Here is a 57,671-nt window from a genome sequence, read left to right as displayed (position 1 = left end):
GTCGTGGAACTGACGCGCTCCCTCTCCCTGTGGGCGGGCCACGTCGTGTTCGTCAACGGCCACGGCGGCAACACCGCCAGCCTCGACACAGCCCTCGGTCAACTCCGCGCCGAAGGCCACGACATCGCCTGGACCGGCTGCGGGACACCAGGCGGCGACGCGCACGCCGGCCGCACGGAGACCTCCCTGATGCTGCACCTGGACCCGGAGCGCGTACGGCTCGGCGCGGCCCTCGCGGGCGACACGCGCCCTCTGACCGACCTCCTGCCGGACCTCGTGGCCCACGGAGTCCGCGCGGTCTCGCCCTCCGGCGTGCTCGGCGATCCCGCCGGGGCCTCGGCCGAGGAGGGCCGCCGGACGATGGACGCGATGGTGTCGGCCGCGGTCCGCCGGATCGGCGCGTGGACGGTGGACGAGCGGGGCCGCCTCGCTGATCCGGCCCGCCGGCCCGGGACCGTACGCCGATGACGCTTCCCGTCGGAGTCGGCGTGGTCGTCGCGTTCGACCGGCATACCAAGGTCATCGACGGTGGTCGCGCGCTCGTCGGCGGGTTCCCCACCCGGCTGCTGCGGCTGACGCCACGGGCCCGCGGACTCCTCGTCGGCCGGACAGTTCCCGTACGGGACAAGGCGAGCGCGCTCCTCGCGGACCGGCTGATCGACCGCGGCATGGCACATCCCGTCGTCGACTCGCTGCCGTTGCCGCCCGACCCCCGGTACACGGTCGTGATCCCGGTCCGCGACCGTGCGCGTCAACTGGAGCGGCTGCTGCGCAGCATCGGCACAGGAGGTACGGGCGGTACAGGCGGTATGGGCGGCACGGGACCTCCCGTGATCGTGGTCGACGACGCCTCGCGGCACCCGGCGGCCTTGGCGGCCGTCGCCGCTCGGTACGGCGCCCGCCTGGTCGCCCTGGACACGAACGCAGGCCCCGCCGGTGCGCGCAACGCCGGCCTCCGCCATGTGAACACGCCGTACGTCGTCCTCGCCGACTCCGACATCGTGCTGGACCCCGACACGGTGCCGACCCTGCTCCGGCACTTCGCCGATCCCAGGGTCGCCATGGCCGTACCCCGCATCACCGGGCTGACCAGCGACGCCACGAACTGGATCGAGCGGTACGAGAACACCCGGTCCTCCCTCGACCTCGGCGCCCACCCGGCCCTCGTGCGCCCCGGCACGCCCGTCTCCTGGGCGCCGACGGCCTGTGCGGTGGCGCGGGTGGACGCGCTGCGGGACGGGTGCGGGTTCGACGAGGGGATGCGGGTGGGGGAGGACGTCGACCTGTGCTGGCGGCTGGTCCGGGCGGGGCAGCGGGTGCGTCACGAACCCGCCGTCAGGGCCTCCCACGAGCATCGGACGCGGGTGGGCGACTGGTTCCTGCGCAAGGCCGTGTACGGGACCGGGGCGCATCCGCTCGCCCTGCGGCACCCCGAGTTCATCGCACCGGCCGTGTTCGCGCCCTGGAGCGCGGTGTTCGCCGCCGCGCTGCTCGCCCAACGGCGCTGGTCGGCGCCGGTGGCGGGGACCGTTCTCGGGATCGTCGTCCTGCGCATCGGCCGTAAGTTCGACGGCACCCGGCATCCGTACCGGCTGGCCGTGCCGCTCGCGGGCAACGGCGCGCTCGCCACCCTGGCACAGACCTCCGCGCTGCTCACCCGGCACTGGTGGCCGCTCACCGCCGCCGGCTGCCTGGTGTCCCGGCGGATGCGCCGGGCCGCCGCGGTCGCCGCTTTGGCCGACATCGCACTTGAGTACCGGCGCGGTGACGGTTCACTCGACCCGCTCCGCTACGGCGTCGCCCGCCGGCTCGACGACCTCGCCTACGGCGCCGGCGTGTGGTTCTCCGCCCTCAAGGGCCGCTCCACCGCCGCGCTGCGGCCCCGCGTCACCCGCTGAGGCGGGCCTGTCCCGGTCAGCGGAAAGCGCTCAGCGGGCCTCGGGAGGCGTCACGACACTGTTGACATCCTGCCGCCGGGGACGTGCGGCGTACGCGATGGATCAGTCACCAGGAGGTGTGCGGCGTGACGCATGAAGTGGTCGGTCGTGTCGAGGAGCTGGGTTCCGAACTGGCCGCACTCGCAGACGAGAACGAGTCACTCGGCAAACTGGGCGACCGGACCGTCGAACTGCTCCGGTCGGCGGGGGTCATCCGGCTCCTGCAGCCCAAGGAGTTCGGCGGATTCGGCGCCCACCCCCGGGACTTCGCGGAAGCGGTGATGGAGGTCGCCCGGCACGACGGAGCCGCGGGCTGGGTGGCCGGGGTCGTCGGGGTGCACCCCTGGGAGCTGGCCCAGATGGATCCCCGGCTCGCACACGAGGTGTGGGACGAGAATCCGGACACCTGGATCGCCTCTCCCTACATGCCCAACGGCATCGCCGAACCGGTCGACGGCGGCTATGTCCTCAGCGGACGCTGGCCGTTCTCCTCGGGCAGCGACCACTGCGGCTGGGACTTCCTCGGCGCGCTCCTGGGCGACGGCAAGGGCAGGCCCGCCGGGCCCATCACCGTCCTGCACGTCGTACTGCCCCGCTCGGACTACGAGATCATCGACGGCACCTGGGACGTGGTCGGACTGTCCGGCACCGGCAGCAAGGACGTCGTCGTCGACAAGGCGTTCATCCCCGACTACCGGGCCATCCGGCAGGAGACGGTCCAGGACGGCGCCGCCGCGGAGGCCGTCGGGCTCACCGACACCCTCTACAAACTGCCCTTCAGCTCGATGTTCCCGCTGGGCATCACCGCGGCCGTCATCGGCATCTGCGAGGGCGCGCTCGCCCTGCACCTGTCCCAGCAGAAGGAACGGGTCGCCGTGACCGGCGTCCAGGTGCGCGACGACCCGTACGTCCTCTACGCAGCCGGCGAGGCCGCGGCGGAGATCGCCGCCTCCCGGGTCCAACTCATCGACGGCATCAGCCGGTTGTACGACCAGGTCGAGGCGGGCAAGCCCATCAGCCTGGAGGACCGGGCCAACGTACGACGAAACCAGGTCCGTTGCGCCTGGCGGGCCGTCGCCGCCCTGGACGAGATCTTCGCCCGATCCGGCGGCAACGCGATCCGGAAGGGCAACCCGATGCAGCGGTACTGGCGCGACGCGCATGTCGGACTTCAGCACATGATCCATGTGCCGGGAGCCGCCTATCACGCGAACGCGCTGGCCGCGATGGGCCTCGAACTGCCCGAACCGATGCGCATCCTGATATGAGCGACGGCGCGACGCACTCCGGGACGGCGGACGCGCAAGCGATCGACGGGCGGCGGTTCCGCGACGTCCTGGGCAACTTCCCCACGAGCGTGGTCGCCGTCACCACCACGGACGCCGAGGAACGGCCGCACGGGATGGTCGTCGGTACCTTCACGTCCGTGTCGCTGGACCCGCCCCTGGTGTCCTTCCTGGCGGACAGCTCCTCCGCGACCCTGCGGACGATCAGGACCGCGGGCCGCTTCTGCGCCAACGCGCTCGCGGGCAACCAGGAGCGGCTGTCGCGGCAGCTGGCGGCGGGGCCGACCGGGCAACGGTTCGAGGGCGCCACGTGGCAGGCGTCGGCTCTGGGCAATCCCGTGCTGGACGGGATCATCGCCTGGGTCGACTGCGCGGTGGAACAGATCGTCGGGATCGGCGATCACCTGTTGGTCGTCGGGCGGGTTCGGGACCTGCGCGTCGAGTCGATGAAGACCCCGCTGCTGTTCTTCCGGAGCGGATACGGCGACTACCTGTCGAGCGCGAGCGTGCTCATGGACAGGCTCGTCGGCTGGGACGAGATCGGTCGGTAGACACCGGCAGACACCGGTGGAAACCGGTCGGCATACAAGGGAGCCGCAATGAAGAAGGACCTCTATATAAGACTCCAGAGAGTTTCGGCGTGGTGTGGTGTGTTCCTCTTCGTGGGATTCCTCGTCGCGTTCGCCGTGGGCCACCTCACGCCGCCGATGAGCCCGACGGAGAGCCCCGACGACGTCGTCGCCTTCCTCAAGGACCATCGCACGGGGATCCTCACCTGTGTCGCCCTGATGGTTCTGCTCGTCCCCTTCGAGTACCCCTATGTCATCGTGACGAGCCTGCAGCTGCGCCGGGTCGAGGGCGGCTGGGGACTGCTGTCAATGACCCAGCTCACCACGGGCGTGGTGGCCCCGCTGGGGTTCTTCTTCCCGCTCGCGATCCTCGCCGCGGCGGCCTACCGTCCGGAGGCCCACTCCGTCGACGTCCTGACCGCGATGGTCGACATCTTCTGGCTGATGTTCGTGGGCAACGCCTGCATCTTCGTCCTCCAGGTCTGGTCGATCGGATACGCCGCGTTCATCGACCACACCCGGGAGAAGCCGCTCTTCCCGCGCTGGTACGGCTGGCTGAGCATCGTGCTGGGAGTGACGCTCATCCCGGGCGCCTTCGTCTTCCTCAACCAGGACGGGCCGCTCGCCTGGAACGGAATCCTCGCGAACATCGTCCCCTCGGTCGCGTACGCCGTCTGGAAGATCGCCACGCCGTACGTGCTGCTGAAGGCGATCACCAACGAGGAGCAGGAACTGGCCGGAAAGCCGGAGAACGAACCGGTGACCGTGTAGGACGGCCTCAATACGGCTGGGGCCCCGCGACGGTTGTCGCGGGGCCCCAGCCGTGTTCCTGGCTAGACCGACAGCGCGAATCCGCCCGTCACACGCAGCGTCTCACCGGTGACGAAGGACGCCTTCGACGAGACCAGATACAGCAGCGCCTCGACGATGTCCTGCTCCCGGCCCTCCTGCCGCAGGATCTGCTCGCCCAGGACGCGTTCGGCCTCGGCGACGGACAGTTGAGCCCGTACGGCGTCGGTGAAGATCAGGCCCGGCGCGATCGCGTTGACCCGGATGCCGTCGGCGGCGAACTCGCGCGCGAACGACACTGTCAGACCCCGTACGGCCAGCTTGGACACGCCGTAGATGCTTCGGCTCGCATAGGCGGCCGACGACGAGATGTTGACGATGGAGGCGCCGGGCCGGCCCCGCATGGCCTGCTGGGCCGCGAGCGTGCAGATGACGGTGCCCATGACGTTGACGTCGAGGACTCGCCGTACCTTGGCCAGTCCCAGTTCGGTGAACGGCCTGTTGTAGGCGGCGTGCAGGCCTGCGTTGTTGACCAGGATGTCGAGTCCGCCGTGGCGTTCGGCGATCCCGCTCACGACCGCGCCGACCTCGTCCTCGTCGGCGACGTCACAGGTGACCCCGGTCGCGCCCAGGCCCTTCGCGGTGAGTTCGGCGGCAGCCTCGGCCGCCGCTTCGCCGTCGATGTCGGCGAGCACGACATGTGCGCCGAGGCCCGACAGGGCCTCCCCGAACGCCTTGCCGAATCCTCGGCCGCCCCCGGTGATGAGGGCGACCTTGCCCTGGTGTTCCGCGTCTTGCGAGATTTCCGGCATTCAGGACCTCACTTCGGGCCGAACCGCTGGCCGGCGTCCAGACGCAGGCACTGGCCGTTCAGCATCGGGTTGTCGACGACGGCGAGGGCGAGCTTCGCGTACTCCTCGGGATGCCCCAGCCGCCGGGGGAACGCGGCGTCCTTGACCAGTGCGGCCCGTACCTCGGCGGGGATCCTCTCGGTGGCGCCCGTCTCGAACAGGCTGGGCGCGATGGCGACGACGCGGATGCCGAGCGAGCCGAGATCGCGGGCCATGGTGAGGCTCATGCCGGCGATCGCGGCCTTGGCCGCCGAGTAGGCGACCTGGCCGATCTGCCCCTCGAAGGCGGCGATCGACGATGTGTTGACGATGACGCCCCGCTCGCCGTCCGGCTCCTCGGGCTCGTTGCGGCTCATGTGCGCGGCGGCCAGCCGGCTGACGTTGAAGGTGGCGACGGCGTTGAGGTCGAGCACCCGGCGGAAGGTCTCCAGGTCGTGCGGCCCGTCCTTGCCGAGCGTGCGCTGTACGCTGCCGCCGCCCGCGGTCGTGACCGACACATGCAGCCCGCCCAGGGCTTCCACGGCGGCACCCAGCGCGCTCTCCGACGCCTCGAAGTCGGTCACGTCGACGGGGTGGAAGCTTCCGCCGAACGCGGCGGCGACCTCGGCGCCCGCCGACGCCGGACGGTCGAGTACGGCGACCTCGGCGCCGCGGGCCGCGAGCAGCTCGGCGGTGGCCCGGCCCATGCCGGAGGCGCCGCCGAACACCACGGCCTTCTTGCCCTTGATCTCCATCGGGAACCTTTCGGGTCTGCTTCGGATCTTCGCGCTTCTTCTCGCTCAGGCGGACGCGACTGCGGGAGAGGACCGCAGGAGGGCGCACAGACGGTCGCGGTGGACGGCCGCGTCGCCGTACAGGACGCTGTCCGCCCTGGCCCGGCGCAGATAGAGGTGGAGGTCGTGCTCCCAGGTGAAGCCGATGCCGCCGTGCAGTTGGAGCGCCCGGGCCGCGACTTCGCCGGATCCCGCCGAGACGTACGAGGCGGCGGCACAGGCAGCGCGGGCCGCGTCGTCGGTGTCCGCGTCGGCGGCCATCGCCGCGTAGTGGGTGGCCGCGCGGGTGCCGTGCACGAGTAGTGCCATGTCGGCGGCGGAGTGCTTGACGGCCTGGAAGATGCCGATCGGCTGCCCGAACTGCACGCGGGTCGTGGTGTGTTCGACGGTGAGCTCCAGCAGGCGTCGCATCACGCCGAGCGCGTCGGCGCACCGCAGCACCGACGCCTCGTCGAGCAGCCGCTGGATGGCGGCGGGCCCGTCGGTGAGGCGGCGGTCGCGCGGGACGCGTACGCCGTCCAGACGGACCTCGTGGAACGCGCGGGTCGGATCGAGGGTGCGTTGGCGCCTGACCGTGACGCCTGGGGCGTCACGGTCGACGAGGAACGAGGCCGGGCCGCCTTCGTGCAGGGCGGTGACGAGCAGCCAGCGGGCGCCGCCGGCATCCTGCACGGCCGTCTTCACCCCGTCGAGGACGAACGTGTCCTCGACGGCGCGGGCGGTGGCGCGGACGCCGTCGAGGGACCAGGGGGCCCGCGGCTCGGCGAACGCCCAGGTGGCCCAGGACGACCCGGCGGCCAGGACGGGCAGCACCTCCGAGCGCAGACCGGGCGAGCCTCCGGCGGCAAGGGCCCGGCCGACGACGGCGGTGGGCGCGAACGGCCCTCGCCCGAGGGCGCACCCCAACTCCTCGGCGACGAGGGCGAGTTCCACCAGCCCCTGGCCGCTGCCGTCGTACTCCTCGGGCAGGCCGAGGCCGGGCCAGCCGAGATCGGCGGTGAGTCGCCACACCTCGGGGTCCACGTCCTCGTCGCGGTCCAGCCACGCCCGTACGTGCTCGATCGGGGCCCGGTCCGCCAGCAGGTCGCGCGAGGCTTCGCGCAGCATGCTCTGCTCTTTGCTGAGCTCGAAGTTCACCGGAACAAGGTATCCTCTTTTCCAGGCCGGGTCGAGGTGCGCGACTGTTCAGCGGTTGCTGACCGCATAGTTTCAGGGAGATCTACGGAGAACCTGTTGATCTCTCCTCAATTTAAGTACTCTGAATTGCATGGTTGATGCCGTGCTTCTCTCCGCGTGCCGTACCGCGATCGGGACCGCCCGACGGGGGACCCTGCGGGACACCAGCGCCTTCGACCTCGCCACCGTCGTCGTGCGCGAGGCCGTCTACCGCAGTGGGCTGCCGCTGGAGACGATCGATGACGTGGTCCTCGGCGAATCCCTCGCCGGGGGCGGCGACATCGCCCGGTACGCGGCTCTTCAGGCCGGACTGACCCACGTACCCGGATTGGCCCACAACCGGCACTGCGCCTCCGGGCTGGCCAGCGTGGCCACCGCCGCCGGGAGCGTACGGGCCGGAATGGACCGTGTGGTCGTCGCGGGCGGCACGCATTCGTCGTCCACGGCGCCGGTGGCCCGGTGGCGGATCCCGGGTACCGACGACTGGCAGGACCCCTGGATGGCGCCGACCCACGTTCCGACGCCCGAGGCCCCCAACAACGACATGGGCGTCCTCGTCGGCTGGAACACGGCCCGGCTGGCCGGCCTCACCCGCGAGGAGATGGACGCGTGGGCGCTGCGCTCGCACGAGCGGGCCGTACGGGCCATCGACGAGGGCCGGTTCCACGACGAGATCGTGCCGGTGAAGGTCATGGGGAGGGACGGGGTGACCTCGGCCTTCCACATCGACGAGCATCCTCGGCGCGACACCACCGGCGAGAAGCTGGCCGCGCTGAAGGTGCTGCACCCCGAGATCGAGGGGTTCTCCATCACGGCGGGCAACTCCAGCGGGATCAACGACGGCGCGGCGGCGGTCGTGGTCGCCGGTTCGGACGTCGCCGCCGCGCACGGCCTGACGCCCCTGGCGACCGTACGGTCCTGGGCGAGCGTCGGCGTGGACCCGGTCGAGACGGGGCTGGCGCCGATCGCCGCGATCCGCAAGGCACTCGGCCGGGCCGGACTCGGTGTCGAGGACGTCGACCTCTTCGAGGTCAACGAGGCGTTCGCGGCGGTTGCCGTGGCCACGACTCGTGAACTGGGGCTCGACCCGGAGCGGGTGAATCCGTTCGGGAGCGGATGCAGTCTCGGCCATCCGATCGCGACGACGGGAACTCGCATGGTGGTGACCCTGGCGCACGAGTTGCGCCGCAGAGGAGGGGGGACGGCGGTCGCGGCGATGTGTGCGGGTGGGGGGATGGGATCGGCGATGGTGCTGACGGTGTGACGGGTGTTCTTGGGGTGCGGGTTTGTTGTGGTTGGTCGCGCAGTTCCCCGCGCCCTTTTCGGGGCGACAAAAGAGAAGGCGGCGCAGCCGGCATCCTCTTTTGGGGGCGCGGGGCCGTGTCGATATGCGGCTCCGCCGCGTGGGCGCGACCAGCCCCCACCGGGCCGCGGCCGAAGAACCGCTCACCCAGCGGAGCGCTACCGTGCCGCCCAGCTGACCGTCTTGGTCTGCAGATACTCGTCGAGCCCGAACTCGCCCCACTCCCGGCCGAGTCCGCTCTGCTTGTACCCGCCGAAGGCGGCCCGTGGGTTCACGCCCGCGCTGCCGCCGTTGATCGTCACCCCGCCGGCCCTGACGCGCGACGCGATCTCGTGGGCGGCCACGGTGTCGGCGCTCCAGACGGCGCCGGCGAGGCCGTACGGGCTGTCGTTCGCGATCCGGACCGCCTCCTCGTCGCTGGCGAACGGGATGACGACGCCGACCGGCCCGAAGAACTCCGTACGCGCGACGGTCATGCCGTTGTCGACGCCGGTGAAGAGGGTGGGTTCCACGAAGTAGCCCCGGTCGAGGCCCGCCGGGCGTTTGCCGCCGTGGACGATCCGGGCCCCTTCCTCCTCGCCGACGCGGATCAGCTTCTCGACCTTGTCCCGCTGGGCCTCGCTGATCAGCGGGCCCATGGTGGTGGCCGGGTCCGCCGGGTCGCCCACCCGGACAGCGCCGAGACCCTCGCTCAGCCGGGCGACCAGTTCGTCGTGGACGGACTCGTGGACGAGCGTGCGGGTCAGCAGCGAGCAGCCCTGTCCGGCGTGCGTGGTGATGCCCGCCAGCGCGGACCGTACGGCGCCGTCGAGGTCGGCGTCGGCGCGGACGATACTGGCCGACTTGCCGCCGAGTTCGAGGACGACCTTCTTCAGGGAGGCCGAGGCCTGGGCGTAGACCGTGCGCCCGACGGTGTCCGACCCGGTGAAGCTGACCAGGTCCACCATGGGGTGGGTGGTCAGCTCCCGGCCGGCCTCGATGTCGCCGGTGACGATGTTCAGCACGCCCGGGGGCAGTCCGGCGGCGTCGGCGAAGTCGCCGATCAGGAGGGACTCCAGAGGAGTCGCGGGCGCCGGTTTCAGTACGGCTGTGCAGCCCGCCGCGAGAGCCGGGATCACCTTCATCATGCTGAGGAAGAAGGGGAAGTTGTAGGCGGAGATCAGGGCGCACACGCCGAACGCCTCGCGGCGCAGCACTCCTTGGGAGATGCCGATGCCCGGTGCGACGGTGGGCTGCATCGGGCGCTCCCAGGCGAACGTCGGCATGACCCGCTCCGCCATGTCGCGCAGGTGCGCCACCGGCACGCGGGTCTGCAGGCTCTCCGCGAGCGGACGGACCGATCCCGCCTCGGCGATGTTGACGGCGACGAGGTCCGGGAGTCGGCGCTCCATCTCCTCGGCCATACGCAACAGCACCGCGGCCCGCTCGTCGGGCTTCAGCCGGGGCCATGGGCCCTCGTCGAAGGCCCGGCGCGCCGCCGCGACGGCGCGCCGCACATCCGTGAGCGAGGACTGGGGGACCTCGGCGATCAATTCCTCCGTCGCCGGATTGCGCACGACGAGCGACGCTTTCGAATCGCCGTCCGTGTAGCGCCCGTCAATGTAGAGCTGCGAAGAGAACGAGTAGGCCGTTGTCATGTAGTTGAGTGTACTTAATTGCAGGCGTGAGGGAAGAGTGTGCGGTGATCAGCCCTGAGTCAGGCGTCCGTCAGGGTTCTTGAACGGGGCGGGCCGCTAATCCGTATGCTGAATCATTGACTAGACCGATCGGTACAGGTAACTTCGGCCTCATCCGCGGGGTGGATTCTGCGCGAACAACGATGTTCGAAAGAGGTACCGCCTGTGTTCAAGGAATTCGTCGTCTCCGGCGATTCACACATCATCGAGCCGGTCGATCTCTTCAAGACCCGGCTCCCCAAGAACCTGCGTGAACGGGCCCTCTGGGAAGAGGAGTTCACGCTCGACGAGCCGATCGTGCCGGGCGGGCACACGGAGTTCAAGAAACTGCACACCATCGGGTTCGACGGCTGGACCATCTCCAAATACCGTCAGACCGGCGGGGAGACCCCGGACGGCGATCCCGAGCACATCCTCCGGGACATGAACATCGACGGCGTCGACGCCTCGGTGATGTTCCCGAACCTCTCGCTGTTCGTCCTGTTCACCGACGATCACGAACTGTCCATGGCGCACGCCCGCGTCTGGAACGACTACCTGGTCGAGCGGTATCTGCCGTACAAGGACCGGCTGCGCCCGACGGCGGCGATCCCGCTGACGAACGTGCCCGAGGCCGTCGCGGAGATCGAGCGGATCGCGCGGCTGGGCCTCGGGGCGATCCTCCTGCCGGAGATCCCGCCGCTGCCCTTCTACTCGCGGGAGTACGACCCGGTCTGGGCCGCCGCCCAGGCGCACGGGCTGCCGGTCTTCATCCACGTGGCCACCGGCGGGGTGAAGGTCAAGGAGGCGGTGTCCGAGACGGCGGTCACCGTCCGGGGCCTGATGAACGCCATGAACATGGGCAAGGGCAACCTGACCGACGACATGGTGGCGGGCCGCACCATGGGCTTCGCGGTGGGGTCGGCCGTGGCCGGTCCGCAGGGCATCATCGCCGGCCTCGTCGGCGGCGGAGTGTGCGAGCGCTTCCCCGACCTGCACTTCAACCTGATCGAGTACACGGCCGGCTGGCTGGTCTCCTTCATGGGCTACATGGACAAGGCGTGGAAGACCGGCACCGGCCAGGACCCCGACTGGTGGCTCGGCTTCTGGGACGACAACCGCCCCCCGACCGAACAGCCCTCCATGGGGCGGCTGTTCGCCATCAACGACAAGTGGCCCTACCCGCTCAAGCCCACCGAGTACGTCCGGCGCCAGATCCACGTGCAGTTCGCGGACGATCCGACCGCCGTCAAGGCCCGCCACATCACCGGCCTCTCCACGGTCATGTGGGGCAACGACTACCCGCACGCCGAGGGCACCTTCCGCGACAGCGCCGAGTGCATCGCGGAGAACTTCGACGGAGTCCCGGACGAGGACCGCGCGGCCATCCTCGGCGGCACGCTCGCAGACGTCGTGCACTTCGACAAGAGCAAGAAGCTCGCGCCGCTTCCGCAGGACGCCTGAGCTGCCTGATCCGCGGCTGATCCCGGCCGGCCGGCGGTGCGCCATGGACCGGCCCCCGGAGTGTGAGTGTCCACGCTCCGGGGGCCGGTCGCTCGCGTGCGTGAATCAGGGGAATTCCGGAACATCCGGTACAACCGGTGTGTCCGGCGCATCCGGCGTGTCCGGTACAGCGCCGATCAGGGCGAGGGAGGCCCGGGCGTACGCGGCCCGTCGCCGCCCGCTCACCATGAAGCTCGGGGGCGCGAAGTAGCCGACGTCGCGGGGGAGGGAGCCGGCGCGGCGGACGAGGGCGTCCTTCGCCTCGGTGGTCGTCCCGCAGACGGCGATCCCGGCGACCATCTCGTCGGTGACCGCCCGGGCCATGGCATCGGTGTCGCCCATCCGGAACGCGGCGCGGAGTCGGGCGACCGGTTCCTCCCAGCCGTGGTGGGCGACGTAAGGGTCGTACGTCTTCACCGTGAGGTAGAAGGCGATCATCCGGCGGGCGTCCGCGACGGCGCGTTCGGGCGCGGAGTCGTCAACTGCCGTGATGATCCAGCCGTGTTCGAGAAAGCGCGGCTCCGGGTCGCCGCCGGCCGTGCTGCCCGCGCCACGCTCGACCGAGGGCCGTACGACGTCGTTCCACCAGGAGGAGGTGAACAGCCCGTGCCCGATCACTCCGTCGGCGACCCGACCTGCGGTCGCGGCCATACCGGTGTTGAACGCGGCGAGCAGGACCGGGATGTCCAGCCGGCCGAGCACCGGCGCCCGGACATCGGCGTCGAGCGAGTAGAACTCCCCGGAGTAGCTGACCCTTTCGCCGTTCTCGGCGTGCAGCCACGCCCGCACCGCACCGATCGTCTCGGCGATCCGGGCCACCGGCCGTTCGGCGGGTACGCCCAGCCAGTCCCGGTTGATCCTGAAGGCGGCGCTGCCCAGACCGAGGAACAGTCGGCCCGGCGCCTGCGCGTGCAGCTGGCGCAGGGCGGTGGCGTGCGCGTAGGGCGTGCGGGCGAACGCGTAGGCGATGGCGGGACCAGCAAGGGCGTGTTCGGTGTTCGCCACGATGTCGGCCACCGTGAGGTAGGCGTCGTGGTCGACGAACTCCCCGGCGCAGAAGGCGCCTGCACCGGCCTGCTCGGCCTCCCGAGCGACGTCCCGGCCGGGCCAGGGCATGCCGAACAACATGGAAGCCTCCCCTTCATGACCTTTATGGTCTCTGCGATCCCTGCGATCTTTATAAAGTGCACTCTTTTGATGCAGGCTAAGGGAGTGTCAGCGCAGTGTCCACTGCGCCCGGGGCACCTCGGCACGGTCGATCTCGGCTTTCCCGACGGGGTTGCCGATCTGTGTGTACGACAGTCCGGTGCGCAGTGCCTGGGTGCGCGTCGAGTCGAGCGACTCCCAGATCGCCCGGACGGTGCCCTGGATCGCGGCGGGCGGTTTGGCGGCGATGATGCGGGCGATGCCGTCGGCGCGCTCCCACAGTTCCGCACGTGGGAGCACCTCACTGACCAGGCCGATCTGCAGGGCGCGGGCCGCCGACACGCGCTCGTCCAGGCCGAGCAGTGCGATGCGCAGTGCCTCGCCGAGGGGGATGCGCCGGGCGAGGCCGATCGGCTCCAGGGCCGCGGTGAGTCCGTAGCTGACGTGCGGATCGAAGAAGGTGGCGTCGTCGGAGCAGATCACGATGTCGGCCTCGTTGAGCCAGTAGAAGGCGCCGCCGGCGGCCATCCCGTGCACCGCGCAGACCAGGGGTTTCCACACCTGGTTGAGCTTCGGCGAGAGGAACTCCCCGGGGTCGGTCTGCGACCAGACGTTGGGGTGGCGGTCGATGCCCTCCTTCACGTCCATGCCCGTGCAGAACGCCCGCTCGCCCGCGCCCCGCAACACGACGACGTGCACGTCGTCGTCTGTCCTGACGGTCTGCCAGAGGGCGGAGAACTCCTCCAGCATCCGCTGGTTGAAGCCGTTCATGACCTCGGGCCGGTTCAGGGTGATCGTGGCGACGTGGTCGGTCACCTCGAACAGGACGGTCTTGAGTTCCACCCGGCACTCCGTTCGTCATGTTGTCTCAGTTCGTCGTCTCGTCATCTCGACGTGATCTAGGTAAGTAGTATACTTTTTTCTGGTCTTCGGGCACCGGAACGGAACAAGATCCGCGGAGGGACCTGCGATGAGGCCACGTGTGGGGCAGATGCTCGCCAGTACGGTCGACACCACGGCGGTGATCGTCGTTCGCTGCCCGGAGCAGGAGTTGGAGATCACCTGCGGCGGAGCGGCCATGGCTGAGGCGAACGGGCCGGGGCCCGCCGTCACCGGCACGGCCGACCCCGAGCTGATGGGCGGTTCCCTGCTGGGCAAGCGGTACGCCGACGAGGGCCTCGGCCTGGAACTGCTCTGCACCAAGCAGGGGCAGGGCACGCTGGCGGTGAACGGCGTACCCATGCCGATGAAGAGCGCCAAGCCGCTCCCGGCCTCGGACTGAGGGCGGGAACGGCTGATGAACATAGCGATGCTGCTGGACATGGCCGCCGAGGGATTCGACGACCGGGTCCTGATCGGGCGCACGGACGACGGGCTGACCGCCCCGCGACTGCGTGAACTGGCCGTCGGCGGGGCGCGGTCGGTGCGTGCGGCCGACGCCGACGCGATCGTGTACCTGGCGGTGAACGGCCCGGCCCTCCCGGTCGCACTGTTCGCCGCCGCCCGCGCCGGAGTCCCGCTGATCCCGGTCAACTACCGGCTGGGTGAAGCACAGTTGGACACGCTGCTGGCGAACCACCCCCGCGCCCTGGGCATCGCCGACCCGGAACACGGTGAGGCGTTGCGCCGGGCCGGGCTGGCGGTGCGCAGCCCGGACCAGTGGCTCACCCAGGTGGCCCAGGCTCCACCCACTCCGGGTGACGAGGAATCGGCGCAGTCACCCGACTCCCCGGCGGTCCTCATCTACACGAGCGGCACGACCTCGACGCCGAAGGGCGTGGTCCTGCGCCACCACAACCTCGTGTCGTACGTACTCGGCACAGTGGAGTTCGCCGGCGCGGGCCCGGACGAGGCAGCCCTGGTGAGCGTGCCGCCGTACCATATCGCCGCCGTGTCCAACGTGCTGACGAACCTGTACGCGGGGCGCCGTGCCCTGAGCCTCGACCAGTTCACTCCGGAGGGCTGGCTGGACCTCGTACGGCGGCAGCGCGTCACCAACGCGATGGTGGTGCCGACGATGCTCGCCCGCCTCATGGACACCGACGGCCTGGACCGATCGGTGCCCTCGCTGCGCGCGCTCGCCTACGGCGGGGCCAGGATGCCCGTACGGGTGATCGAGACCGCGCTGCGCGCCTGGACGCACGTCGACTTCGTGAACGCCTACGGGCTGACGGAGACCTCGTCCACCATCACGGTCCTGGGCCCGCAGGAACACCGGACGGCCGTCGCGAGCCACGATCCGGCGGTACGGGCCCGGCTCGGTTCGGCCGGTCTGCCGGTGCCGGGTGTCGAGTTGGAGGTCCGTGACGCATCCGGCGCGATGGCCGCCCCCGGTGAGACGGGGCAGATCTGGGTGCGCGGCGACCAGGTGTCGGGGGAGTACGCGGGGCAGGGTTCCTCGGTCGACGAGCGCGGGTTCTTCCACACGCGCGACCAGGGGCGGATCGACGCCGACGGCTATCTCCACATCGAGGGCAGGGCCGACGACACGATCATCCGGGGCGCCGAGAACATCGCGCCCGCCGAGATCGAGGACGTCCTGCTGCGTCACCCGGATGTGCTGGACGCGGTCGTCGTCGGTGTCCCGGACGAGGAGTGGGGCCAGCGCATCGAGGCCGTGGTCGTGGTCCGGGACGGCGCGGAGCTCGACGCCGGGGACCTGCGCGCACAGGTGCGCGGCACCCTGCGCGGCTCGAAGACGCCGGAGCGCATCACCCGTTGGGCCGAACTGCCCCGCACCCCGACCGGCAAGCTCGTGCGCCGCGACATCGTCGAGGCCCTGACTGCCGACCGTTGACCCGCTGACCGACGTACGCCGCTGCCAGGGCGTCGGCCGACAAGGATGAGAGACCGGTCCATGAGCACCGTCGCCAACAGCACCGACCCGATACCGGAGTTGACGCAGCGCACAGCCACGGCACTGCGCGGCTGGGCCCCAGAGGGCACGGTGGAGTCGGTCGAACCGCTCACCGGCGGCACATCGAGCCTCACCTACGTCGCCGAACTGGAGGGTGTCCCCGCCGGATACGAGCGTGTCGTCCTCAAAGTCGCCCCGCCCGGCCTCCAACCGGTCCGCAACCGGGACGTGTTGCGTCAGGCACGACTCATGCAGGTGCTGGCGGGCGTGCCCGGTGTACGGGTACCGAAGGTGCTGTTCTGGGAGAAGGGCGCACCCCCGGCCCAGCAGCCTTTCGTAGCCATGGAATTGGTACCCGGGGAGTGCGTGGAACCGGTGCTCGTGCCCCGGGGGACACTGCCCGCCGCACAGGTACGGGCCCGTGCCCTCGACGCGGCCCGGATGCTCGCCCACCTGCACCGAGCGGACCCCAAGCGGACCGCCCTCGCCGTGGAGCCGGTGGTCACGCCCGGCGCCGAGATCAACCGCTGGACCCGGGCGTTCACGACGGTTTCCGAGGACCTGCGCACCGGCTACGAGGCGGTCGCGGAACGGCTGCTCGCCACCGTGCCCGCCGCACTGATGCCGGTGTTCACCCACGGCGACTACCGGCTCGGCAACACACTGTGCGACGCGGACTCGGTCAACGCGGTCATCGACTGGGAGATCTGGTCGCTCGGCGACCCGCGGGTCGACATCACCTGGCTGACCTTCTTCACGGACGAAGCCCACCACCCGGCGTCCCTGTCGGAGCAGCCGACCGGCATGCCGGGCAAGGCCGAACTCATCGACATCTACGAGGAAGCGCGGGGCGAACGGCTCCCGGACCTGAGGTGGTTCGAGGCCCTGACGAAGTACAAGGAGTCGGCGGCCACCGCGCTCTTGATCAAGCGTGGCCGCAAGGCAGACCACTTGACGGACATGCACCGCAGAATGCTGCCGGCGCTGCCGGTCCTGTTGACCGAGGCGATGCAACTGCTGGGCTGAGGTGTCTGAGCGATCCAGGGAAAGCCGACCGCAGACCCGCGCCCCGACAGGGGCGCGGGGAACTGCGCGACCAGCCCCCACCGACCCGCAGTGTCAGTACAACCCGCCATCCACCCGAATCAACGCCCCAGTCGTATAACTGGACGCATCACTGGCCAGATACAGCGCCGTACTGATGATCTCCTCCGGCCGCCCAGGTCGCCCCACCGCACTACGCGTACTCTCCCGCTTCTCCTCCGGCCAGGCCTTGGAGATGTCGGTCAGAAACGGCCCCGCCGAGATCGTGTTCACACGCACCGTCGGCCCGTACTCCAAAGCGAACACAGTGGTCAGCGCATTCAACGCGGCCTTCGCCCCGGCATAAGGACCGAACCGCGGCTGCGGAAACAACGCTCCTGACGAGGAGACGTTGATGATCGAGCCGCCGTCCCCCGCCGCCATCCGCTCCCCGATCAGCGAGGCGAGCCGGAACGGCCCCTTGAAGTTGACCCCGATCACCTTGTCGAACAACTCCTCACTGGTCTCCGCCGACGACGGCGCCAACGGCGACATCCCGGCGTTGTTGACGAGCACGTCGACCTTCCCGAACTCCCCGTACGCGGCGTCGACGAGCAGACCGAGGTCGCCCCAGTGCCCCACGTGCGCCGCGACCGGCAACGCACGCCGCCCCAGGTCGCGCACCTCCTCCGCGACCCCCTCGCACGCGTCCATTTTCCGACTGGCGATCACCACATCCGCCCCGGCGCCGGCGAAGGCCCGCACCATCGCGCGCCCCAACCCCCGACTGCCCCCGGTGACGAGCGCGACCTTGCCGGACAGATCGAACAGGTCGCCGCTCACAAGTCCGCCCGTCGTACGTCCGCCCGCCCCGCGAGACCCTCGTCCTCGACGATGTGCGCGTACCGCTTACGCGCGGCCTCAAGCTTCGGTGGGATGTGCTCGCTCGGGAACAAGCCCTCCGCCGGCCGGTAGTTCTTCAACAGCCGCTTGGCGATCGTGGTGCGGTGCACCTCGGTGGGGCCGTCGGCGAGGGCGAGGTTCGGTGCGGCCATCCACCACTTGGCGAGCGGCAGTTCGTTGGTCGTACCGAGCGAGCCGTGCACATGCAGCGCGCGCTGGATGATGTCGTGCAGCACCTTCGCCGTCTGGACCTTGCACATCGCGATCTGGGTGCGGGCCGCGCCGTGCGGCTGGGTGTCGATGAGCCAGGCGGTGTGCAGCACGAGCAGCCGGAACTGCTGCAACTCCACCCAGGAGTCCGCGATGAACTGCTGCACCGCCTGCTTCTCCGCGAGCAGGGTGCCCTGCGTACGGCGGGACAGCGCCCGTTCGCACATCATGTCGAAGGCACGCGTGCACTTGCCCACCGTACGCATCGCGTGATGGACCCGGCCCCCGCCGAGGCGCGCCTGGGCGACCTTGAAGCCCTCGCCCGGGCCGCCGAGCATGGCGTCGAGCGGGACCCGGACCTGGTCGTAGCGGATGTAGGCGTGGATGCCCTCGTCGAGGTTGTCGCGTTCGTCCATCGTGCCGACGTTGCGCTTGATCTCGATGCCAGGTGTCTCGGCGGGCACGACGAACATCGACATACGGGCGTGCGGCGGCGCGTCAGGGTCGGTGACGGCCATGACGATGAGGAAGGCGGCGTAACGGGCGTTGGACGAGAACCACTTCTCGCCGTCGATCACCCACTCCTCCCCGTCGCGCCGGGCATGGCAGACGAACTCCTTGGGATCGGCGCCCGCCTGCGGTTCGGTCATCGAGAAGGTGGAGACGATGTCCCCGTCGAGCAAGGGCCGCAGATAGCGGGCCTTCTGCTCCTCGGTGCCGAACATGGCGAGGATCTCGGCGTTGCCGGTGTCCGGGGCGGCGGTACCGAAGACCGTCGGGGCCCAGTAGGAGCGGCCGAGGATCTCGTTGAGGTACGCGAGCCTGACCTGTCCGTACCCCGCGCCGCCCAGTTCGGGGCCGAGATGGCAGGCCCACAGATCCTGCGCCCGGACCTTGTCCTGAAGCGGCCGCAGGATCGCACGGGCCTTCCCGTTGCGGGTGTCGTACGGGTCGCCCCCGTGCGGGAACAGGAGGTCGAGCGGCTCGACCTCCTCGCGTACGAAGGTCGTCGCCCAGTCCAGCTTGGCCTGGAAATCGGGTTCGATCGAGAAATCCAGCATGACGAAAACAGTATACTTTTTACGGCCCTCGGTCCATACTGGAGCGCGTTCTTCGTTGATTGGGTATGCGCAATAGCGTTTCTCAGGAGCGTTCAGGCTCGGAGGAGTTGGTCCGATGCAGAGGCCCATGGAAGGTGTGCGGGTTCTCGAGGTCGCGCAGTTCACCTTCGTCCCGGCGGCGGGTGCCGTCCTCGCGGACTGGGGTGCCGACGTGATCAAGATCGAGCACGCCGAACGGGGTGACGGTCAGCGCGGCCTGGTGCGGGTGCTCGGGTACGACGCAGTCAGCAAGGAGTCGTCGTTCTTCCCGATCGTGGAGGGACCCAACCGCGGGAAACGCAGCGTCGGCCTCGCGCTGGAGAAGCCGTCCGCGCGGCGCGTGCTGGACGAACTCATCCGCAACAGCGACGTGTTCCTCACGAACTTCCTGCCCGACGCGAGGGCGAAGCTGCGCATCGACGTCGACGACGTCCGGGCGGTCAACCCGGACATCATCTACGTCCGGGGCAGCGGCTTCGGCGCCCGTGGGGAGGAGGCGCGCAAGGGCGGCTACGACAGCACGGCCTTCTGGGCGCGCGGTGGCAGCGCCGCCGGGGTCACCCCGGTCGGCGCGGACCGGATGATCCGGATGCCGGCCGGTGCCTACGGCGACGCGATCGGCGGCATGACCATCGCCGGAGGGATTGCCGCCGCCCTCTACTCCCGCGCCACGACCGGCGAACCGTCAGTCGTGGACGTGTCGTTGCTCGGTGTGGGCGCCTGGGCGACGCAGTTCACGGTCAACATGGCGCTGATGAACGGCGGCCCGCTCCCGGTGAACATCCAACCCCGGTACGGCTCGGCCACCAACCCCCTCATCGGGGCCTACCGCAGCTCGGACGGCCGCTGGATCGAACTGTCGATGCTGCAACCCGGCCGGTACTGGCCCGAGTTCTGCAAGCTGGCCGGCCGTGAGGAAATCGCCCGCGACGAACGCTTCGACAGCGCCGAGAAGTTGATGGCGAACGCCAGCGAGGCCGCCGAGATCGTCGCCGGGCTCATCGCGTCCCGCCCGTACGACGAGTGGGTCGAGATCCTCTCCCGGGGCGAGGGCCAGTGGGCGGCGGTGCAGAGCGCGTGGGAGGTCGGTCAGGATCCTGCGCTGCGGGCCAACGGTCTCATCGCCCCCGTCGTGGACGCCGAAGGGGTCGACCGTGAACTGGTCGCCAATCCCGTCCAGTTCGACGAGACCCCGGCCACCCTGACCCGGGCTCCCCTGTTCGCGGAACACACCGACGACGTCCTGCGCTCGCTCGGCATCGGCGAGGAGGAGCTCATCGCGCTCAAGATCGACGGGGCGGCGACGTGACCCCCGTAACGACCCCGTGCGAGACGACCCCGTACGAGACGACCCAGTACGAGCTGACCCGCACGACATGACCCCCGTACGGCGTGACGGCGGACGACGTGACGAACGTACGACGAGAGGAGCCGTGATGAGCACGACACTCGAACCCGAGGGAACCCATGAGGGAGTCCCCGCCTACCACTTCGACAACCGGCTCAGCGGACCGGTGCTCAGCCATCAACAGCGCTGGGACGAACTCGCCGTCACCCACTCCGGGTTCCGGAGCACCATCGCGCAAGGCTATTGGGTTGTCACCGAGAGCGAGGCGATCCAACGGGCACTCCAGGACTGGCGGACGTTCTCCAGCGAGTCGGTGACGGTGCTCAACCCGAATCCGCGGTTCCTGTGGATCCCGGAGATGCTGGACCCGCCCCAGCACACCGAGTGGCGACGGCTGTTGGGCAAGCACTTCTCCCCGAAAGCCGCCGCCGCCGACGAGCCGAAGATAAGGAAGATCGCCGGCGACCTGATCGACGGCCTGAAAGACGCCCAAAGCGCCGATGTCCTCGACGCCTTCGCCCGCCGGTTCCCGACCCGGATCTTCATGGACCTGATGGGCCTGCCGGCGGAGGACCTCGGCCAGTTCCTCCACTGGACACACGACCTGCTGCACCTGACCTACGGCGAAGACCCTGACGGACAGCGGCAGTTGACGGCCATGAACGCCGTGTCTGACTACTTCGACGAGCAGATCGCCCTGCGCCGCGAGGCCCCGCGCGACGACCTGCTGTCACGTGCGATGACCTGGACGATCGACGGCGAGAAGATCAGCGACCGGGACATGCACGCGTTCTGCGTCCTGTTCTTCCAGGCGGGCTTCGACACCGTCCCGATCTCGCTCGGCTGGGCGCTCTACCACTTCGCCACGCACCCCGAGCAGCGTGCGGCGATCGTCGCCGACCCCTCCCTCGTCCCCACCGCCGTGGAGGAGATCCTGCGCGTCTACTCGCCCGTCGTCCCGGCCCGCAAGGCGACACGGGACGTCGAGATCGGCGGCTGCCCGGTCCGCGCCGGCGACATGGTGATGCTCCCGGTCGCGGTCACCAACCGCGACCCCGGACGGTACGACAACCCCCTGGAGGTGGACCTGCACCGGGACACCACCAACCACATCGCCTTCGGCTCGGGCCCGCACCGCTGCCTCGGCTCGCACCTCGCCCGCCTGGAACTCAACGTGGCGATCGAGGAATGGCACCGGCGCATCCCGGACTACGAGGTCGAGCCCAGCCAGGGCATCGAGGCGCACGGCAACATGTACGGCATCAAGCAGCTCCGGCTCGCCTGGTGAGCGCCGCGACGGACCGTCCGCTCAGCGCGGCCGACCTCTACCACACGGGGATCGTGGTCTCGGACGTCGACGAGTGGAAGACCCGGCTGACAGAGGTTGCGGGCTACCGGTGGACCGAGACCATGTACGCCGAACTGCCGGTCCGCCTCGCCGACGGCGAACGTGTGCTGCCTCTGCGCTTCGCGTACTCGCTCGACGCCCCGCACATCGAACTCGTCCAGGAGATCCCGGGGACACCGTGGACGGCGGCCGAGCACATCGCCACGCACCACCTCGGCTACTTCTGCGACGACGTCCCGGCGACGTCGAAACGGCTGGAGGAGGCGGGTTTCGCCCTTGAGGCCTGCGCAGTGATCGACGGAGCACCGTCGATCTTCGCCTACCACCTGGCGCCCTCCGGCCTGCGCATCGAGATCGTGGACCGCGCCCGGATGCCGGACTTCGCCGCCTACCTGCGGTCGAAGACGCCCCAACATACGTCCCGACAGACACCCCGGTGACAGCTGCCGTAGTGACAGTGGCGGCATTGACAGAGAAGGACACGACGTACGTGGCACCGGCCTTCACCACCTTCACCGAGGAGCACGAGGTACTCCGTTCGACGCTGCGCCGCTTCCTGGCGGACAAGGCGTCGAGCGAGGCGGTGCGCCGCTCGATGGAGTCCGAGGAGGGCCACGACCCGGTGCTCTGGCACCAGATGGCGGCCCAACTCGGCCTGCACGGAATCGCGTTGCCTGAGGAGTACGACGGTTTCGGCGGCGGCCCGGTCGAGTTGGGGATCGTCCTGGAGGAGTTGGGGCGGGTCCTGTTGCCCTCGCCGTACTTCGCCACCGTGGCCCTCGCCGGCCAGGCACTCACCGCGTCCGGCGACGACATGGCCAAGGCGCGCTGGTTGCCCCCGATCGCCGACGGCTCGCTGACCGGCACCCTGGCGCTGGCCGAGACGGGCGGGTCGTGGCGCGTCGAGGACGTGGCGGCCTCGGCGACGCACGACGAAAGGGGCGACACGGGCTGGCGGGTTTCGGGCACGAAGATGTTCGTGCCCGACGGCCACAGCGCTGACCTGCTGCTCATCGCCGCCCGCGCGGACACAGGCCCCGGCCTGTTCGCCGTGGACGGCACGGCGACCGGTGTGACCCGCACCCGGCTGGAGACACTCGACCCGACGCGGCGCCTGGCGCGGATCGACCTCGACGGGGTGACCGCAGTGCGGGTCGGCCCGGAGGGGGACGCCACGGAGTATCTGCGGGCCGTCGTCGACCTCGTGGCCGTTGCCCTGGCCGCCGAGCAGGTCGGCGGGGCACAGGCGTGCCTGGACGCAGCAGTGGAGTACGCGAAGGTCCGGGTCCAGTTCGGCCGTCCCATCGGTTCGTTCCAGGCGGTCAAGCACAAGTGCGCCGACATGCTCCTCCAGGTCGAGTCCGCCCGCTCGGCGGCCTACCGCGCGATGTCCGTGGCCGCCGGGGAACCGGACGAACTGCCGGTGTCCGCCGCGCTCGCCGCCGCGTACTGCGCGAACACCTTCACCCATGCCGCCAAGGAGAACATCCAGATCCACGGCGGCATCGGCTACACGTGGGAACACGACGCGCATCTGTACCTGAAGCGCGCGAAGTCGTCCGAGCAACTCTTCGGCAGCCCGGCGTCGCACCGGGCCCGACTGGCGGACCTGGTCGGGATCTAGAACGGCCCCAGGTGCGACGGCCCCCGGCACGGCCTTCGTGGGTCTCCGCACCGCAAGTTCAGGTCACTGAATTGCATAGATCTCGTCACTTTGGGCGGAAAATATGGGAATCCGTGACCTGGTGTTCGCTAATTCAGTGTACTTTATCGCTCTGATCTGGTGACGAAAGGCTCCTCCCGTGGGAATTCGCGACCGCCTGTCCCGGCTACTGACCGAGGCACCGGCCAACGCCGAGGCGATCGAGTACGAGGGCGACTGGTGGACCTGGGGGCAGATCCAGGCGACCGCGCGTGATGTCGTCGACGTGCTCGACGCGCTGGGGCTGCCCGCCGGTGGCCGCGTCGGCGTCGTCCTGGAGAACAGGCCCGAGCACGTGGCCGTGGTCGCCGCGGTGATCGCCTCCGGGCGCTGCCTGGTGATGCTGAGCCCCTTGCAGCCTGCCGCGCGCCTCGCCGCCGACATCGCGCGCTGTGAACCGCCCGTCGTCGTCGCCGGCGCCGAAGTCCTGTCCCGCGAGGGCGTGTTGGGTACGGTGACAGGTCGCGGCGCGGCCCTGGAGGCAGGCGCCGACGGCACCATCAGGCTCGCGGGCGGCACACCGTCCGCCGGGGCACCCGCAGCCGGCCTCGACGTCGCCGTGGAGATGCTCACCTCGGGCACCACCGGCCCTCCGAAACGCGTGCACCTGCGCATCGGACAGTTGGAACAGGCCCTCGCCTCCGGCGGCCAGACCCCGAAGGACGCGCGGATGCTGTCGAGGTCGGCGGCGCTCGTGGCCACCCCGCTCGTGCACATCAGCGGCCTGTGGCGGGCACTCGCCTGTCTCGCCACCGGTCGCCGCATGCTTCTCATGCCCAGGTTTGCCGTCGAACCCTGGGTGGGCGCCGTGGAGCGCCACCGGTTGCGTGCGGCGAGCCTGGTACCGGCCGCCATCCGCGCCGTACTCGACGCGGGCGTCCCGCAGGAGCGGCTGGCGAGCCTCCAGGTCGTCACGTCCGGAACCGCGCCCTGCCCGGCGGAACTCGCCGACGCGTTCTTCCATACGTACGGCATCCCCGTCCTCATGACCTACGGGGCCACCGAGTTCGCCGGAGCGGTGGCCGGATGGACGCTGCCGCTGCACGAGCGCTGGTGGCAGCGGAAAGCGGGCAGCGCAGGCCGCGCCTTCGCCGGTGTCGAACTGAGAGTGACCGGCGAGGACCACGTCGAGCTGCCCGTCGGCAGGCCCGGCACCCTGGAGGTCCGCACCGAGCAGAGCACCCGGGGCGGCCGGGCCTGGACGCGGACCAGCGATCTCGCCCGGATCGACGCCGACGGGTTCGTCTGGATCGAGGGCCGCACGGACGACGCCATCATCCGCGGCGGCTTCAAGGTGCAGCCGGAGACTGTCCGACGCGTCCTGGAGACCCACCCGGCCGTCCGCGAGGCGGCCGTCGCCGGCCTGCCGGACCCGAGGCTCGGCGAGATACCGGTCGCGGCGGTCGAGACCGAGCCTGACCTGCCGGTCCCGGACACCGCCGAACTCGTCGCCCTCTGCCGGTCCCGGCTCACCCCGTACGAGGTGCCGGCGCACATCGTCGTCGTCGACGCGCTGCCCCGGACCCCGTCGAGCAAGGTCAGCCGCGTGGATCTGCTGGAACTGGTCCGCGTCCGGCTCGCACAACAGGAGCGCGTCAAGGAGGAGCAGCGGTGACCGGCCCCCAGATGGACACCAAGACGGAAACCCAGTCGGATGCGCAGACGGGTACGCAGGAGAAAGCCGCCGAGCGGTTCGGCGTGCTGACGGACGAGGCGGTCGAGCGTTCCCGGTGCCGCCTGGGCGTTCCCCAGCCCCAGCACAACCCCCCGCACAACTACGAGGTGACCTGGGACGGCGTACGCCACTTCGCGTACGGCTACGGCGACGCCAACCCCCTGTACTGCGACCCGGACCACGCGGCCCGCACCCGCTGGGGCTCGCTCGTCGCACCACCCACGTTCCTCTACACGATGGGGGAGGACGCCGCCCCGAAGCCGGACCCGGAGACGAAGGCGCTGCTGAAGGGCGACCCCTTCGCCGGACTCGGTTCCTACCAGGCGGTGATGGAGTTCGAGTGGTGGCGCCCGCTTCAAGTGGGCGACAGATGCCGGGTGTTGCAGACCCAGGTGGGCGTCCATCTCAAGCGCAGCAGCTTCGGCGGGCGCACGGCACACGTCGTCCGCGACTACCTCTACGCCAACGGGCGGGGCGAGATGCACGCCCTGCGGCGGGGCACCTGGATCAACGCCGAACGGCACACGTCGAAGAAGCGCGCCAAGGAACACCTGGCGCAGGAGCCCTACACTGCCGACCAACTCGCCGAGATAGACGCCGCCTACGCGGCCGAGACCCGGCGCGGCGCCGAACCCCGCTTCTGGGAGGACGTCGAGATCGGCGACGAACTCCAGCCCCGCGTGAAGGGGCCGCTCACCACCACGGACGTGGTCGTCTGGCATCTGGGCTGGGGTATGCAGCTCACCCCGCCGGGGGCCTTCGGGATCGCCGCGCGTGTCCGGCGCAAGGTGCCGGGACTGTATCCGCCGAACCCGTTGAACATCCCGGACACCGTGCAGCGGCTGCACTGGGAACCCGAGCGGGCGAAGGAACTCGGGCTGCCGAACTCGTACGACTACGGCGGGATGCGTGAGACCTGGCTGTGCCATCTGCTCACCGACTGGATCGGCGACGACGGCTGGCTGTGGAAACTGCGCTGCGAGCACCGCAAGTTCAACTATCTCGGCGACACCACCTGGGCACGCGGCACGGTCGTAGACAAACGGCGGGTGGACGGGCGGGCCGAGGTGCACATCGAGGTGCGGTGCGAGAACCAGCGCGGTGAGGTGACCACGCCCGGAACGGCCGTCGTCCTGCTGCCGACCCGCGATCGTGCGGTCGACCTCCCGGCACCGCCGGCCGAGGACCTGGACGGCATGGTCGCCCATGAACTGGCCCAATTCGCCGTGACCGGCGATCAGTTGAACGATTCGCGGAGGTAGACGTGTCCGACGAGGTGCTGGTGGAGCGCCGAGGCGCGGTCCAGGTCATCACGATCAACCGCCCGGCGGTGAAGAACGCGCTGGACGCCGGGGTGGCCGCCGGAGTGGCGGCAGCGGTGGACGAGCTCGACGAGTCGGACGAGTTGAGGGCGGGCGTCCTCACGGGAGCCGGCGGCACGTTCTCGGCCGGAATGGACCTCAAGGCGTGGCTGCGCGGCGAGTCGCCCGCGATCGAGGGCCGCGGACTGTGCGGGATCACCCTGACACCCCCGCTCAAACCGCTGGTCGCCGCGGTCGAGGGCTGGGCTCTGGCCGGCGGCTTCGAACTCCTGCTGGCCTGTGACCTGGTGGTCGCTTCTCGCACGGCACGGCTCGGCGTCCCCGAGGTGCGACGGTCCCTGGTCGCCCGCGCCGGCGCGGCCCTCCACCTCCCGCGCCGCATCCCGTACGCCGTCGCGCTGGAACTGCTGCTCACCGGCGAACCGATCAGCGCGGTACGGGCGGCCGAGGTCGGCCTCGTCAACCGGCTCACCGACGAGGGCGGCGCCCTCGACGGCGCACTCGCACTCGCCTCGACCATCGCGTCGAACGGTCCCCTCGCCGTCGCGGCCACCAAGGAGATCGCGAGCCACGCCCCGGACTGGACGCTGGAGGAGGGGTGGGCGCGACAGTTCGAGATCGCCGCTCCCGTCTTCCGGTCGGAGGACGCCCGTGAAGGGGCCGCCGCGTTCGCGGAGAAGCGGGAGGCGGTCTGGAAGGGCCGCTGACACCGGCGTACTCGGTACGAAATCAAGTGCTCGGAATTGAGTATCCGTAATCGTGCGCAAATTGAACTGGGCTGGGAGGGTGACCATGACGACGGGACCTCTCGTCGGCTGCCGGGTCGTCGAACTCGGTGGCATCGGACCGGGGCCGTTCGCCGGGATGCTGCTCGCCGACCTCGGGGCGGAGGTCGTCAGGGTGGACCGGCCCGGTCGGGCGGACGAACCGGACGCGGGTGGACCGGCGGACGTACTCAACCGGGGGAAACGGTCGGTCGTACTCGACCTGAAGCACCCGGCCGGAGCCGCCGCGCTCCTCCAACTCGTCGAGCGGGCCGACGTGTTGACCGAGGGATTCCGCCCCGGTGTCACCGAACGGCTGGGCATCGGGCCGCACGACTGCCTGGCCCGCAACGCCCGCCTGGTCTACGGCCGGATGACCGGCTGGGGCCAGGACGGTCCGCTGGCCGCCGCCGCCGGACACGACATCACCTACATCGCGCTGACGGGCGCTCTGGGCGCGATCGGGGAGGAGGGCGGCCCGCCGCGCATCCCGCTCAACCTCGTCGGCGACTTCGGGGGTGGCGGCTGCTATCTCGTGATCGGCATCCTGGCCGCCCTGCACGCCGCCGCGCGCACAGGCAGGGGCCAGGTCGTGGACGCAGCCATCGTCGACGGCACCGCCCACCTCCTCGCCAGCACCTTCGGCAAGCTCGGGCGGGGCGAGTGGAACGACGAGCGCGGGGTCAACCGCTTCGACGGAGGCTGGCCCTTCTACTCCGTGTACGAGACCCGGGACGGCCGCCATGTGGCGGTCGGCGCGCTGGAGCGCAAGTTCTACCGGCGCCTGGTCGAGCTGCTCGACCTGGGCGTCGACCCGGACCGGCAGCACGACCGCTCGACCTGGCCGCAGCTGCGGCAACTGCTGGAGAAACGGTTCGCGGAGCGCACCCGCGACGAGTGGGCGGCCCTGTTCGAGGGCACCGACGCGTGCGTGGCCCCCGTCCTGAGCCTCACCGAGGCGGCAGCCCACCCCCACCTGGCCGCCCGCTCCACCCTGACCGCACCGGACGGTGTCGTCCAGCCGGCCGCCGCACCACGCTTCTCGGACACCCCGACCTGCCCCGCGACCACAGCGCCTGCGGTCGGCGCGGACACCCGCGCCGTGTTCAGGGACTGGCAGGTCGACGGCATCGAAGCGCTGCTGGACAGCGGTGCCGCAGCGCAACTCCCGACCGACTGAAAGGATTTCCCATGCGAGACGCCGTCATCGTCGACGCCGTGCGCGCCCCGATCGGCAAGCGCAACGGCTCGCTGGCCTCGGTGCACGCGGCCGATCTGTCGGCCGAGGTGCTCAAGGCCCTCGTCCGGCGCACCGGCATCGACCCCGGCACGGTGGACGACGTGGTCTGGGGCTGTGTCACCCAGATCGGCGACCAGTCCAGCAACGTCGGCCGGTTCGCCGTACTCGCCGCGGGCTGGCCCGAACACGTCCCGGCCGTCACCGTCAACCGGGCCTGCGGCTCCAGCCAGCAGGCGGTCGACCAGGCCGCGCACGCCGTGATGTCGGGCCAGTACGACCTGGTGGTGGCGGGCGGTGTCGAGACCATGAGCCGGGTGCCGCTCGGCTCGCACCGGACCACTGGACAGCCGTACGGACCCGCCGCCATCGCCCGCTATGACGGCTTCGAGTTCAGCCAGGGCGTCGGAGCCGAACTCATCGCGGAACGCTGGAAGTTGAGCCGTCACCGGCTCGACGAGTTCGCCTCCGACTCGCACGCCAAGGCAGCCGCCGCGATCGACTCGGGCGTCTTCGACGACCACGTCGTGCCGATCGAGGTGGACGGCACCAAGTTCACCGTCGATGAGGGGCTGCGGCGGGGCACGACCCCCGACACGCTGGCCAGGCTCAAGCCGTCGTTCAGGGAGGACGGCGTGATCCACGCCGGAAACTCCTCCCAGATCTCCGACGGCGCCGCCGCCCTGCTCATCACCACCCCGGAACGCGCCCGCGACCTAGGCCTCACCCCGATCGCCCGCTACCACACGGGAGCGGTGAGCGGCGCGGACCCGATCACCATGCTCCTGGGCCCGATCCCCGCGACCGAAAAGGTGCTGCGCCGCTCCGGGCTGTCCATCGAGGACATGGGCGTGTACGAGGTGAATGAGGCGTTCGCCCCGGTCCCGTTGGCCTGGCTGGCCGAGACGGGCGCCGACCCCGAACGCCTCAACCCCCTGGGCGGCGCGATCGGCGTAGGCCATCCGTTGGGCGGCTCGGGCGCCATCCTGATGACACGGCTGCTGGCGAGGATGCGCCAACAGGGCCTGAGGTACGGCCTCCAGACAATGTGCGAGGGCGGCGGCACGGCAAACGCGACGATCATCGAGCTGCTCTGATCCAGAAGGGGGTGCCCTGCTGCTGTCAGGGGCGCGGGGCTGTGACATTTACGGCTCCGCCGCGGGGCGCGACAAGCCACGACGGCGCAGCAGACGAAAAAACAACACATCGCGCCCCTTCTCGCGGAGCGCCTAGCGAGGCAACCCAAGCCCTCGCTCAGCAACCTGCGTACGCAAAACCTCGTTGGCCCCACCAGCAATGGTGTACGCCCGCGAGTACAGATGCGCGTCCTGCCACCACCCACCCGCCACAACTCCCGCGTCGCCCTCGACGAGCAACCCGTCAGTCCCTTGCAGCCGCAGCCCGAACTCGGCCAGATCATGGTTGAGTTCACTGAAGAAGATCTTGCCCAGCAGGGCGTCCCCCACCCCCTCCGTACCGTGCAGCATCCGCGACTGCGCCAGCGAGATCATCGCCGCGTTCACCTGCACCCGAGCCGCCAGCTCCCCGATCGTCTGCCGGGTGGCGGAGTCCTCCAGCGCGGGCCGGCCGCCGACCGGCGTCTCCTCCGCGAGCCGCACCAGGTCGTCCAGTACGGCGGACAACTCGGCGCCGCGCGCGGCCACTCCGGAACGCTCACGCCCGAGGCTGCTCATCGCCACCCGCCAGCCGTCGTTCACCCGGCCGATGACGTTCGCGGCCGGAATCCGGACGCCGTCGAGGAAGACCTCGTTGAAGTCGGTGGTCCCGGTGATCTCGCGCAGCGGCCGGATGTCGACCCCCGGGCTGCGCATGTCCAGCGCGAACGCGGTGATGCCCTTGTGCTTGGGCGCGTCCCCGTCGGTGCGCGCCAACAGGTATCCCATGTCGGCATGTTGACCGTTGGTCGTCCACACCTTCTGACCGTCGACGACGAACACGGCGCCGTCGCCGTCGGCCCCGCCCTCCCGGCGCGCCCGGGTCCGCAGCGAGGCCAGATCACTCCCCGCCTCCGGTTCACTGAACAGCTGGCACCACACGTCCTCGCAAGCCCGGATGCGGGGCAGGAAGCGAGCACGCTGCTCGTCGGTGCCGAAGTCGAGCAGGGCACCCGAGGCCAGCGAGGCCGCACCGACGGGCGGCCAGGTGCGGGCGCGGGCGATCTCCTCGGCGACGACGAACGGTTCGAGGGGGTGGGAGTCGGGCCGGCCGCCGTACTCGGTGGGCCAGTCGACGCCGAGGAAGCCCGCCCCGTACAGCTTCGCGGTCCACTCCCGGATTTCCGGCATCAGTTCCGGCTCCGGGGCGCGCACACCGGAGTGGGTCTTGACGCCGGGCGCGTGCTCGGCGACGAAGGCCCGCACCTTCCTCCGGAACGCCTCGAGTTCGGGGGTGGACTCCAGTCGCATCGCTGCCGGCTCCTCAACGTCGTCGTCATGCGCACGATCTCGAAATGAGGGTACTCTAACCGTGCTGAATGTCTCTCGCCAGAGACCTCCGGAGACCAGGAGCAGAACGGGAAACGCCGATCCGATCTCGGCGTCAGGCACCCGCCTCGCACGTCACCCGCGCCACCGACGAATAGACTGGGGATCCGCAATATCCCCGCTGAGGAGTTGGCCCCATGGCGACTGCCGTCGACCGCGAACCCGCCGACGGCGAGACCGGTGTCCCGGTCGGCAAACTGGCCGCACAGACCGCGCACCGCATCGAGGCGACCGTGATCCGCCAGGGCTGGCCCGTCGGCGAGTCCCTGGGCTCCGAGGTGGACCTGCGGGAGCGGCTGGGTGTGAGCCGTGCGGTGCTGCGCGAGGCGGTACGGCTGGTCGAGCACCATCAGGTCGCCCGGATGCGGCGCGGCCCGAACGGCGGCCTGATCGTCTGCGCCCCCGACGCGGGACCGGCGACCCGGGCCATGGTGATCTACCTCGAGTACGTCGGCACCAGTGTCACCGACCTGCTCCAGGCCCGCCGGCTCCTCGAACCGATCGCCGCGGGCCTCGCCGCGGACCGCATCACCGAAGAGGGCATCGCCACCCTCCGAGCCACGCTCGAAGCCGAACTCGCCCACTGGGACGATCCGTCGGTCCATTCGCAGGACCCCCTGCACCCGGTGCTCGGGCAACTGTCGGGAAACCCGGTGCTGCACCTGTTCGTCGACGTGCTCACCCGCCTCACCGCCCGGTACGCGCACACCTCCCGCCGGGTCACCAAGGCCGAGATGCATGCGGCGAAGGAGACCTCGCACCGGGCCCACCGCGCGGTCGTAGAGGCCGTGATCGCCGACGACGGCGCCCGCGCGCAGTCCGAACTCACCGCCCACCTGGAGTCGGTCGCCGCCTGGATCGAGAAGCACCGGGTGCATCGCGGCCAGCGGATCTCCGGGAACGTGATCGAGCCGGAACTCGTCGAGGGCCTGCGGGCCAAGCTCGCCGAAGTGGTGGCCGCCCGGATCCACGACGACATCGCGGCGCGGGGCTGGCAGATCGGCATGGTGCTCGGCTCGGAGGCCGATCTGCTGGCCCGCTACGGCATCAGCCGGGCCGTGCTGCGGGAGGCCGTGCGGCTCCTGGAGTACCACTCGGTCGCGCGGATGCGCCGGGGCCCCGGCGGCGGACTGGTCGTCACCGCGCCGGAACCGCAGGCCAGCATCGACACGATGGCCCTCTTCCTCGAATACCAGGGCGTCACGGCCGAGGACCTGCGGATCGTCCGCAACGCCATCGAACTCGGCATCATCGCCAGAGTGACCGCCCGGCACGCCAGGGGCGACACCGAGGTCGTCGAACGCCTCACGAAGGCCGTCCGCTGGCCCACCGAGGGCCCGGCCGACGAACTCCGCAAGGCCGACCTGTTCCACTCCGAACTCGCCGCCCTGGCCGACAATCCGGTGCTGTCGCTCTTCCTCTCCATCATCACCGAACTGTTCCGCCGGCACGCCTCCGGCCACGACCGCCCGCTGCCCGGCGACACGGCCGCCGAGGAGGTCCAGCACGTGCACCAGCGCATCCTCGACGCCATCGTGCAGGGCGACGCGGGGGTCGCCCGCCACCGGATGGGGCGGCATTTGGATGCACTCATTCCCTGGTGGCACTGACAAGGTGCAGTCATGCATGGCTGTGTACTGCCACTTTCCGGATCACTCTGGACCGAGGGAGGCAATTACGTATACTGAATAGGGTCCACTGGAGGAGCTGTGATGCGCCGGACCCTGTTCGAACAGGATCATGAGGACTTCCGTCTCCTGGTCCGCGACTTCATCGCCCGCGACGTGCTCCCGGTGTACGAGGACTGGCGCCGCGCCGCACTCGTCCCCCGTGAGTTGTTCACCGCACTAGGCAAGCTCGGCATCATCGGTACGGCGATCCCCGAGGAGTACGGCGGAGGCGGCTCGGACGACTACCGTTTCAACGTCGTCATCCAGGAGGAGTGCGCCCGTGCCGGCGTGACACTGGGCGGCCTGCGCACCCATCTCGACGTGGTCGTCCCGTACTTCACGGGGCTGGCCAACGCCGAGCAGCGGGCCCGCTGGTTCCCCGGGCTGGCCTCGGGCGAGCTGTACACCGCGGTCGCGATGAGCGAACCCGGCACCGGCTCGGACCTGGCCGGCGTCGTGACGAAAGCTGTCCGCGACGGTGACCACTACGTCCTCAACGGGGCGAAGACGTTCATCACCGGCGGCCACCACGCCGACCTGGTGATCGTTGTGGCCCGCACCGCCACCGATCCGGACAACCGGCGTGCCGGGCTGTCCCTGCTGGTGGTGGAGAAGGGAATGACCGGGTTCGAGGTCGGGCGCAAGCTGGAGAAGATCGGCCTCCAGGTCCAGGACACCGTGGAGCTGTCCTTCGCCGACGTCCGCGTCCCCGCCGCCAACCTGCTCGGTGAGGAAGGCGCGGCCTTCTCCCTCCTCGGCCGCAACCTGGCCCAGGAGCGGCTGGCCATCGCGGTCGGCGCCGTCGCCCAGGCCCGCGCCGCGATCGACCTGACCGTCACCTACGTACGCGACCGGACCGTCTTCGGGAAACCGGTCGCCCACTTCCAGAACACGAAGTTCGAACTCGCCGCCCTGGACACCGAGGTGACGGCCGCACAGGCTTTGCTGGACGCGGCGATCACGGCGCTCGTCGCAGGCGACCTGAGCCCCGTCGACGCGGCCAGGACCAAGCTGTTCTGCACCGAGACGCAGGGCCGAGTCGTCGACCGCTGCCTCCAACTGCACGGCGGCTACGGCTACATCCTCGAATCACCGATCGCGCGACTGTACGCGGACGCCAGGGTGACCCGTATCTACGGCGGCACCAGCGAGGTCCTGAAGACCATCATCAGTAAATCCCTGGGACTGTGACCCCGTCCCACCCAACCCCATGCACTGCCATGCAATCCCATTCAAGAAGTGCCCCGTGAGGAGTGGGAAATGAACATCGACGGTTCATCGGCGCTGGTCACCGGAGGTGCCTCCGGCCTCGGCCTGGCCACCGCCCGCCGGATCATCGAGCGTGGCGGCCAGGTCGTTCTCGCCGACATCTCCGAGGAGCAGGGCGTCAAGGCGGTCGCTGACCTCGGTGACGCCGCCCGCTTCGTCCGCGCCGACGTCACCGACGAGGCCGCGGTCGCCGCCGCCCTCGACACCGCCGCCGAACTCGGCCCGCTGCGCTTCGTCGTGCACTGCGCGGGCCGTGGCGGCGACCGCACCCGGATCATCGACCGCGACCGAAACCCCGGCGAACTCGACACGTTCGCCGAGGTCGTACGGGTCAACCTGATCGGCACCTACAACGTGCTGCGGCTGGCCGCCGCCCGGCTCGCCGCCAACGACATCGTCGACGGCGACCGCGGCGCGGTGGTCCTGACCGCGTCGGTCGCCGCGTTCGACGGCCAGATCGGCCAGACCTCCTACACCGCCGCCAAGGCGGGCGTGCACGGCATCACCCTGCTCGCCGCCCGTGATCTGGCCAGCTGGCAGATCCGGGTGAACACCATCGCGCCGGGCGTCATGGACACCCCCATGCTCGGCCGGCTCCGCGAGGACATCCGCGACGGACTCGCCGCGTCCGTCCCGCACCCCAAGCGGCTCGGTACCCCGGACGACTACGCCCGCCTGGCCATCGAGATGCTGGAGAACCCGTACCTCAACGGCCAGACCGTCCGCCTCGACGGCGCCATCCGCATGGCCCCGAGGTGACCTCGCCGGCCCAAGCGGTGCTCACCGACAAGGAGTTCAGAGCCCGCCTCCGAACCTTCCTGGCGGACCGTCACCCCGGCCGCCGCCCCAAGGACCCCGCCGAGCGACTCCCGTGGCAGAAGGCATGGCTGGCCACCCTGTTCGACGCCGGATACGCCGGTCCGAGCTGGCCGCGCGAACACGGCGGCATGGAGCTGGACTTCGCCCAACAGGTGATCTACCAAGAGGAGTACGCGAAAGCCCGGGTGCCAGGACCTCTCGGCACCGGGCTCGGCATCGCGGCGCCGACCCTCATCAAGTACGGCACCCCCGAACAGAAGGAGCGCTTCCTGCGCCCCATGCTGCGCGGCGACTCCGTCTGGGCGCAGGGCTATTCGGAACCGGAGGCAGGCTCGGACCTGCCCGCGCTGCGGACGACCGCCCGGCGGGAAGGCGGCGGACCGGACGACTCGGGTGCCGTGTACCTCGTCAACGGGCAGAAGGTCTGGAACAGTTCGGCCGACATCGCCGACATCCTCTTCACCCTGGTCCGCACGGGACCGCCCGACTCCCGCCAGGACGGCATCAGTTATCTGCTGATCGACGCCCGCGCCCCGGGAGTGAGCGTGCGCCCGCTGCGGGACCTGACCGGCGACGCGCACTTCTGCGAGATCTTCTTCGACGACGTACGGGTGCCGGTGGCTGACCGGATCGGCCCGGAGAACGGCGGCTGGCCCCTCGTACGGACCAGCCTCGGCCATGAACGCGCGGCCGGCGCGATGAACCAGGCGGCGCTGTACCGGCGCGTCCTCGACGAACTGATCGAGCTGGCGCGCGAGCGCGGCGCGACATCGGACCCCCTGGTGCGCGACCGCCTCGCGGACTTCGAGATCCGGGTGCGGATCATGCGCCTGACCGGGATGCGGACCATCGCCGACATCATGACGAAGGGCGAGCCCGGGCCCGCGTCCTCGACGTCACGGCTCTTCATCGTGACCTTCGAACAGGAACTGCACGAGTTCGCCGTGGAGTTGCTGGGCGCCTACGGCATCCTCGGGCGCCGTGATCCGCACGCCGTCCAGCGTGGGCGCTGGGTGTGGGGCTTCCTGCGCACCCGGGCCTCGTCCATCGGGGCGGGCACCGCCGAGATCCAGCGCAACACCATCGCCGAACAGGTACTGGGCCTGCCCCGGGACCCGGCGATGCCCACTGCGCCCCCTGCGGAGAGGACACGATGATGAGAGCCGCATGCTGTACGGAGTACGGGCCCCCTGGCGGCCTGAGTGTCGTCGAACTCGGTGACCTCGAACCCGGCCCGGGGGAGGTGCTGGTGCGGGTGCACGCCGCTGCCGTCAACTTCCCCGACGTACTGCTCGTGGCGGACCGCTACCAGGTCCCCGCGCCCCTGCCGTTCACGCCGGGCAGCGAGTTCGCCGGCGTCGTGGCCGCGCTGGGGCCCGGGGTGTCCGGACCTCCGGTGGGGTCACCCGTGGCCGGGGCGGTGCTGACCGGCGCCTTCGCCGAGCAGGTCGTGGTGCCCGTGTCCGGTCTGCGTCCGGTCCCGGAGGGGCTCGACATGGTCCACGCCGCCGCGTTCCACGTGACGTACGCGACCGCCTACCACGCCCTGACCACCGTCGGGCGGGGCGAGGCGGGGGAGTGGGCGACCGTGCTCGGTGCCGCGGGTGGGGTCGGCTCGGCGGCCGTCGACGTCGGGACCAGGCTCGGGATGCGAGTGGTCGCGGCGGCGTCGAGTCAGGAGCGGCTGGCGGTCGCACGCAAACTCGGGGCGGTGGCGGGCGTGGACTACGTCCGCGAGGACCTGAAGACCCGGATCCGTGAACTGACCGACGGCGAGGGCGCCCACCTCGTCGTCGACCCGGTGGGCGGCGACCACGCGGAGGCCGCCCTGCGAGCACTGCGGCGGGGCGGCCGGTTCGTCACCGTGGGCTACGCCGACGGGAAGATCCCACGGATCCCGCTGAACCTGGTCCTGCTCAAGGACGCGGTCGTACGGGGCTTCGAGATCCGCATGCTGCGCCAGTACGCCCCGGACGCGGTTGCCGCCGGCGACCGGGCGCTCGCCGGGATGGTCCGCGACGGGATGCGCCCGCTCGTCTCCCGCGTCCACCCCCTCGCCGACGTGGCCGCCGCCCTGACCGACGTCGCGGAACGCCGGACCACCGGGAAGGTGGTCATCGACATGACGGGCGGAGGCGCGGCATGAACCCCGTTTGAGTGAAACCCGCTCAGAAGTTGGGCAGTTGGGGGCGCCGCTTGACGTATCCGGCCGCGTCGACGCGCATCTGCATGCCGGTGACGTAGCGGGACTCGTCCGAGACCAGGAAGAGCACGGTGTCGGCGATGTCCTCGGGCTCGACGTAGGGGATGCCGAAGCCGGTCGTCGCGGGGAAGCTGGGCAGCGCGTCCTCGCGGGTCGGGTTCTCCAGGTCGGGCCGGAACGACCGGTACATGAGGTCGCTGTTGAGCATGTCCGTGTTGACGTTCGTCGGGTGCAGCGCGTTCACGCGGATCCGCCGGGATGCGAGCACCGTCGCCAAGTCGTGGACGAACGCGGCAACTTGGCGCTTGGCGAAGGAGTAGCCCAGCCCGCCGGGGCCGTTGGCCGGGTTGTCCGTGGTCGCCGGGATCAGCCCGGCGATGGACCCGGTGGCCACGATCGAGGCGCCGTCGGGCAGATGGGGGAGCGCCGCGTCGACGGCGTGCACCACCCCGTTGAAGTCGACGGTGACGGCGTCCAGGAAGGCCTGGGCGGTCTGACCGGGGCCCAGCGGGCAGATCCCTGCCTGGGCGACGACCGCGTCGAGCCGCCCGAGTTCGGCCACTCCCTCGGCCACGGCAGCCTTGAGAGCCGTCGGTTCGCGCACATCGGCCTTGCGGGCGACGATGCGCCGCCCGAGCTTCTCGACCTGACGCACCGTCTCGTCCAGGTCGGCGTCGGTGGCCAGCGCGTAGCCGTTGGTGGCGATGTCCTCGCAGAGGTCCACCGCGATGATGTCGGCGCCCTCCGCGGCGAGCCGGATCGCCTGGGCCCGGCCCTGGCCGCGTGCCGCCCCCGTGATGAAGACGACCTTGTCCTGCACTCGACCCATGGGGTCTCCTTCCATCGAATAAAAGAGTAGCCTGAATCTCCATGGAGGGATCTGGCTCACATCCATGATCCGTGAGAAGTAAGGGGTTTCATCTTTTTCTTCCACTGAGTGAGACCCGATCAGTACACGCAATGTGCCGATGCTGGAGAGTCTCCGAGACCGAGGGAGCGCAAGGATGCCGTTGCAGCCATGGATGAAGTTGCTGTCGACCGACGACCACCTGATCGAGCCCCCACGGCTGTGGTCCGACCGACTGCCCGCGAAGTACCGGGAGGCGGGCCCCCGGAGCGTCGAGCAGCCACGCGGAGCGGGTCAGGCCCCCGCCGAGGTGTGGGTCTACGAGGACCGGATCTACCCCTACATCGGCCTCAACGCGGTGGCGGGCAAGAATCCCGAGGAGTTCGGCCTCGAACCGACGCGCTACGACGAGATGATCCCGGGCTGCTACGACCCGAAGGCCCGCCTGCGCGACATGGACCTCGACGGGGTCTGGGGGGCGTTGTCCTTCCCGTCCTTCCCGGGGTTCTCGGGCCATGTCTTCATGGAGGGCAGGGACCGTCGGCTCGCGCTGCTGTGCGTCCAGGCGTGGAACGACTTCGTCCTCGACGAGTGGTGCGCCACCGCGCCCGGCCGGCTCATCCCCCTGGTGATCCTGCCGTTGTGGGACGTCGAGGCCTGCGTCGCCGAGATCCACCGGACCGCCGCCAAGGGCGCCAAGGCGATCTCCTTCCCGGAGAACCCGGCCCCGCGCGGCCTGCCTTCCTTCCACACCGACCACTGGGACCCGGTGTTCTCGGCGGCCGAGGAGACCGACATGCCCCTGTGCCTGCACTTCGGCACCTCGGGCAAGGCGCCGAAAACGGCCGACGAGGCGCCGTTCGCGGTGACGATCGCCCTGTTCGGCACCAACGCCATGTACGCCACCGCCGACCTGCTCTTCTCCCCGGTGCTCCACAAGCACCCCAAGCTGAAGATCGGGCTGTCCGAGGGTGGCATCGGCTGGATCCCGTACCTGCTGGAACGCAGTGACGGTACCTGGGAGCGGCACCGCTTCTACCAGAACGTCAACCAGACCGTGCGGCCCTCGGAGCTGTTCCACAAGCACTTCCACGGCTGCTTCATCGACGACCGCTTCGGCGTCGAGGTACGCCACCACGTCGGCGTCGACAAGATCACCTGGGAGTGCGACTACCCCCACTCCGACTCGTACTGGCCGGGGAGCCGCGCCTACGCCGCCGAGGTCCTCGTCGACGTACCGGACGACGAGGTGCACAAGATCGTGGAGCTGAACGCCCGCCGCCTCTACAACCTCCCCGCATGAGCAGGCGGCCGGAGTCCGAGCGGTCCGACTGGACCGACCTGGACCTGCTCACCCGCGAGGAGGCCCACGGCAGGCTCCTCACGGAGATCGCCGAGACGGACGTACGCCTGGCCGAACTCGGCGCGGACGACGAGGCCGAGGCCGAACGCGAACTCCTCCAGAGGCGGCTGCGCGCACTGCGCGAGGCCGCTGAGGATCTGACGAACCCGACGAACTTTACGAACTCCACGAACCTGACCGACCACTCGAAGAACTGAGGTTGCCATGGGGCGAGTTGAGGACAAGGTCGCGCTCATCACGGGTGCGGCGCGCGGCCAGGGCCGCTCCCACGCCGTACGGCTGGCCGAGGAGGGCGCGGACGTCGTCATCACCGACGTCTGCCACGACATCAGCGACGCGCTGCCCTACTCGCTCGCGTCGAAGGAACAGCTGGAGGAGACCGCCGAGTTGGTGCGGGCGACGGGCCGGCGATGCGTCGCCGTCCAGGCCGACGTCCGCTCGATCACCGAGATGCGGGCCGCCGTCGACGCCGCGCACGAGGAGTTCGGGCGTCTCGACGTGGTCGTCGCCAACGCCGGTGTCATGAGTTCGGGTTCCGCCTGGCAGCTGTCCGAGGAGGCCTGGGACGTCGTCGTCGATGTCAACCTCAAGGGCGCCTGGAACACGGCACGGGCGGCGCTCCCGGGGATGATCGAAGCGGGCAACGGCGGCTCGATCATCATGATCAGCTCGGCGGCCGGAATCCGCGGTCATGTGCCGTACGCCCACTACGTGGCCGCCAAGCACGGCGTGGTCGGCCTGATGAAGGCCCTGTCCAACGAACTCGGCACGCACCGCATCCGGGTGAACACGGTCCACCCCACCGGCGTCAGCGACACGGGCATCACCGTCGGCGTACCGATCGATGAACTCGCCGCCCGGGAACCGATGTTCGCCCTCGCCGCGATGAACACCCACGCTCCGTACGTCGAGCCCCGGGACGTGTCGAACGCGGTCCTGTTCCTCGCCTCGGAAGAGGCGAGATACGTCACCGGCCTGCAGTTCACCGTCGACGCGGGGTCGACCAACAAGCCGTAGAACAGGAGTGGTTCGTGAAGGTCACCATCGACAAGGCGTCCTGCTCGGGCCACGCCCGGTGCGCGGCGGCGGCACCCGGACTCTTCCGCCTCGACGACGACGGCTACGTACTGCCCGTCGACGGAGAGGTCCCGGAAGGTCTCGAAACGGCAGCCCACGACGGTGAACGGGCCTGCCCGGAACGGGCGATCACTGTCGAATGACATCCCGCACGACAACTGGGCCCCACGACAACCGAGCCCCAGGGTTTCCGGTGCACCGGAAACCCTGGGGCTCGGTCATGTCCAAGCGGTCCGCTCAGCCGCCCGGCATCGGCGGCGGTGTGAAGTGGTGGCCCCAGAACGCGCCGTCGGTGATCTCGTAGACGGGTACCGGCTCGGGCACCTTCAGGCCGTTCCAGCCGAACTCGACGGCGTAGTTCTCCGGTGACCAGACGTAGAACGACACCATGTGGTCGTTGGTGTGCTTGCCCAGCGAGTGCATCATCGGGACCTCGTACTTCCCGGCCCGGTCAAGCGCGCGCCCCACGTCGTCCAGCGTCGCGCCCTCGACCATGAAGTGCAGCAGCCGCCCCGGACCGGGCATCGGCGTCACTCCGAGGGTGTGGTGACGGGGGTTGCAGCCCATGAACCAGGTCGTGCCGCCCGGTGAGCGCATGGTGTTCCGCTCGATGAAGCCCAGCACGTTGACGTAGAACTCGAACGTGCCCCGGGCGTCCTCGGCGGAGATGATGGCGTGCCCGAAGCCCATGTCGCCGGTGACGAACTCCGACACCAGCGGGGTCTGCACCGGCACATGGTCGAGAGTCGTGCCGTAGAACAGCTCGACCGGGTTGCCACCCGGGTCGTTGAACTTGACGAAGCCCGTGACCTTCCGCGCCGCGGCCTCGACCTCGGTGCCGGCCGTCACCTTGATGCCGGCCTTCTCGACATCCGCGACCAGCCCCGCCAGCTCCCGCTCGTCGAGAACCTCGAAGCCCAGCGCCGTCATCCCGGGCTGGGCCCCCGGAGAGACCACGATGCGGGCCGGATAGTCGTCCATCCGGAAGTGGAGGGACTCGGGATCACCGCCCTCGACTGGCATCAGGCCGAGGAAGTCGCCCCCGAAGGCCTTCCACTTGTCGATGTCGTTGGACTCCAGACGCAGGTACCCGAGTGAGCGAACACCCATCAGGTCCTCCCCTCGCATTGATCAGGTCCGGGCGGCCCGAGGGCCCCCGGCATCGCTACGTCCACGACGCTAGACAGCCCGCGCCACCCACCGCCGGGACCGTCCCACTGATCGGGAGCCCACCCACGGGCGCAGACTGCCCGGTGGCACGGTGCTGCCATGACACTCACCTCCCTGACGTACGAGAACACCCTGCGCGAACTCCCCACCGACGAGGGCGTGTTGCGCTACCACGAGGCGGGCGACGGACCGCCGCTGCTCCTGCTGCACGGGTCGGGACCCGGGGTGACCGGCTGGCGCAACTACCGGGGCAACCTCCCCGTGTTCGCCCAGCACTTCCGCACCCTCGCCCTGGAGTTCCCCGGCTTCGGCGTGAGCGACCCGACCGACGAGAACCCGATGGCTGCGGCCCCGAAGGCCGTACTGCGCTTCCTCGAAGGCCTCGGGCTCGACCAGGTGGACGTCGTCGGCAACTCCATGGGCGGATACGTGGCCGTGGGCCTCGCGGTCGCCCACAAGGACCTGTTCCGCAGGGTCGTGACCATCGGGGGAGTGGGCCGCAACATCCTCTCGCCGGCGCCCAGCGAAGGGCTCAACCTGCTGGTGGAGTTCACCGAGAACCCCACCCGCGAGAACCTCGTGCAGTGGCTGCGGTCGATGGTCCACAACCCCGCCCTCCTCACCGACGAACTGATCGAGGAGCGCTGGGCGAGCGCCACCGACCCGGCGACGCTGGAGGCGTCCCGCCGGATCTACGGCCGGCAGGCGATGGCCGCGATGATGGCCGCCCAGGCCCACTCCGACCAGCCCATCTGGGCGGCGCTCCACAAGGTCACCGCACCCACGCTGCTGACCTGGGGCCGCGACGACCGGGTCACCCCGCTGGACAACGCGCTGCTGCCGATGCGCACCATCCCCAGGGCCGAGTTGCACGTCCTACCCGACTGCGGGCACTGGGCCATGATCGAGCAGAAGGCGGCCTGGGAGAGCGCGGTGCTGGCCTTCCTGACCCGCCCGGACGCCTCCTGAGCCTCCTGAGCGACGCGGCGGGGAGACTCGACGACATGCGACCTGGGGGGCCGACGACGTGGCGAGACCCGCAGAGGTACGGCAACCCGCCGCTCCCGTGTCGAGCCGCCAGGCCGCCCGCCAGGTACGCATCCTGCGCGCCGCCTCCGAACTCGGCGCCCGCGAGGGGCTCGCCCGGGTGCAGATGCAGGACGTGGCCAGGGAGGCCGGCGTCGCGATCGCCACGCTGTACCGCTACTTCCCGTCCAAGCCGTATCTGTTCCTGTCCGTCCTCGAATGGCACATCGAGCAGTTCCTCGGGTGCCGGGATGCCACTCCTCCCGCCGCCGACGGGAACGACCCGGCGACGGAGGTGGCGCGGACGCTCGTCACGCTGAGCGGGAAGCTGCTGGCCAGCCCCCTGCTGGCGGCGGCCGTGGCGTTGTCGTCGTTCACGGAGTACGCGAGCGTCGTCCCGACCCGGTTCGACATCGTCGAAAGGGCCCTGGGACAGCGCCTCCTGTACCTGCTCGGTTGCCGCGCGGATGCGGAGACCGCGCGCAGCAGGGTGCGGCTGCTCGTCTACAGCTGGTGGGGTCTGTTCGTGGCCATGCTGACCGAGGAGATCACCACCGAGCAGGCGGAGGCGGACCTGCACCTGGCCGCACGACTGATCGCCGCGCCCTGAACACGGACACGGACGCAGACGCAGACACGAGTACGAGTACGGACACGAAGGCGCGGCTGTGCCCGGGACACGACAGGTGGCCCGGGCACAGCCGCGTGGGGTGGTCAGTCCCTTGCGTCGGCGATGATGTCGAGCACCGCGAGGTAGGAGAAGGCGAGACTCGAACCGATCGGAGTCCCCGCACCCGGATACACGCGTCCGGACATCGCCGCCGCGGTGTTCCCGCTCGCGTAGAGCCCGTCGATCGCACTGCCGTCGGGCCGCAGCACCCGCGCGTTCTCGTCGGTCGTCAGGCCGCCCTTGGTGCCGATGTCGGCCGGGAGGATGGTCGCGACGTAGTACGGCGGGGTGTCCAGCGGCAGCAGCAGCGGGTTCGGCCAGTCGGGCGTGGGAGGCGCGGGGTAGTTGAGCACGGGCAGGGCGGGGAAGCCGAGCACATGGTGGGCGATCTGGTCCCAGGGCGACTCTCCGCGATGGAACCTCTCGTCGACCCCGGTGGGCGCGTAGCCGTTGAACTCCTCGATGGTCTCGCGCAGGGTGTCGAGCGGTACGTCGATCAGCTTCGCCACCTCCTCAAGGGAGTCGGCCCTCTTCAGCGCGCCCGACTCGAACCACTCGGGGCGCACCGGCTCGTCGGCCGGGCCGCCGAAGCTGTCCCGGTCGAGCTGGCGCTGGTCGATGATCCAGTGGGCGGGGATGTGCGAGACCCCTGTCGTCGTGTGCAGCCGGAGGATCTCGTGCCCGGCCTGGTCGTACGGGCGGGTCTCGTTCATGAAGCGCTCACCTGCGGCGTTGACCCAGATCCCGCCCCGCGTGCCCGTGTGGAAGGCGGGCAGCCCGTCCGGCCACACCAGGCCCGGCACGAGCCAGGCCTCGTCGAGCAGGTCGGTGGCGGCACCGACCGCCATGCCGGCCAGCAGGGCGTCGCCGGTGTTGCCCGGCGCGCCGTGTGACCACTCGCCGGTGAGCGGCGGCTGGTGCTTCCTGCGCAGTTCGGGGTCCCGCTCGAAGCCGCCGGCGGCGAGGATCACGCCCCGCGAGGCTCGGATCCGGACGGGCTCGCCGTCGCTGACGGCGTTCACGCCGACGACCCTGCCGTCCTCGACGATCAGACTCTCCAGCGCGGTGTCGAGCCGGAGCGTGCCGTTGCCGGTCTCCAGGAACGCGGCCAGCGCCCTGCCGATCAGCGCGCGGCCACCATTGAGCACGGGGCCCTGGTCGACGCCCCACCGCTCCATCGAGACGGGCTCGCGCACGAGCCGGGCGTGCTCGCCGAGTTCGGCCGCGGGAATCTCCGGCGGGAAGATGGTGTGCCCGGCGGGGGAGGCGCCGGGGGCGTCCGCGTAGTACTCCGGCACGGGCGCGTACACGAACGACCGGAACCACTCGTTCTGCTCCAGCTCGTCGATCAGCTGGGCGCCCGCCCGCAGGTAGGCGTCCTGACGCTTCTCCCGGGAACGGTCGTCGACGATGGTGCGCAGATACGTCCGGGAGCCCTCGACCCCGTCGTCGACGCCGGCCCGTCGCAGCGGTGCGGAGCCCGGGAACCAGAGCCCGGCACCGGAGTAGGCGGTGGTGCCGCCCACCCGGTCGGTCTTCTCGATGACGAGCGTGCGCAGGCCGCGCGAAGCAGCCACGTACGCCCCGACCAGACCTCCGCCGGACCCTACGACGACCACGTCGTAGACATCTTCGTTGATGCTCACGATGACCTCCTCATGAATGCCGACGTTCTTGGTGGGGGTGCGTGGGGGTGCGTGGGGGGACTGCGACCACAGGTGGGGGACGTCGGACGGAGGTGGTTGACAGCCTCGCGCCACCAGCCGTTCAGCAGTGCGCCGGACGACGGTAACGAGCCGCCGCCGCCCCGCTGTTCGGCCATCTCGCTCAGCGAGACGCCGCCCGGTCGACACCCCAGTCCCGCTCAGCGGAACGTCAGTGCCTGCCACGCGCCGGGGCCGCTCAGGCTGGAGAACCGGTACGAGCTGAGGATGCGAATGACAGACATTGGGGAACCGACGGCCGTCGCGCAGCGCGCGGCCGTCGTCGCCGAGGCGGCCGCGCGACTGGCCGGCGCGGCCCGGGACCACAAGCCGTGCGCACCCGTACGGGACCTGCTCGGCACGAGCGACATCGGCCTCGCCTACGCCGTTCAGCAACGCGTCATCGGCGACCGGATCACCGCCGGAGCTCGGGTCGTCGGCCGCAAGATCGGGCTCACGAACGAGTCCGTCCAGCGCCAAGTCGGCGTCGACCGGCCCGACTTCGGGGTCCTGCTGGACGACATGGACGTCTCCGGGCTCCCGGAGGTCCCCAGTGAGCGGCTGCTGCAGCCCAGGGTCGAGGCGGAGATCGCCTTCGTGCTCGCCGCCGACCTGGACGACGACGACCTCGACCTGGAACGGGTCCGCGCGGCGGTCGGACACGCCGTGGCCGCGCTGGAGATCGTGGACAGCCGGGTCGCCGACTGGGACATCGCGATCACGGACACGGTCGCCGACAACGCCTCCAGCGGCCTGTTCGTCCTCGGCGGCGAGCGAGTCGGCCTCAAGGAGTTCGAACCCCGGGACGTCACCATGCGGTTGTACGCCGACGGCGAGCTCGCGTCCGAGGGCACCGGAGCCGCCTGCCTCGGCGACCCCCTCGCCGCGCTGCTGTGGCTGGCGCGTACCGCCCGGGAGTTCGGCGACCCGCTGCGCGCCGGCCAGGTCGTGCTCTCGGGTGCCCTGGGCCCACTCGTCCCCACCCCGCCGGGCAGCACAGTACGGGCCGAGATGTCGGGCCTGGGCACGGTGACAGCGACCTTCTCCACCAAGGGACTTGAGGAAGACGGATGACGAAGACCAAGGTGGCCGTTATCGGCTCCGGCAACATCGGCACCGACCTGATGATCAAGGTGCTGCGCCTGTCCGACACCCTGGAGATGGCCGCGATGGTGGGCATCGACCCGGACTCGGACGGACTGGCGCGCGCCGCCCGTCTGAAGGTCCCCACCACGCACGAGGGCGTGGACGGACTGATCCGTATGGACGGCTTCGACGAGATCGGCATCGTCTTCGACGCCACGTCGGCGAAGGCCCACGTCGAGAACGCCAAGAAGCTCGCCCCGTACGGCAAACGCCTTGTCGACCTCACCCCTGCGGCCATCGGCCCGTTCGTGGTGCCACCGGTGAACCTGGACGAGCACCTCGCGAACGCCGATGCCGCCGACAACGCTGTCGACAACCTGAACATGGTCACCTGCGGCGGCCAGGCGACGATCCCGATCGTCCACGCGGTCAGCCGCGTCACTCCCGTGCCCTACGCCGAGATCGTCGCCTCGATCGCCTCGAAGTCGGCCGGGCCCGGCACCCGGGCCAACATCGACGAGTTCACCGAGACGACGTCCGGGGCGATCGAGAAGGTGGGCGGCGCCCGGCGCGGCAAGGCGATCATCGTGCTGAACCCGGCCGAACCGCCCCTGATCATGCGGGACACGGTGTACTGCCTGATCGGCGACGCCGACCATGAGGCGATCCGTACCTCCGTCGAGGAGATGGTCGCGGCGGTAGCCGAGTACGTGCCGGGCTACCGGCTCAAGCAGCAGGTCCAGTTCACGCCGGTCCCCGAGGGCGACCCGGTGCACACGCTCTTCACCGGCGACCCCTCCGAGGTGACCACGAAGGTTTCCGTGTTCCTCGAAGTGGAGGGCGCCGCCCACTACTTGCCCGCCTACGCCGGCAACCTCGACATCATGACCTCGGCCGCCCTGCGCGTCGCCGAGCGCATCGCCCAGCGATTCTCCTCCGACGCGACCAACGACGCGACCAACGAGGCGACCACCGAGGTGACCAAGTGACCGCCACCCCCAGGCTCTACGTCCAGGACGTCACCCTCCGGGACGGGATGCACGCCATCCGGCACCGGATCACCCCCGAGTTCGTCGCGAAGATCTCCAAGGCCCTCGACCAGGCGGGCGTGGACGCCATCGAGGTCGCCCACGGCGACGGTCTGGCCGGCGGCAGCCTCAACTACGGGCCGGGCAGCAACACCGACTGGGAGTGGATCGAGGCGGCGGCGGACGTGATCGAGCGCGCCACCCTCACCTCTCTCCTGCTGCCCGGTATCGGCACGATCGTCGAACTCAAGCGGGCCTACGCCCTCGGGGTCCGCTCGGTGCGCATCGCCACGCACTGCACGGAGGCGGACGTCGCCGCCCAGCACATCTCCACCGCCCGCGAACTCGGCATGGACGTCTCCGGGTTCCTGATGATGGCCCACATGGCGTCCCCGGAGGTCCTCGCCGGGCAGGCGAAGCTGATGGAGTCGTACGGCGCGCACTGCGTGTACGTCACCGACTCCGGCGGCCGGCTGACCATGGACGGGGTGCGCGACCGGATCCGTGCCTACCGGGACGTCCTCGATCCGGAGACCCAGATCGGCATCCACGCGCACGAGAACCTGTCCCTCTCGGTGGCCAACTCGGTGGTGGCCGTCGAGGAGGGGGTGGCCCGGGTCGACGCGTCGCTCGCCGGACAGGGCGCAGGCGCGGGCAACTGCCCGATCGAGCCGTTCATAGCCGTCGCCAACCTCCAGGGCTGGAAGCACGACTGCGACCTGTTCGCCCTCCAGGACGCCGCCGAGGACCTGGTCCGCCCGCTCCAGGACCGACCGGTGCGCGTGGATCGGGAGACCCTGACCCTCGGCTACGCCGGCGCCTACTCCAGTTTCCTGCGCCATGCCGAGGCGGCGGCGGAGCGCTACGGCCTCGACGCCCGCACGATCCTCCTGGAGGTCGGCAGGCGCGGGCTCGTCGGCGGCCAGGAGGACATGATCGTGGACATCGCCCTGGACCTCACCCGGAGCTGACGCCGGCCGTCGTACCGCTCCCCGGAAGCAGTCTTCCGGGGAGCGGTACTTTTTTGCGTCCCCGGATTATTAGACCGACCGCCCCAATTAGTCGGTGCACGACTCTTTCTCTACGGCCCATGGCATTGGTACCTTGACGCCGAAGCCGAACTAGAATTGATTTCAGTTTGAGCAGAGAGGCACCGACGATGACGTCTGCCCTTCGCCTGGACTCGCGACCCTCCGAGGTCGTCGGGCAGGTACTGCCTCCGTCGATGATGGAGCGCGTGACGCTGATCATGGACCTTTTCGAACGTCCGCAGACCCATCTGACGCTCGAGACGGTCTCGCGCCGGACCCATCTCCCGCGCTCCACCACCCACCGGATACTCGACCAGCTGGTCCGCCTGGACTGGCTGCGCCACACGGTGGCCGGATACACGCTGGGACAGCGGGCGCTCGGCCTGGGCGGCCGGGAGATCGGCCACAGCGCGCTGCGGTCGGCCGCCGCGCCCCACCTCCTCGACCTGGCCGTCCGTACCCGAATGGTCGTCCATCTGGCCGTGCTCGACGGGCCCGAGATCTACTACCTGGACAAGATCGGAGGCCGGGCGGCGGTCGACATCCCGTCGAAGGTCGGGGGCCGCGCGGTCGCCCACTGCACCGGCCTCGGCAAGGCCATGCTCGCCTGGCTGAGCCCCGAGGAGATCGACACGCGGTACGCACAGCTGATCGAGCGCCGCACCGACCACAGCATCGGTCACCTCGACCACCTGCACAGCGAACTCCGAACAGTGCGCCGCCGCAACGGCCTGGCAATCGACCGCGGAGAGTGTTTCCCCGACCTCGGCTGCGTAGGCCTCGCCCTCCGCGGCCCCGAAGGCCCGATCGCCGCGATCTCGGTCGTCGGCGACGGCAGCTCCTCCCTGGAACTGGTGGCCCCGTTGGTGGTGAACGCGGTAAAGGCGGTCTCCGAGGACCACTTCGGAATCGGCTGAGCAGAACGCGCCCCCGATAGGGGCGCGGGGCTGTATCGATTTGCGGCTCCGCCGCGTGGGCGCGACAAGTCCCCACAGACCCGCACCCAACGAACAACCCCGTTGGCAGGTTCACCGCAGGCCGCCAAGGCCACCCGCACCCCCCGGTCCGCCCACTCCATAGCCGGCGACTTGGTGAGCGTCTCGACCCCACCCTTGCCGGCGGCGTACGCGGCGATCCGCTCGAACTCGAACCCCGTGCTCGCGTGCACCGAGGAGATGTTGGCGATCGCCCCGGAGCCCTGCTCCGGCCTGACCCGCCCGGCCTCACGGCAGCAGTGGAAGGTGCCCTGGAGGTTGACGGCGATCACGCGCTGCCGGTCCTCGTCGGTGACCCGCTCGCTCCGGCTGAAGTGCGGACTGACCCCGGCGCAGTTGATCACCACGTCGAGCCGGCCCGCCCACTCGACGACGCCCTCCATCAGGGAACGTACGGCGGCGGAGTCGGCGACGGGCCCAGGCAGCGCCAGTGCCTTGCCGCCGTACGGGCCGTCACCGCCACGTTCGCCCCGGCCTGGGCCAGGGCGACCGCGATGGCCCGGCCGAGCCCCTTCCCGGCACCGGTCACCCAGGCGGTACGGCCGTCGAGGCGCAGGTCGGTGTTGACGCCGGCCATGGTCAGCTCTCCGCGGGGATGTCGCGCAACGTCCGCTTGAGAACCTTGCCCGAGGGGGTGCGGGGGAGTTCGTCGACGACGTCGAAGCGGGCCGGCACCTTGAACTTCGCCAGGCGTCCGTGACAGAACTCCCGCAGCTCGTCGACGCCGGCTTCGGTGCCCGGCCGGAACACCACGAAGGCGCGCGGGACCTCGCCCCAGCGCGGGTGGGTCAGGCCGACGACCGCCGCCTCCAGGACGGCCGGGTGCTCGTACAGGACCCGTTCGACCTCGGGGGTGGCGATGTTCTCGCCGCCGGAGACGATCATGTCCTTCTTGCGGTCGTCGATGTAGAGGAAGCCCTCCTCGTCGACGTGTCCGATGTCGCCGGTGTGGAACCAGCCGTCCCGCAGGGCCGCGGCCGTCGCCTTCTCGTCGCGCCAGTAGCCCGCGAAGACCTTCGGGCCGCGCAGCGTGATCTCGCCGAGCTCGCCCGCCGGGGCCTCCTTGTCGGTGTCGTCGACGATCCGGATCCGGGTGTGCGGTACGGGCCGGCCGACCGAGCCCAGTTTGGACAGGGCGTGCTCGCGGTCGAGGAAGGTGTCGCCCGAGACCGTCTCGGTCAGGCCGTACGCGTCGGCGAACCAGGCGTTCGGGAACGCGTTCATGATGCGCCGCAGCACCGGTTCGGGGGTCTTCTCGCCGCCGCCCACGATGAAGCGCATCGAGGTGGTGTCGTACGAGTCCCGGTCCGGCACCTCCAGGACGGCGTTGACCATCACAGGCGCCAGCCACGCGTTGGTGACCTTGTGCTCCTCGATGGCCCGCAGCACACCCGGCGCGTCGAACTTGCGTTGGAGGACCACACCGCCGCCCGCGTACAGCACGGGAAGGGCGGGCATGTCCAGGCCGCCGACGTGGTAGAGCGGCCCGGCCACGAGTGTGGTGTCCGCCGCGGTGAGGCCGAAGTGGACGATCTGGGACACGTTCTTCGCGTGCAGATTGCCGTACGTGATGCGCACACCCTTGGGGCGTGAAGTGGTGCCCGAGGTGTACATCAGCCGCTGGAGGTCGTCCGGCCCGACCTCGACCGGGTCCACCCGGGCGCCCTCGTGCCGGTCGAGCAGCGCCTCGTAATTGGTCCACTCGTCCGATTCCGCTTCCCCGTCCACCAGGATGCGCTGCTCCAGACCGTCGAGTTTCCCGGCGATCCGGTCGGCCGCCCGAACGAACTCCGGTTCGGTGACGATCGCCTTCGCCTGGGAGTGGCCCAGAATGTACGCCCATTCCTCCTCGGACAGGCGGTAGTTCAGCGGGAGGAAGACCGCCCCGACGCGGTTGGCCGCATAGACGAGTTCCAGGAACTCCGGCCGGTTGTAGAGCAGCAGCCCGACGACGTCGCCGCGCCGGACGCCCAGCTCCGTCAGGCCCGCGGCCAGCCGGTTGACCCGGTCATGGAGCTCGCGCACCGTCAGGCGGCGGTCCTCCTGTGTGACGGCCACGGCTTCGGGCCGCTGGGTCAGGTGGTAATCGAGGATGCTCGCGAAATTGTGCACGGGTCTCTCTCGCTCTGTGTCTGCACGGCGAATGCTTCTTGCCACCGCTCATACGGAAAGGCGGGTTCCGGCCGGTTGGTTGCCCGCTACCATGATTTAGTGTACCTCTTGGTCTATAAAACTTGTTGGCCGAACTGTACGACGACACGAACCCATCGACAACCATCTGCGCGCCGGTGAGTTCGCCTTGTTTCCCCCGATGAGGAGGCCCTGGTGCCGCGTATCCGTCTCGACACCGACGGACCCGTTGTCACGGTCCGCCTCGACCACCCGCCGATGAACGCCTTCGACACAGCCCAGCGCGACGAACTCGCCACCCGCGTACGCGAACTGGCCGACTCACCCCGGGTACGGGCCGTCGTGCTCTACGGCGGTGAGCGGCTGTTCGCCGCCGGTGCGGACGTCAAGGCGCTCGCGGCGATGGGCATCGAGGAGGTCCGGGGCTGGAACCGGGCCCTGCAGCGCACCTTCGACGAGGTGGCCCAGCTGCCCATGCCGGTCGTCGCGGCGATCACCGGGTACGCGCTCGGCGGCGGCCTCGAACTGGCCCTCGCCGCCGACTACCGCATCGCGGCCGACGACGCGCTCCTCGGCCAGCCCGAGGTTCTGCTCGGAATCATCCCCGGCTCGGGCGGCACCCAGCGGCTGACCCGCCTGATCGGCCCGTCCCGCGCCAAGAACCTGCTGATGACCGGCCGCCGGGTGGACGCGACCGAGGCACTCGGGCTGGGCCTGGTGGACGAGGTGGTCCCGGCGCCTGAGGTACACGCCTCCGCCCTCCGCTATGCCCACCGCCTCGCCGAGGGCCCGGCGGCAGCCCTGGAGGCCATCAAGGAGGCCGTCAACCACGGCACCGACACCTCCATGTCCGCCGGCCTCGCCCTCGAACGCTCCCTGTTCACCGGGGTGTTCGGCACACAGGACGCGACGACGGGCCTCCGGTCGTTCCTGGAGCACGGCCCGGGCAAGGCCCACTTCGAGAACCCCGGGCAAGGCGCCCCGTAAGGGCGCCGCCCGAGGGGCGCGGGGCTGTATCGATTTGCGGCTCCGCCGCGTGTGCGCGACCAGCCCCCACAGGCCCGCAGCGTGCAACGCACCGCACCGACCACCACGACACGAAAGGAGGGAAAGCATGAAGGCCCTGCGCTGGCACGGCGCCCGAGACCTGCGCCTGGAGGAGGTCCCGGATCTTCCCGACCCCGCACCCAACGAGGCCGTCGTGGAAGTGAGCTGGTGCGGAGTCTGCGGCACGGACCTGCACGAGTTTCTCGAAGGCCCCCACATGATCCGCGACAGCGCACACCCCCTCACCGGCGCCGCCCCACCGCTCGCCCTCGGCCACGAACTCAGCGGCACAGTGGTCGCGTTGGGCACCGAGACACTTGGCATCGCGATTGGCGACCGGGTGACCGCCGACCCCGTCTGGAGCTGCGGTGTCTGCTTCTGGTGCACACGGGGCGAGTACCACATCTGCCCCAGGAGCGGCTCCGTCGGCCTCGCCTCACCCGGTGCCTTCGCCGACCGCGTCACCGTGCCGCTCGGCGGGCTGACCCGGCTGCCCGACAACGTCAGCGACGAGATGGCGGCCGTCGCCGAACCCCTCGCCGTGGGCCTGCACGCAGTCACCCGGGCGGGAGTACGGCCGGGCGACAACGTCCTGGTCGTCGGCGGCGGCCCGATCGGCGTCGCCGTGGTCCTCGCGGCCCGTATCGCGGGTGCCGCCGGGCTCTATGTGAGCGAACCCCTCGCAGGGCGCCGCGAGTTGCTGCTCGGCCTCGGGGTCACCGAGGCGTTCGACCCGCGCGAGACGGACGTACGCCGCGAGGTGTTCCTGAAGACCGGACGCATCGGCCCCGACGTCGTCATCGACGCGACCGGTGTGCCCGCGCTCGCCGGCCAGGCCGTCGCCACGGTGCGGCGCGGCGGACGGGTCGTGCTGGCCGGTGTCGGGCACGGCAGCGTCGAGTTCGACATGGGGCAACTCGTCTTCTACGAGCGCTCCGTGGTCGGCACCCTCGGCTACAACTTCGACATCCCCCGCGTGATCGACCTGATGAGCACCGGGCGCCTGGACGCCTCCGCTCTGGTCACCGGGCGTTTCGCGCTCGCGGACGGAGCCGGGGTCTTCGCGGACCTGGCCGCCGACCGGGCCAGGCACCTCAAGGTGCTGCTGACTCCGAAGGGACTGTGACATGGATTTCGACCTGCCGGAGGAGACCCGGGACCTCCAGGAGATGGTCCGCGAGTTCGCGGCGAAGGAGATCGCTCCGAACGCCGCGCAGTGGTCCGAGACCGAGACGTTCCCGACCAAGATCTTCACCAAGCTCGGCGAACTCGGCCTGATGGGCATGCTCGTGCCCGAGGAGTACGGCGGCGCGGGCTCCGACATGGTCTCCTACGTCGCGGTCATGGAGGAACTCGGCGCGGCCGACCAGTCGGTCGCCTCCTCCTGGAACGCGCACTCGACCATCGCCACGCTGCCGCTCCTGACCTACGGCACCGAGACGCAGAAGCAGCGCTGGCTGGCCCCGCTGGCCAGGGGCGAGGCCATCGGGGCGTTCGGCCTGACCGAGCCCGGTGCCGGGTCCGACGCGGCCGGCATCACCACCACGGCCCGCCGGGCGGACGGGGGCTGGCTGATCAACGGCACCAAGATGTTCATCACCAACGCCGGTACCGACATCAGCCAGGGCGTCACCCTGCTGGCCACGACCGGCAAGGGCGAGGACGGGCGGAAACGGTTCGCCACCTTCTACGTCCCGACCGGGACGCCCGGTTACAGCTGCGGCGCCAAGCTGAAGAAGCTCGGCTGGCACGCCATGGACACCCGGGAACTGGTCTTCGAGGACTGCTGGATCGCCGAGGACCATCTGATCGGCGAAGAGGGCAACGGGCTGCGCCAGTTCCTCGCCGTCCTCGACAAGGGCCGTGTCAGTGTGGCCGCGCTGGGTCTGTCGCTGACCAGGGCGGCGCTCGCACTGGCTGTCAAACACGCCACGGAACGCCACCAGTTCGGCCGCCCGCTGTCGGCCTTCCAGGCGGTCGCTCACAAGATCGCCGACATCGGTACGGAGTTCCAGGCCGCCCGCTGGATGGTCTACCGCGCCGCCTGGCTCGCCGACCAGGGGCGCCCGTACGGCACGGAGGCCGCCATGGCCAAGCTGTACGCCTCCGAGGTGGCCAACCGTGCGGCATCCCAGGCGGTGCAGATCCACGGCGGATACGGCTATGTGCGGGAGTCGGAGATCTCGCGGTTCTATGCCGACGCCAAGATCCTGGAGATCGGCGAGGGCACGAACGAGATCCAACGCGACGTCATAGCCCGGGCGTTGCTGAAGCAGGCGTGACACGGGCGAGCATGGCACGAGCAGGCCGGTGCGGGACACGAAGAAGCCCGCGGCGCGTGCCGCGGGCCCCTGTACCGGCTGAACCGGCCGTGTCGGTCGTGCTGGTGGTACAGGCCGGCTCAGCTCGCCAGGGCGGCCGGCTGCCACACGGCCTCGGGGTCGAGCGGCAGGTCCGGCCGGTCGCGCTTGAAGGCCGCGGCCTCCTGCTCCACGTCCGGCAGGGCGGCGCCGGGTGCTCCGAACCCCCGCAGCAGGGTGTCGCAGTACTCGCTGGACAGGTACGAGGCGTCCCAGTCGCCGTCCGGCTTCACCCATTGGTAGGTGTGGTTGTGCAGATTCAGGAACTGCAGGGTGGCCAGGTGCGGTTCGACCGCGCGGAAGGTGCCCTGCTCCACGGCCTCCGTGAGCAGTCCCCGGACCAGTTGCTCGAACTCCGCGCGCTGGCCGAGCAGCGTGTCGAGGTAGTCGCCGGTGAGGCTGCGGTAGTCGTGCTCGTAGACCCAGATGTGGTCGAGTCTGCGGAAGATGATCGTCAGCAGCGACTCCGACAGCAGCCGCAGCCGCACCAGCGGGTCCGCGTCGAGGCCGGCGATCTCCCGGGCACGGGACAGCAGCGGACCCATCACCCGCGACTGGATCTCGATCAGCAGGTTCTCCTTGGACCCGATGTAGTAGTACAGCGCGCCCTTGGCGAGCCCGACCGCACGGCCCAGTTCGTTGATGGACGTCGCCGCGTAGCCGTAACGGGCGAAGAGGGTCGCCGCGGTGTCGATGATCTTCTGGCGTCGGACCTCGTAGTCCGGCCCATGGCCCGGTGGTCGTGGCATGTGGTTCTCCCCGCCTGATGTGTCGACATTTCGACGTGCCGATGAGACATGGCCTCGGGCCCGCGTCCGGACGGCCGGTGGCACATCCGGGGGGAAGCGGGTCCGGGACCTCGTTCTATTGTGCTTGACCAGTTTGCTAGACCAGACGGTACATTAAAAGATGGACTCCGGCGGCGCGGCCTTGTACCGCCCGCGCGATCATTGCGAGGACGCGCATGACGACCGAGGCACCCCACCAGACAACGACCGGTTCCGCCGTTTCCACCGGCTCCGCGCACGCGGAACAGCTCCTGGAAATGTACCGCCGCATGCGACGCATCCGGCGCTTCGAGGAGCGGGCGTCCGTCCTGTACAAGGCGACGGAGATCCCCGGCTTCCTGCACCTGTCGATCGGCCAGGAGGCCAGTGCGGTGGGCGCCTGCTGGCCGCTGCGCGCCGGCGACGGAATCACCTCCACCCATCGGGGGCACGGCCACGTCCTGGCCAAGGGCCTCGACACGGCGTCCATGATGGCCGAGCTGATGGGCAAGGAGGCCGGGACCTGTCACGGCCGCGGCGGCTCGATGCACATCGCCGACCCGGGCCTCGGCATCTACGGCGCCAACGGCATCGTCGGCGCCGGCCTGCCGATCGCCACCGGGGTGGCCACCGCGGCCAAGCTGCGCGCCGCGGGAGACGTGGTCGTGGCGTTCTTCGGGGACGGCGCGGTCGCCCAGGGCATGTTCCACGAGGCCGTCAACCTGGCCGCCGTTTGGGACCTGCCCGTCGTCTTCCTCTGCGAGAACAACCACTACTCCGAGTTCTCGCCCGCGTCCGAACAGCACCGCGCCCCGCTCTCCGCCCGCGCCGCCGGGTACGGCATCGACTACGCGCATGTCGACGGCAACGACGTCCTCGCGGTGGCGGCGCTGATGAACGACGTGGTGGAACGCCTGCGCGGCGGCGCGGGGCCCGTCCTCGTGGAGGCCGAGACCTATCGCTGGCACGGCCACTACGAGGGGGACCCCGAGCGTTACCGCAGCGCCGAGGAGGTCGCCGCCGCCAAGGAGCGCGACCCGCTGCTGGTCGCCCGCCGCCACCTGGCGGCGGCCGGCGTCCCGGCCGTACTGGCCGACGCCGTCGACGAGGAGATCGACAAGGAGATCGAGGCGGCCGTGGAGTGGGCCAGGAGCCTGCCCGAGCCGGCCCCCGAGACCCTGTACGACTTCGTCTCGGCGCCGCGCTCCACGATCCCCGAGCCGGCCCCCGCCGACGGCGAGGTCTTCCGCTCGATGGATGCCGTACGCCTCGCCCTGGAACACGAACTCACCGCCGACCCCGACGTGTTCCTCGCCGGGATCGACATCGGCGCGGGCGGCAACGTCTTCGGCCTCACCCGAGGCCTGGCCGACGCCTTCCCCGGCCGGGTCCGTGACACGCCGATCAGCGAGAGTGCCATCCTCGGGACGGCGGTCGGGGCGGCCATGGCCGGGATGAAGCCGGTGGTCGAGATCATGTACATGGACTTCATCGGCGTCGCCCTCGACATGCTGCTCAACCAGGCAGCCAAGTTGCGCTTCATGACCGGCGGCCGGGCCTCCATGCCGCTCGTCGTCCGCACCCAGTTCGGCGCGGGCCGCTCCTCGGGCAGCCAGCACTCGCAGAGCCTGGAGGCGCTGCTCGCCCACATCCCCGGCCTGACGGTGGTCATGCCGTCCAACCCGGCCGACACGTACGGCCTCCTGCGCGCCGCCATCCAGGACCCGAACCCGGTGGTCTTCGTGGAGAACCGTCTCCAGTACGGCCTCAAGGGCCCGCGCCCGCCGGCCGACCACCTGATCCCGCTGGGCAAGGCCAAGGTGATCCGCGAGGGCACCGACATCACCCTGGTCTCCTGGTCACGGATGGTCCAGGACTGCCTGGCCGCCGCGGATGCGCTGGCCGCCGAGGGAGTGAGCGTGGAGGTGATCGATCTGCGTACGGTCGCCCCGCTGGACCGGGAGACCGTGCTCGCCTCCCTCGCCAAGACCAACCGCCTGGTCATCGCCCACGAGGCCGTACGGGACTTCGGCGTCGGAGCCGAACTGGCCGCGCTCGCAGTGGACGAGGGGTTCTGGCACCTGGACGCTCCGGTGACACGCGTGGCCCCGCCGCATGTGCCGGCGCCGTACGCGCCCTCGTTGGAGCGGGTGTGGCTGCCGTCGCAGGACACGATCGCCGAGACGCTGCGACGGATCGCGGCGGTCTGACCGCACCGGAGGACGGACGAAGGAGGGGCCCCAGGACCAATTTCAAGTCCTGGGGCCCCTCCTTCACTCGGTCCGTGTCAGACGGTGGCCACCGGTGTGAGGGGGCTGCCTTGGGTGCCGGGGAGGTTGAGTGGGGGTGCGGTGAGGAGGAAGCGGCTGCGGTGGTGTTCGCGCAGCCAGCCGGCGAGTTCTTTGAGGTACCACAACTCGCCGAGGGGG

52 protein-coding genes and 1 pseudogene (1 of these 53 running past the window's edge) are annotated in these 57,671 nt (G+C 70.2%); 38 read left to right on the top strand and 15 right to left on the bottom strand.

All coding sequences use genetic code 11. From position 1 onward, the window contains the following. The 5 genes from mftE to G3I56_RS32735 form a co-directional block, all read left to right on the top strand. A protein-coding gene (gene mftE, locus G3I56_RS32755) for a mycofactocin biosynthesis peptidyl-dipeptidase MftE (protein ID WP_164415379.1) crosses the window boundary here: on the top strand, positions 1-468 show its 3' portion. Its footprint begins 264 nt before the window's first position; only the last 468 of its 732 coding nucleotides appear in the window; its start codon lies beyond the left edge, outside the window; its stop codon occupies positions 466-468. Beyond that, positions 465-1,898: a mycofactocin biosynthesis glycosyltransferase MftF gene (gene mftF / locus G3I56_RS32750; RefSeq protein WP_164415377.1), complete on the top strand. Its 1,434-nt coding sequence runs from the start codon at positions 465-467 to the stop codon at positions 1,896-1,898. Before mftE ends, mftF begins: the two co-directional genes overlap by 4 nt. Before the next feature lie 125 nt (positions 1,899-2,023). Further along, complete coding sequence (locus G3I56_RS32745; RefSeq protein WP_164415375.1) at positions 2,024-3,205, top strand: hydroxylase; 1,182 nt, start codon at positions 2,024-2,026, stop codon at positions 3,203-3,205. Continuing rightward, entirely contained in the window at positions 3,202-3,774 is a 573-nt protein-coding gene (locus tag G3I56_RS32740; protein WP_164415373.1) for a flavin reductase family protein, read from the top strand. The genes G3I56_RS32745 and G3I56_RS32740 overlap by 4 nt, the downstream gene beginning before the upstream one ends. Before the next feature lie 99 nt (positions 3,775-3,873). After that, complete coding sequence (locus G3I56_RS32735; RefSeq protein ID WP_343240116.1) at positions 3,874-4,563, top strand: hypothetical protein; 690 nt, start codon at positions 3,874-3,876, stop codon at positions 4,561-4,563. Positions 4,564-4,625: 62 nt separating this feature from the next. Here the strand turns inward: G3I56_RS32735 and G3I56_RS32730 are convergent, their stop codons facing one another. The 3 genes from G3I56_RS32730 to G3I56_RS45135 are packed head-to-tail and all read right to left on the bottom strand — an operon-like array spanning position 4,626 to position 7,342. Then, positions 4,626-5,393, bottom strand: coding sequence for an SDR family oxidoreductase (locus G3I56_RS32730; RefSeq protein WP_164415369.1), 768 nt, complete (start codon positions 5,391-5,393; stop codon positions 4,626-4,628). A gap of 8 nt (positions 5,394-5,401) precedes the next feature. Beyond that, on the bottom strand, positions 5,402-6,166 hold the full coding sequence (locus tag G3I56_RS32725) for an SDR family NAD(P)-dependent oxidoreductase (RefSeq protein ID WP_164415367.1): 765 nt from the start codon (positions 6,164-6,166) through the stop codon (positions 5,402-5,404). A gap of 45 nt (positions 6,167-6,211) precedes the next feature. Next, a complete protein-coding gene (locus G3I56_RS45135; RefSeq protein WP_164415365.1) occupies positions 6,212-7,342 on the bottom strand; it encodes an acyl-CoA dehydrogenase family protein in 1,131 nt (376 codons plus the stop codon). A gap of 130 nt (positions 7,343-7,472) precedes the next feature. Between G3I56_RS45135 and G3I56_RS32715 the strand changes: the two genes are divergently transcribed. Then, on the top strand, positions 7,473-8,645 hold the full coding sequence (locus G3I56_RS32715; RefSeq protein WP_164415363.1) for a thiolase family protein: 1,173 nt from the start codon (positions 7,473-7,475) through the stop codon (positions 8,643-8,645). A 197-nt stretch (positions 8,646-8,842) separates the two neighbouring features. Here the strand turns inward: G3I56_RS32715 and G3I56_RS32710 are convergent, their stop codons facing one another. Further along, positions 8,843-10,321: an aldehyde dehydrogenase family protein gene (locus G3I56_RS32710; RefSeq protein WP_164415361.1), complete on the bottom strand. Its 1,479-nt coding sequence runs from the start codon at positions 10,319-10,321 to the stop codon at positions 8,843-8,845. A 204-nt stretch (positions 10,322-10,525) separates the two neighbouring features. Here G3I56_RS32710 and G3I56_RS32705 point away from each other — a divergent pair, with 204 nt between their 5' ends. Then, positions 10,526-11,803, top strand: coding sequence for an amidohydrolase family protein (locus G3I56_RS32705; protein ID WP_164415359.1), 1,278 nt, complete (start codon positions 10,526-10,528; stop codon positions 11,801-11,803). A gap of 105 nt (positions 11,804-11,908) precedes the next feature. On the opposite strand, the gene G3I56_RS32700 is transcribed toward G3I56_RS32705, so the two are convergent. Beyond that, on the bottom strand, positions 11,909-12,970 hold the full coding sequence (locus G3I56_RS32700; RefSeq protein WP_164415357.1) for an LLM class flavin-dependent oxidoreductase: 1,062 nt from the start codon (positions 12,968-12,970) through the stop codon (positions 11,909-11,911). An 87-nt stretch (positions 12,971-13,057) separates the two neighbouring features. Next, positions 13,058-13,831, bottom strand: a complete 774-nt coding sequence (locus tag G3I56_RS32695) for an enoyl-CoA hydratase/isomerase family protein (RefSeq protein ID WP_164415356.1) — start codon at positions 13,829-13,831, stop codon at positions 13,058-13,060. Positions 13,832-13,958: 127 nt separating this feature from the next. Here G3I56_RS32695 and G3I56_RS32690 point away from each other — a divergent pair, with 127 nt between their 5' ends. The 3 genes from G3I56_RS32690 to G3I56_RS32680 are packed head-to-tail and all read left to right on the top strand — an operon-like array spanning position 13,959 to position 16,871. Next, positions 13,959-14,270, top strand: coding sequence for a hypothetical protein (locus tag G3I56_RS32690; protein ID WP_164415354.1), 312 nt, complete (start codon positions 13,959-13,961; stop codon positions 14,268-14,270). A 15-nt stretch (positions 14,271-14,285) separates the two neighbouring features. Further along, entirely contained in the window at positions 14,286-15,785 is a 1,500-nt protein-coding gene (locus G3I56_RS32685; protein ID WP_164415351.1) for a fatty acid--CoA ligase family protein, read from the top strand. Between the two features lie 60 nt (positions 15,786-15,845). Then, positions 15,846-16,871 carry a phosphotransferase family protein gene (locus tag G3I56_RS32680; RefSeq protein ID WP_164415350.1) on the top strand — a complete coding sequence of 342 codons (1,026 nt, stop codon included), beginning with the start codon at positions 15,846-15,848 and terminating at the stop codon, positions 16,869-16,871. 93 nt (positions 16,872-16,964) lie between these two features. On the opposite strand, the gene G3I56_RS32675 is transcribed toward G3I56_RS32680, so the two are convergent. Further along, a complete protein-coding gene (locus G3I56_RS32675) occupies positions 16,965-17,711 on the bottom strand; it encodes a glucose 1-dehydrogenase (RefSeq protein ID WP_164415349.1) in 747 nt (248 codons plus the stop codon). Further along, the gene (locus G3I56_RS32670) at positions 17,708-19,042 is read right to left on the bottom strand and encodes an acyl-CoA dehydrogenase family protein (RefSeq protein ID WP_164415348.1); all 1,335 of its coding nucleotides are present in this window, start codon (positions 19,040-19,042) and stop codon (positions 17,708-17,710) included. The genes G3I56_RS32675 and G3I56_RS32670 overlap by 4 nt, the downstream gene beginning before the upstream one ends. Before the next feature lie 115 nt (positions 19,043-19,157). Here G3I56_RS32670 and G3I56_RS32665 point away from each other — a divergent pair, with 115 nt between their 5' ends. From G3I56_RS32665 to G3I56_RS32625, 9 genes are all read left to right on the top strand, one after another. Continuing rightward, a complete protein-coding gene (locus G3I56_RS32665; protein ID WP_164415347.1) occupies positions 19,158-20,390 on the top strand; it encodes a CoA transferase in 1,233 nt (410 codons plus the stop codon). 127 nt (positions 20,391-20,517) lie between these two features. After that, positions 20,518-21,717, top strand: a complete 1,200-nt coding sequence (locus G3I56_RS32660; protein ID WP_164415346.1) for a cytochrome P450 — start codon at positions 20,518-20,520, stop codon at positions 21,715-21,717. After that, positions 21,714-22,217 (top strand): VOC family protein, encoded by a 504-nt coding sequence (locus G3I56_RS32655; RefSeq protein ID WP_343240115.1) that lies wholly within the window; start codon positions 21,714-21,716, stop codon positions 22,215-22,217. Before G3I56_RS32660 ends, G3I56_RS32655 begins: the two co-directional genes overlap by 4 nt. A 50-nt stretch (positions 22,218-22,267) precedes the next feature. Continuing rightward, complete coding sequence (locus G3I56_RS32650; RefSeq protein ID WP_164415489.1) at positions 22,268-23,401, top strand: acyl-CoA dehydrogenase family protein; 1,134 nt, start codon at positions 22,268-22,270, stop codon at positions 23,399-23,401. A 178-nt stretch (positions 23,402-23,579) separates the two neighbouring features. After that, entirely contained in the window at positions 23,580-25,094 is a 1,515-nt protein-coding gene (locus tag G3I56_RS32645) for a fatty acid--CoA ligase family protein (protein WP_164415341.1), read from the top strand. After that, the gene (locus G3I56_RS32640) at positions 25,091-26,416 is read left to right on the top strand and encodes a MaoC family dehydratase N-terminal domain-containing protein (protein ID WP_343240114.1); all 1,326 of its coding nucleotides are present in this window, start codon (positions 25,091-25,093) and stop codon (positions 26,414-26,416) included. Before G3I56_RS32645 ends, G3I56_RS32640 begins: the two co-directional genes overlap by 4 nt. A gap of 2 nt (positions 26,417-26,418) precedes the next feature. Then, on the top strand, positions 26,419-27,183 hold the full coding sequence (locus tag G3I56_RS32635; RefSeq protein ID WP_164415339.1) for a crotonase/enoyl-CoA hydratase family protein: 765 nt from the start codon (positions 26,419-26,421) through the stop codon (positions 27,181-27,183). Positions 27,184-27,268: 85 nt separating this feature from the next. Beyond that, complete coding sequence (locus G3I56_RS32630; protein ID WP_164415337.1) at positions 27,269-28,420, top strand: CaiB/BaiF CoA-transferase family protein; 1,152 nt, start codon at positions 27,269-27,271, stop codon at positions 28,418-28,420. Positions 28,421-28,431: 11 nt separating this feature from the next. After that, positions 28,432-29,574, top strand: a complete 1,143-nt coding sequence (locus tag G3I56_RS32625) for a thiolase family protein (protein ID WP_164415335.1) — start codon at positions 28,432-28,434, stop codon at positions 29,572-29,574. Positions 29,575-29,706: 132 nt separating this feature from the next. Here the strand turns inward: G3I56_RS32625 and G3I56_RS32620 are convergent, their stop codons facing one another. Continuing rightward, the gene (locus G3I56_RS32620) at positions 29,707-30,903 is read right to left on the bottom strand and encodes an acyl-CoA dehydrogenase family protein (protein WP_164415333.1); all 1,197 of its coding nucleotides are present in this window, start codon (positions 30,901-30,903) and stop codon (positions 29,707-29,709) included. Positions 30,904-31,118: 215 nt separating this feature from the next. Between G3I56_RS32620 and G3I56_RS32615 the strand changes: the two genes are divergently transcribed. The 5 genes from G3I56_RS32615 (at position 31,119) to G3I56_RS32595 (ending at position 36,885) form a co-directional block, all read left to right on the top strand. Beyond that, positions 31,119-32,591, top strand: coding sequence for an FCD domain-containing protein (locus tag G3I56_RS32615; protein WP_164415331.1), 1,473 nt, complete (start codon positions 31,119-31,121; stop codon positions 32,589-32,591). Positions 32,592-32,693: 102 nt separating this feature from the next. Next, on the top strand, positions 32,694-33,842 hold the full coding sequence (locus G3I56_RS32610) for an acyl-CoA dehydrogenase family protein (protein ID WP_164415330.1): 1,149 nt from the start codon (positions 32,694-32,696) through the stop codon (positions 33,840-33,842). Positions 33,843-33,911: 69 nt separating this feature from the next. Continuing rightward, positions 33,912-34,679 carry an SDR family NAD(P)-dependent oxidoreductase gene (locus tag G3I56_RS32605; RefSeq protein ID WP_164415328.1) on the top strand — a complete coding sequence of 256 codons (768 nt, stop codon included), beginning with the start codon at positions 33,912-33,914 and terminating at the stop codon, positions 34,677-34,679. Beyond that, positions 34,676-35,896: an acyl-CoA dehydrogenase family protein gene (locus G3I56_RS32600; protein ID WP_343240113.1), complete on the top strand. Its 1,221-nt coding sequence runs from the start codon at positions 34,676-34,678 to the stop codon at positions 35,894-35,896. The genes G3I56_RS32605 and G3I56_RS32600 overlap by 4 nt, the downstream gene beginning before the upstream one ends. Further along, positions 35,893-36,885: an NADPH:quinone oxidoreductase family protein gene (locus G3I56_RS32595; protein ID WP_239135242.1), complete on the top strand. Its 993-nt coding sequence runs from the start codon at positions 35,893-35,895 to the stop codon at positions 36,883-36,885. The genes G3I56_RS32600 and G3I56_RS32595 overlap by 4 nt, the downstream gene beginning before the upstream one ends. A gap of 22 nt (positions 36,886-36,907) precedes the next feature. Here G3I56_RS32595 and G3I56_RS32590 read toward each other — a convergent pair whose 3' ends face one another. Next, positions 36,908-37,771, bottom strand: coding sequence for a mycofactocin-coupled SDR family oxidoreductase (locus G3I56_RS32590; RefSeq protein ID WP_164415326.1), 864 nt, complete (start codon positions 37,769-37,771; stop codon positions 36,908-36,910). Positions 37,772-37,946: 175 nt separating this feature from the next. Between G3I56_RS32590 and G3I56_RS32585 the strand changes: the two genes are divergently transcribed. From G3I56_RS32585 to G3I56_RS32570, 4 genes are read left to right on the top strand one after another with little or no spacing between them, the layout of a single operon-like run. Then, on the top strand, positions 37,947-39,092 hold the full coding sequence (locus G3I56_RS32585) for an amidohydrolase family protein (protein ID WP_239135241.1): 1,146 nt from the start codon (positions 37,947-37,949) through the stop codon (positions 39,090-39,092). Beyond that, positions 39,089-39,349, top strand: a complete 261-nt coding sequence (locus G3I56_RS32580; RefSeq protein WP_164415324.1) for a hypothetical protein — start codon at positions 39,089-39,091, stop codon at positions 39,347-39,349. Before G3I56_RS32585 ends, G3I56_RS32580 begins: the two co-directional genes overlap by 4 nt. Before the next feature lie 7 nt (positions 39,350-39,356). Continuing rightward, complete coding sequence (locus G3I56_RS32575; protein ID WP_164415321.1) at positions 39,357-40,169, top strand: mycofactocin-coupled SDR family oxidoreductase; 813 nt, start codon at positions 39,357-39,359, stop codon at positions 40,167-40,169. A 14-nt stretch (positions 40,170-40,183) separates the two neighbouring features. After that, positions 40,184-40,372 (top strand): ferredoxin, encoded by a 189-nt coding sequence (locus tag G3I56_RS32570; protein WP_164415319.1) that lies wholly within the window; start codon positions 40,184-40,186, stop codon positions 40,370-40,372. Between the two features lie 94 nt (positions 40,373-40,466). Here the strand turns inward: G3I56_RS32570 and G3I56_RS32565 are convergent, their stop codons facing one another. Next, positions 40,467-41,339, bottom strand: a complete 873-nt coding sequence (locus G3I56_RS32565) for a VOC family protein (protein WP_164415316.1) — start codon at positions 41,337-41,339, stop codon at positions 40,467-40,469. A 159-nt stretch (positions 41,340-41,498) separates the two neighbouring features. Here G3I56_RS32565 and G3I56_RS32560 point away from each other — a divergent pair, with 159 nt between their 5' ends. Continuing rightward, on the top strand, positions 41,499-42,368 hold the full coding sequence (locus G3I56_RS32560) for an alpha/beta fold hydrolase (RefSeq protein ID WP_164415314.1): 870 nt from the start codon (positions 41,499-41,501) through the stop codon (positions 42,366-42,368). Positions 42,369-42,426: 58 nt separating this feature from the next. Further along, a complete protein-coding gene (locus G3I56_RS32555) occupies positions 42,427-43,035 on the top strand; it encodes a helix-turn-helix domain-containing protein (protein WP_343240112.1) in 609 nt (202 codons plus the stop codon). Between the two features lie 104 nt (positions 43,036-43,139). Here the strand turns inward: G3I56_RS32555 and G3I56_RS32550 are convergent, their stop codons facing one another. Continuing rightward, positions 43,140-44,741 carry an FAD-dependent oxidoreductase gene (locus tag G3I56_RS32550; protein ID WP_164415312.1) on the bottom strand — a complete coding sequence of 534 codons (1,602 nt, stop codon included), beginning with the start codon at positions 44,739-44,741 and terminating at the stop codon, positions 43,140-43,142. Between the two features lie 291 nt (positions 44,742-45,032). Between G3I56_RS32550 and G3I56_RS32545 the strand changes: the two genes are divergently transcribed. The 4 genes from G3I56_RS32545 to G3I56_RS32530 all read left to right on the top strand — a co-directional run bounded on the left by G3I56_RS32545 (position 45,033) and on the right by G3I56_RS32530 (position 48,860). Continuing rightward, complete coding sequence (locus tag G3I56_RS32545) at positions 45,033-45,872, top strand: fumarylacetoacetate hydrolase family protein (RefSeq protein ID WP_164415310.1); 840 nt, start codon at positions 45,033-45,035, stop codon at positions 45,870-45,872. Then, positions 45,869-46,873, top strand: a complete 1,005-nt coding sequence (locus G3I56_RS32540) for an acetaldehyde dehydrogenase (acetylating) (protein WP_164415308.1) — start codon at positions 45,869-45,871, stop codon at positions 46,871-46,873. The genes G3I56_RS32545 and G3I56_RS32540 overlap by 4 nt, the downstream gene beginning before the upstream one ends. Continuing rightward, positions 46,870-47,883 (top strand): 4-hydroxy-2-oxovalerate aldolase, encoded by a 1,014-nt coding sequence (gene dmpG / locus G3I56_RS32535; protein WP_164415306.1) that lies wholly within the window; start codon positions 46,870-46,872, stop codon positions 47,881-47,883. The genes G3I56_RS32540 and dmpG overlap by 4 nt, the downstream gene beginning before the upstream one ends. A 254-nt stretch (positions 47,884-48,137) precedes the next feature. After that, a complete protein-coding gene (locus tag G3I56_RS32530) occupies positions 48,138-48,860 on the top strand; it encodes an IclR family transcriptional regulator (RefSeq protein ID WP_203691198.1) in 723 nt (240 codons plus the stop codon). Positions 48,861-49,033: 173 nt separating this feature from the next. Here G3I56_RS32530 and G3I56_RS32525 read toward each other — a convergent pair. After that, positions 49,034-49,515: pseudogene (locus G3I56_RS32525) on the bottom strand (SDR family oxidoreductase); the annotation flags it as partial. 2 nt (positions 49,516-49,517) lie between these two features. After that, on the bottom strand, positions 49,518-51,050 hold the full coding sequence (locus tag G3I56_RS32520) for a long-chain fatty acid--CoA ligase (RefSeq protein ID WP_164415302.1): 1,533 nt from the start codon (positions 51,048-51,050) through the stop codon (positions 49,518-49,520). A gap of 213 nt (positions 51,051-51,263) precedes the next feature. Between G3I56_RS32520 and G3I56_RS32515 the strand changes: the two genes are divergently transcribed. The 3 genes from G3I56_RS32515 (at position 51,264) to G3I56_RS32505 (ending at position 54,397) form a co-directional block, all read left to right on the top strand. Beyond that, a complete protein-coding gene (locus tag G3I56_RS32515; protein WP_164415300.1) occupies positions 51,264-52,055 on the top strand; it encodes an enoyl-CoA hydratase-related protein in 792 nt (263 codons plus the stop codon). Between the two features lie 127 nt (positions 52,056-52,182). Then, the gene (locus G3I56_RS32510) at positions 52,183-53,241 is read left to right on the top strand and encodes an alcohol dehydrogenase catalytic domain-containing protein (protein WP_164415298.1); all 1,059 of its coding nucleotides are present in this window, start codon (positions 52,183-52,185) and stop codon (positions 53,239-53,241) included. Between the two features lies 1 nt (position 53,242). Further along, positions 53,243-54,397: an acyl-CoA dehydrogenase family protein gene (locus tag G3I56_RS32505; protein WP_164415296.1), complete on the top strand. Its 1,155-nt coding sequence runs from the start codon at positions 53,243-53,245 to the stop codon at positions 54,395-54,397. Between the two features lie 119 nt (positions 54,398-54,516). Here the strand turns inward: G3I56_RS32505 and G3I56_RS32500 are convergent, their stop codons facing one another. Next, positions 54,517-55,224 (bottom strand): TetR/AcrR family transcriptional regulator, encoded by a 708-nt coding sequence (locus G3I56_RS32500; protein ID WP_164415294.1) that lies wholly within the window; start codon positions 55,222-55,224, stop codon positions 54,517-54,519. A 215-nt stretch (positions 55,225-55,439) separates the two neighbouring features. Between G3I56_RS32500 and G3I56_RS32495 the strand changes: the two genes are divergently transcribed. Further along, a complete protein-coding gene (locus tag G3I56_RS32495; protein ID WP_203691174.1) occupies positions 55,440-57,452 on the top strand; it encodes a dehydrogenase E1 component subunit alpha/beta in 2,013 nt (670 codons plus the stop codon). Positions 57,453-57,671 lie beyond the last annotated feature (219 nt).

Origin of the sequence: Streptomyces sp. SID12488, assembly GCF_010548275.1 — a bacterium.
GTDB lineage: Bacteria > Actinomycetota > Actinomycetes > Streptomycetales > Streptomycetaceae > Streptomyces.
Note: the sequence above shows the minus strand (reverse complement) of the source record. Positions and strands in the feature narration are given on the sequence as shown.

Coding starts and splice junctions, on each gene's coding strand:
- G3I56_RS32595 (WP_239135242.1), top strand. CDS start 35,893: ATGATGAGAGCCGCATGCTGTACGGAGTACGGGCCCCCTGGCGGCCTG.
- G3I56_RS32725 (WP_164415367.1), bottom strand. CDS start 6,166: ATGGAGATCAAGGGCAAGAAGGCCGTGGTGTTCGGCGGCGCCTCCGGC.
- G3I56_RS32615 (WP_164415331.1), top strand. CDS start 31,119: ATGGCGACTGCCGTCGACCGCGAACCCGCCGACGGCGAGACCGGTGTC.
- G3I56_RS32710 (WP_164415361.1), bottom strand. CDS start 10,321: ATGACAACGGCCTACTCGTTCTCTTCGCAGCTCTACATTGACGGGCGC.
- G3I56_RS32510 (WP_164415298.1), top strand. CDS start 52,183: ATGAAGGCCCTGCGCTGGCACGGCGCCCGAGACCTGCGCCTGGAGGAG.
- G3I56_RS32575 (WP_164415321.1), top strand. CDS start 39,357: ATGGGGCGAGTTGAGGACAAGGTCGCGCTCATCACGGGTGCGGCGCGC.
- G3I56_RS32530 (WP_203691198.1), top strand. CDS start 48,138: ATGATGGAGCGCGTGACGCTGATCATGGACCTTTTCGAACGTCCGCAG.
- G3I56_RS32715 (WP_164415363.1), top strand. CDS start 7,473: ATGGTTGATGCCGTGCTTCTCTCCGCGTGCCGTACCGCGATCGGGACC.
- G3I56_RS32690 (WP_164415354.1), top strand. CDS start 13,959: ATGAGGCCACGTGTGGGGCAGATGCTCGCCAGTACGGTCGACACCACG.
- G3I56_RS32540 (WP_164415308.1), top strand. CDS start 45,869: ATGACGAAGACCAAGGTGGCCGTTATCGGCTCCGGCAACATCGGCACC.
- G3I56_RS32700 (WP_164415357.1), bottom strand. CDS start 12,970: ATGTTGTTCGGCATGCCCTGGCCCGGCCGGGACGTCGCTCGGGAGGCC.
- G3I56_RS32680 (WP_164415350.1), top strand. CDS start 15,846: ATGAGCACCGTCGCCAACAGCACCGACCCGATACCGGAGTTGACGCAG.
- G3I56_RS32565 (WP_164415316.1), bottom strand. CDS start 41,339: ATGGGTGTTCGCTCACTCGGGTACCTGCGTCTGGAGTCCAACGACATC.
- G3I56_RS32665 (WP_164415347.1), top strand. CDS start 19,158: ATGCAGAGGCCCATGGAAGGTGTGCGGGTTCTCGAGGTCGCGCAGTTC.
- G3I56_RS32630 (WP_164415337.1), top strand. CDS start 27,269: ATGACGACGGGACCTCTCGTCGGCTGCCGGGTCGTCGAACTCGGTGGC.
- G3I56_RS32580 (WP_164415324.1), top strand. CDS start 39,089: ATGAGCAGGCGGCCGGAGTCCGAGCGGTCCGACTGGACCGACCTGGAC.
- G3I56_RS32500 (WP_164415294.1), bottom strand. CDS start 55,224: ATGCCACGACCACCGGGCCATGGGCCGGACTACGAGGTCCGACGCCAG.
- G3I56_RS32560 (WP_164415314.1), top strand. CDS start 41,499: ATGACACTCACCTCCCTGACGTACGAGAACACCCTGCGCGAACTCCCC.
- G3I56_RS32605 (WP_164415328.1), top strand. CDS start 33,912: ATGAACATCGACGGTTCATCGGCGCTGGTCACCGGAGGTGCCTCCGGC.
- G3I56_RS32670 (WP_164415348.1), bottom strand. CDS start 19,042: ATGCTGGATTTCTCGATCGAACCCGATTTCCAGGCCAAGCTGGACTGG.
- G3I56_RS32740 (WP_164415373.1), top strand. CDS start 3,202: ATGAGCGACGGCGCGACGCACTCCGGGACGGCGGACGCGCAAGCGATC.
- G3I56_RS32495 (WP_203691174.1), top strand. CDS start 55,440: ATGACGACCGAGGCACCCCACCAGACAACGACCGGTTCCGCCGTTTCC.
- G3I56_RS32585 (WP_239135241.1), top strand. CDS start 37,947: ATGCCGTTGCAGCCATGGATGAAGTTGCTGTCGACCGACGACCACCTG.
- mftF (WP_164415377.1), top strand. CDS start 465: ATGACGCTTCCCGTCGGAGTCGGCGTGGTCGTCGCGTTCGACCGGCAT.
- G3I56_RS32685 (WP_164415351.1), top strand. CDS start 14,286: ATGAACATAGCGATGCTGCTGGACATGGCCGCCGAGGGATTCGACGAC.
- G3I56_RS32610 (WP_164415330.1), top strand. CDS start 32,694: ATGCGCCGGACCCTGTTCGAACAGGATCATGAGGACTTCCGTCTCCTG.
- G3I56_RS32730 (WP_164415369.1), bottom strand. CDS start 5,393: ATGCCGGAAATCTCGCAAGACGCGGAACACCAGGGCAAGGTCGCCCTC.
- G3I56_RS32625 (WP_164415335.1), top strand. CDS start 28,432: ATGCGAGACGCCGTCATCGTCGACGCCGTGCGCGCCCCGATCGGCAAG.
- G3I56_RS32620 (WP_164415333.1), bottom strand. CDS start 30,903: ATGCGACTGGAGTCCACCCCCGAACTCGAGGCGTTCCGGAGGAAGGTG.
- G3I56_RS32545 (WP_164415310.1), top strand. CDS start 45,033: ATGACAGACATTGGGGAACCGACGGCCGTCGCGCAGCGCGCGGCCGTC.
- G3I56_RS32590 (WP_164415326.1), bottom strand. CDS start 37,771: ATGGGTCGAGTGCAGGACAAGGTCGTCTTCATCACGGGGGCGGCACGC.
- G3I56_RS32505 (WP_164415296.1), top strand. CDS start 53,243: ATGGATTTCGACCTGCCGGAGGAGACCCGGGACCTCCAGGAGATGGTC.
- G3I56_RS32660 (WP_164415346.1), top strand. CDS start 20,518: ATGAGCACGACACTCGAACCCGAGGGAACCCATGAGGGAGTCCCCGCC.